This is a genomic window from Polynucleobacter sp. Tro8-14-1, assembly GCF_018881655.1.
Classification (GTDB): domain Bacteria; phylum Pseudomonadota; class Gammaproteobacteria; order Burkholderiales; family Burkholderiaceae; genus Polynucleobacter.
In genome coordinates this window covers 115,344-170,784 of record NZ_JACVPX010000003.1, presented here as the reverse complement: position 1 = coordinate 170,784, position 55,441 = coordinate 115,344, and the positions used below count along the sequence as shown (strand labels likewise).

The 55,441-nt window shown below is 44.2% G+C and carries 65 protein-coding genes and 2 tRNA genes (2 of these 67 only partly in view); 43 read left to right on the top strand and 24 right to left on the bottom strand.

Features of this window, described 5'->3' with window-relative positions; genetic code table 11:
• Positions 1–929, top strand: the 3' portion of a protein-coding gene (gene glmM, locus ICN34_RS04720; RefSeq protein ID WP_216121092.1) for a phosphoglucosamine mutase. It extends 415 nt beyond the left edge of the window; the window shows 929 of its 1,344 coding nt (coding positions 416–1,344); its start codon lies off the left edge, out of view; its stop codon occupies positions 927–929.
• On the opposite strand, the gene ICN34_RS04715 is transcribed toward glmM, so the two are convergent.
• Positions 926–2,953: a TonB-dependent receptor gene (locus ICN34_RS04715; protein WP_216121090.1), complete on the bottom strand. Its 2,028-nt coding sequence runs from the start codon at positions 2,951–2,953 to the stop codon at positions 926–928. The genes glmM and ICN34_RS04715 overlap by 4 nt on opposite strands.
• A gap of 129 nt (positions 2,954–3,082) precedes the next feature.
• The gene (locus ICN34_RS04710) at positions 3,083–3,451 is read right to left on the bottom strand and encodes a hypothetical protein (protein WP_216121088.1); all 369 of its coding nucleotides are present in this window, start codon (positions 3,449–3,451) and stop codon (positions 3,083–3,085) included.
• 60 nt (positions 3,452–3,511) lie between these two features.
• Here ICN34_RS04710 and ICN34_RS04705 point away from each other — a divergent pair.
• Both ICN34_RS04705 and ICN34_RS04700 read left to right on the top strand, forming a co-directional pair.
• Positions 3,512–3,588: transfer RNA gene (locus tag ICN34_RS04705), tRNA-Pro, on the top strand.
• A gap of 36 nt (positions 3,589–3,624) precedes the next feature.
• Positions 3,625–3,701 (top strand) — tRNA-Arg (locus ICN34_RS04700).
• 326 nt (positions 3,702–4,027) lie between these two features.
• Here the strand turns inward: ICN34_RS04700 and cadR are convergent.
• Positions 4,028–4,426: a Cd(II)/Pb(II)-responsive transcriptional regulator gene (gene cadR / locus ICN34_RS04695; protein ID WP_068949421.1), complete on the bottom strand. Its 399-nt coding sequence runs from the start codon at positions 4,424–4,426 to the stop codon at positions 4,028–4,030.
• 98 nt (positions 4,427–4,524) lie between these two features.
• On the opposite strand from cadR, the gene ICN34_RS04690 reads away from it, so the two are divergent.
• From ICN34_RS04690 to ICN34_RS04680, 3 genes are all read left to right on the top strand, one after another.
• Positions 4,525–6,705: a heavy metal translocating P-type ATPase gene (locus ICN34_RS04690; protein ID WP_215311369.1), complete on the top strand. Its 2,181-nt coding sequence runs from the start codon at positions 4,525–4,527 to the stop codon at positions 6,703–6,705.
• A 41-nt stretch (positions 6,706–6,746) separates the two neighbouring features.
• Entirely contained in the window at positions 6,747–7,247 is a 501-nt protein-coding gene (locus tag ICN34_RS04685) for a hypothetical protein (RefSeq protein WP_216121086.1), read from the top strand.
• Positions 7,248–7,470: 223 nt separating this feature from the next.
• Positions 7,471–8,688, top strand: a complete 1,218-nt coding sequence (locus ICN34_RS04680; RefSeq protein WP_216121084.1) for a site-specific integrase — start codon at positions 7,471–7,473, stop codon at positions 8,686–8,688.
• A 29-nt stretch (positions 8,689–8,717) separates the two neighbouring features.
• On the opposite strand, the gene ICN34_RS04675 is transcribed toward ICN34_RS04680, so the two are convergent.
• Both ICN34_RS04675 and ICN34_RS04670 read right to left on the bottom strand, forming a co-directional pair.
• Positions 8,718–9,467 carry an AAA family ATPase gene (locus tag ICN34_RS04675; RefSeq protein WP_216121082.1) on the bottom strand — a complete coding sequence of 250 codons (750 nt, stop codon included), beginning with the start codon at positions 9,465–9,467 and terminating at the stop codon, positions 8,718–8,720.
• Between the two features lie 82 nt (positions 9,468–9,549).
• The gene (locus ICN34_RS04670) at positions 9,550–10,374 is read right to left on the bottom strand and encodes a hypothetical protein (protein WP_216121080.1); all 825 of its coding nucleotides are present in this window, start codon (positions 10,372–10,374) and stop codon (positions 9,550–9,552) included.
• Positions 10,375–10,511: 137 nt separating this feature from the next.
• Here ICN34_RS04670 and ICN34_RS04665 point away from each other — a divergent pair, with 137 nt between their 5' ends.
• Entirely contained in the window at positions 10,512–11,327 is an 816-nt protein-coding gene (locus ICN34_RS04665) for a hypothetical protein (RefSeq protein ID WP_216121078.1), read from the top strand.
• Between the two features lie 23 nt (positions 11,328–11,350).
• Here ICN34_RS04665 and ICN34_RS04660 read toward each other — a convergent pair whose 3' ends face one another.
• Together ICN34_RS04660 and ICN34_RS11505 are read right to left on the bottom strand one after the other, a co-directional pair.
• Positions 11,351–11,917 (bottom strand): site-specific integrase, encoded by a 567-nt coding sequence (locus ICN34_RS04660; protein WP_216121076.1) that lies wholly within the window; start codon positions 11,915–11,917, stop codon positions 11,351–11,353.
• Between the two features lie 364 nt (positions 11,918–12,281).
• On the bottom strand, positions 12,282–12,731 hold the full coding sequence (locus ICN34_RS11505; RefSeq protein ID WP_255538575.1) for a hypothetical protein: 450 nt from the start codon (positions 12,729–12,731) through the stop codon (positions 12,282–12,284).
• Between the two features lie 371 nt (positions 12,732–13,102).
• On the opposite strand from ICN34_RS11505, the gene ICN34_RS04650 reads away from it, so the two are divergent.
• The 8 genes from ICN34_RS04650 (at position 13,103) to ICN34_RS04615 (ending at position 19,255) form a co-directional block, all read left to right on the top strand.
• Positions 13,103–13,549, top strand: a complete 447-nt coding sequence (locus ICN34_RS04650; protein WP_216121074.1) for a DUF6641 family protein — start codon at positions 13,103–13,105, stop codon at positions 13,547–13,549.
• A gap of 117 nt (positions 13,550–13,666) precedes the next feature.
• The gene (locus tag ICN34_RS04645; RefSeq protein ID WP_215317030.1) at positions 13,667–13,891 is read left to right on the top strand and encodes a DUF433 domain-containing protein; all 225 of its coding nucleotides are present in this window, start codon (positions 13,667–13,669) and stop codon (positions 13,889–13,891) included.
• Positions 13,888–14,238 carry a DUF5615 family PIN-like protein gene (locus ICN34_RS04640; RefSeq protein WP_215317028.1) on the top strand — a complete coding sequence of 117 codons (351 nt, stop codon included), beginning with the start codon at positions 13,888–13,890 and terminating at the stop codon, positions 14,236–14,238. The genes ICN34_RS04645 and ICN34_RS04640 overlap by 4 nt, the downstream gene beginning before the upstream one ends.
• An 87-nt stretch (positions 14,239–14,325) precedes the next feature.
• Complete coding sequence (locus tag ICN34_RS11500) at positions 14,326–14,670, top strand: hypothetical protein (RefSeq protein WP_255538574.1); 345 nt, start codon at positions 14,326–14,328, stop codon at positions 14,668–14,670.
• 850 nt (positions 14,671–15,520) lie between these two features.
• Positions 15,521–16,900 carry an autotransporter outer membrane beta-barrel domain-containing protein gene (locus tag ICN34_RS04630; RefSeq protein WP_216121072.1) on the top strand — a complete coding sequence of 460 codons (1,380 nt, stop codon included), beginning with the start codon at positions 15,521–15,523 and terminating at the stop codon, positions 16,898–16,900.
• Between the two features lie 242 nt (positions 16,901–17,142).
• Complete coding sequence (locus ICN34_RS04625; protein WP_216121070.1) at positions 17,143–18,354, top strand: tyrosine-type recombinase/integrase; 1,212 nt, start codon at positions 17,143–17,145, stop codon at positions 18,352–18,354.
• Between the two features lie 141 nt (positions 18,355–18,495).
• On the top strand, positions 18,496–18,687 hold the full coding sequence (locus tag ICN34_RS04620) for an antitoxin VbhA family protein (protein WP_215301999.1): 192 nt from the start codon (positions 18,496–18,498) through the stop codon (positions 18,685–18,687).
• The gene (locus ICN34_RS04615; protein ID WP_215302001.1) at positions 18,665–19,255 is read left to right on the top strand and encodes a Fic family protein; all 591 of its coding nucleotides are present in this window, start codon (positions 18,665–18,667) and stop codon (positions 19,253–19,255) included. The genes ICN34_RS04620 and ICN34_RS04615 overlap by 23 nt, the downstream gene beginning before the upstream one ends.
• Before the next feature lie 117 nt (positions 19,256–19,372).
• Here the strand turns inward: ICN34_RS04615 and ICN34_RS04610 are convergent, their stop codons facing one another.
• Together ICN34_RS04610 and ICN34_RS11495 are read right to left on the bottom strand one after the other, a co-directional pair.
• Positions 19,373–19,939, bottom strand: coding sequence for a site-specific integrase (locus ICN34_RS04610; RefSeq protein ID WP_215302003.1), 567 nt, complete (start codon positions 19,937–19,939; stop codon positions 19,373–19,375).
• 356 nt (positions 19,940–20,295) lie between these two features.
• Positions 20,296–20,745 (bottom strand): hypothetical protein, encoded by a 450-nt coding sequence (locus ICN34_RS11495; protein WP_255538573.1) that lies wholly within the window; start codon positions 20,743–20,745, stop codon positions 20,296–20,298.
• Positions 20,746–20,941: 196 nt separating this feature from the next.
• Between ICN34_RS11495 and urtA the strand changes: the two genes are divergently transcribed.
• The 17 genes from urtA to ICN34_RS04520 all read left to right on the top strand — a co-directional run bounded on the left by urtA (position 20,942) and on the right by ICN34_RS04520 (position 35,267).
• Entirely contained in the window at positions 20,942–22,201 is a 1,260-nt protein-coding gene (gene urtA / locus ICN34_RS04600; protein WP_216121068.1) for an urea ABC transporter substrate-binding protein, read from the top strand.
• A 51-nt stretch (positions 22,202–22,252) separates the two neighbouring features.
• Positions 22,253–23,836 carry an urea ABC transporter permease subunit UrtB gene (urtB, locus tag ICN34_RS04595; RefSeq protein WP_216121066.1) on the top strand — a complete coding sequence of 528 codons (1,584 nt, stop codon included), beginning with the start codon at positions 22,253–22,255 and terminating at the stop codon, positions 23,834–23,836.
• A 1-nt stretch (position 23,837) separates the two neighbouring features.
• Positions 23,838–24,980 carry an urea ABC transporter permease subunit UrtC gene (gene urtC / locus ICN34_RS04590; RefSeq protein WP_216121064.1) on the top strand — a complete coding sequence of 381 codons (1,143 nt, stop codon included), beginning with the start codon at positions 23,838–23,840 and terminating at the stop codon, positions 24,978–24,980.
• Positions 24,977–25,774: an urea ABC transporter ATP-binding protein UrtD gene (gene urtD / locus ICN34_RS04585; protein WP_215361610.1), complete on the top strand. Its 798-nt coding sequence runs from the start codon at positions 24,977–24,979 to the stop codon at positions 25,772–25,774. Before urtC ends, urtD begins: the two co-directional genes overlap by 4 nt.
• 2 nt (positions 25,775–25,776) lie before the next feature.
• Positions 25,777–26,469 (top strand): urea ABC transporter ATP-binding subunit UrtE, encoded by a 693-nt coding sequence (gene urtE, locus ICN34_RS04580; RefSeq protein ID WP_011903038.1) that lies wholly within the window; start codon positions 25,777–25,779, stop codon positions 26,467–26,469.
• A gap of 35 nt (positions 26,470–26,504) precedes the next feature.
• On the top strand, positions 26,505–27,380 hold the full coding sequence (locus tag ICN34_RS04575) for an urease accessory protein UreD (RefSeq protein WP_076024351.1): 876 nt from the start codon (positions 26,505–26,507) through the stop codon (positions 27,378–27,380).
• An 18-nt stretch (positions 27,381–27,398) separates the two neighbouring features.
• Positions 27,399–27,701, top strand: a complete 303-nt coding sequence (locus tag ICN34_RS04570; RefSeq protein ID WP_076024343.1) for an urease subunit gamma — start codon at positions 27,399–27,401, stop codon at positions 27,699–27,701.
• A gap of 11 nt (positions 27,702–27,712) precedes the next feature.
• Positions 27,713–28,345 (top strand): HupE/UreJ family protein, encoded by a 633-nt coding sequence (locus tag ICN34_RS04565; RefSeq protein WP_216121062.1) that lies wholly within the window; start codon positions 27,713–27,715, stop codon positions 28,343–28,345.
• Complete coding sequence (locus ICN34_RS04560; RefSeq protein ID WP_216121060.1) at positions 28,342–28,680, top strand: urease subunit beta; 339 nt, start codon at positions 28,342–28,344, stop codon at positions 28,678–28,680. Before ICN34_RS04565 ends, ICN34_RS04560 begins: the two co-directional genes overlap by 4 nt.
• Positions 28,680–30,383, top strand: coding sequence for an urease subunit alpha (ureC, locus tag ICN34_RS04555; RefSeq protein WP_216121058.1), 1,704 nt, complete (start codon positions 28,680–28,682; stop codon positions 30,381–30,383). The genes ICN34_RS04560 and ureC overlap by 1 nt, the downstream gene beginning before the upstream one ends.
• 8 nt (positions 30,384–30,391) lie before the next feature.
• Positions 30,392–30,988 (top strand): urease accessory protein UreE, encoded by a 597-nt coding sequence (gene ureE, locus ICN34_RS04550; protein ID WP_076024339.1) that lies wholly within the window; start codon positions 30,392–30,394, stop codon positions 30,986–30,988.
• Positions 30,978–31,670 (top strand): urease accessory protein UreF, encoded by a 693-nt coding sequence (locus tag ICN34_RS04545; protein ID WP_216121217.1) that lies wholly within the window; start codon positions 30,978–30,980, stop codon positions 31,668–31,670. Before ureE ends, ICN34_RS04545 begins: the two co-directional genes overlap by 11 nt.
• Positions 31,671–31,682: 12 nt before the next feature.
• Complete coding sequence (gene ureG, locus ICN34_RS04540; RefSeq protein ID WP_216121056.1) at positions 31,683–32,303, top strand: urease accessory protein UreG; 621 nt, start codon at positions 31,683–31,685, stop codon at positions 32,301–32,303.
• A 589-nt stretch (positions 32,304–32,892) separates the two neighbouring features.
• The gene (locus ICN34_RS04535) at positions 32,893–33,294 is read left to right on the top strand and encodes a hypothetical protein (RefSeq protein WP_216121054.1); all 402 of its coding nucleotides are present in this window, start codon (positions 32,893–32,895) and stop codon (positions 33,292–33,294) included.
• Positions 33,295–33,366: 72 nt separating this feature from the next.
• Positions 33,367–34,050: a DUF3313 domain-containing protein gene (locus ICN34_RS04530; protein ID WP_216121052.1), complete on the top strand. Its 684-nt coding sequence runs from the start codon at positions 33,367–33,369 to the stop codon at positions 34,048–34,050.
• A 9-nt stretch (positions 34,051–34,059) separates the two neighbouring features.
• Positions 34,060–34,323: an EF-hand domain-containing protein gene (locus ICN34_RS04525; protein WP_072582449.1), complete on the top strand. Its 264-nt coding sequence runs from the start codon at positions 34,060–34,062 to the stop codon at positions 34,321–34,323.
• 50 nt (positions 34,324–34,373) lie between these two features.
• Positions 34,374–35,267: an alpha/beta fold hydrolase gene (locus ICN34_RS04520; protein ID WP_216121216.1), complete on the top strand. Its 894-nt coding sequence runs from the start codon at positions 34,374–34,376 to the stop codon at positions 35,265–35,267.
• A gap of 67 nt (positions 35,268–35,334) precedes the next feature.
• Here ICN34_RS04520 and ICN34_RS04515 read toward each other — a convergent pair whose 3' ends face one another.
• From ICN34_RS04515 to wrbA, 4 genes are all read right to left on the bottom strand, one after another.
• Positions 35,335–35,520, bottom strand: a complete 186-nt coding sequence (locus ICN34_RS04515) for a hypothetical protein (protein ID WP_072582447.1) — start codon at positions 35,518–35,520, stop codon at positions 35,335–35,337.
• Between the two features lie 90 nt (positions 35,521–35,610).
• A complete protein-coding gene (locus tag ICN34_RS04510; RefSeq protein WP_216121049.1) occupies positions 35,611–37,026 on the bottom strand; it encodes an FAD-binding oxidoreductase in 1,416 nt (471 codons plus the stop codon).
• Between the two features lie 2 nt (positions 37,027–37,028).
• On the bottom strand, positions 37,029–37,412 hold the full coding sequence (locus ICN34_RS04505) for a DUF2069 domain-containing protein (RefSeq protein ID WP_216121214.1): 384 nt from the start codon (positions 37,410–37,412) through the stop codon (positions 37,029–37,031).
• A 17-nt stretch (positions 37,413–37,429) separates the two neighbouring features.
• Complete coding sequence (gene wrbA, locus ICN34_RS04500) at positions 37,430–38,038, bottom strand: NAD(P)H:quinone oxidoreductase (RefSeq protein ID WP_216121047.1); 609 nt, start codon at positions 38,036–38,038, stop codon at positions 37,430–37,432.
• A gap of 22 nt (positions 38,039–38,060) precedes the next feature.
• On the opposite strand from wrbA, the gene ICN34_RS04495 reads away from it, so the two are divergent.
• From ICN34_RS04495 to ICN34_RS04480, 4 genes are all read left to right on the top strand, one after another.
• A complete protein-coding gene (locus tag ICN34_RS04495) occupies positions 38,061–38,909 on the top strand; it encodes a YhjD/YihY/BrkB family envelope integrity protein (RefSeq protein WP_216121045.1) in 849 nt (282 codons plus the stop codon).
• Between the two features lie 78 nt (positions 38,910–38,987).
• On the top strand, positions 38,988–39,443 hold the full coding sequence (locus tag ICN34_RS04490) for a CBS domain-containing protein (protein ID WP_072582442.1): 456 nt from the start codon (positions 38,988–38,990) through the stop codon (positions 39,441–39,443).
• 43 nt (positions 39,444–39,486) lie between these two features.
• A complete protein-coding gene (aroC, locus tag ICN34_RS04485) occupies positions 39,487–40,599 on the top strand; it encodes a chorismate synthase (RefSeq protein ID WP_072582441.1) in 1,113 nt (370 codons plus the stop codon).
• A gap of 11 nt (positions 40,600–40,610) precedes the next feature.
• Positions 40,611–41,768, top strand: coding sequence for an MFS transporter (locus ICN34_RS04480; RefSeq protein WP_216121043.1), 1,158 nt, complete (start codon positions 40,611–40,613; stop codon positions 41,766–41,768).
• A gap of 14 nt (positions 41,769–41,782) precedes the next feature.
• Here the strand turns inward: ICN34_RS04480 and ICN34_RS04475 are convergent, their stop codons facing one another.
• The 5 genes from ICN34_RS04475 to ICN34_RS04455 are packed head-to-tail and all read right to left on the bottom strand — an operon-like array spanning position 41,783 to position 45,394.
• Entirely contained in the window at positions 41,783–42,577 is a 795-nt protein-coding gene (locus ICN34_RS04475; protein WP_072582439.1) for a peptidylprolyl isomerase, read from the bottom strand.
• A gap of 47 nt (positions 42,578–42,624) precedes the next feature.
• Positions 42,625–42,909, bottom strand: a complete 285-nt coding sequence (locus ICN34_RS04470) for a BolA family transcriptional regulator (RefSeq protein WP_215356804.1) — start codon at positions 42,907–42,909, stop codon at positions 42,625–42,627.
• Positions 42,906–43,454 carry a septation protein A gene (locus tag ICN34_RS04465; RefSeq protein WP_072582437.1) on the bottom strand — a complete coding sequence of 183 codons (549 nt, stop codon included), beginning with the start codon at positions 43,452–43,454 and terminating at the stop codon, positions 42,906–42,908. The genes ICN34_RS04470 and ICN34_RS04465 overlap by 4 nt, the downstream gene beginning before the upstream one ends.
• A 24-nt stretch (positions 43,455–43,478) precedes the next feature.
• Positions 43,479–43,892: a peptide-methionine (R)-S-oxide reductase MsrB gene (gene msrB, locus ICN34_RS04460; protein ID WP_216121041.1), complete on the bottom strand. Its 414-nt coding sequence runs from the start codon at positions 43,890–43,892 to the stop codon at positions 43,479–43,481.
• A gap of 35 nt (positions 43,893–43,927) precedes the next feature.
• On the bottom strand, positions 43,928–45,394 hold the full coding sequence (locus ICN34_RS04455) for a YdiU family protein (RefSeq protein WP_072582435.1): 1,467 nt from the start codon (positions 45,392–45,394) through the stop codon (positions 43,928–43,930).
• A 54-nt stretch (positions 45,395–45,448) separates the two neighbouring features.
• Here ICN34_RS04455 and ICN34_RS04450 point away from each other — a divergent pair, with 54 nt between their 5' ends.
• Positions 45,449–45,931 (top strand): PaaI family thioesterase, encoded by a 483-nt coding sequence (locus tag ICN34_RS04450; protein WP_216121039.1) that lies wholly within the window; start codon positions 45,449–45,451, stop codon positions 45,929–45,931.
• A gap of 2 nt (positions 45,932–45,933) precedes the next feature.
• Here ICN34_RS04450 and ICN34_RS04445 read toward each other — a convergent pair whose 3' ends face one another.
• Positions 45,934–46,791, bottom strand: a complete 858-nt coding sequence (locus tag ICN34_RS04445; RefSeq protein WP_072582433.1) for an NRDE family protein — start codon at positions 46,789–46,791, stop codon at positions 45,934–45,936.
• 8 nt (positions 46,792–46,799) lie between these two features.
• Positions 46,800–47,807 (bottom strand): folate-binding protein YgfZ, encoded by a 1,008-nt coding sequence (locus tag ICN34_RS04440; protein ID WP_216121037.1) that lies wholly within the window; start codon positions 47,805–47,807, stop codon positions 46,800–46,802.
• A gap of 20 nt (positions 47,808–47,827) precedes the next feature.
• Here ICN34_RS04440 and mltG point away from each other — a divergent pair, with 20 nt between their 5' ends.
• From mltG to ICN34_RS04410, 6 genes are all read left to right on the top strand, one after another.
• The gene (mltG, locus tag ICN34_RS04435; protein WP_216121035.1) at positions 47,828–48,901 is read left to right on the top strand and encodes an endolytic transglycosylase MltG; all 1,074 of its coding nucleotides are present in this window, start codon (positions 47,828–47,830) and stop codon (positions 48,899–48,901) included.
• Between the two features lie 12 nt (positions 48,902–48,913).
• Positions 48,914–49,552: a dTMP kinase gene (gene tmk / locus ICN34_RS04430; RefSeq protein ID WP_072582432.1), complete on the top strand. Its 639-nt coding sequence runs from the start codon at positions 48,914–48,916 to the stop codon at positions 49,550–49,552.
• Positions 49,553–50,674: a DNA polymerase III subunit delta' gene (locus ICN34_RS04425; protein ID WP_216121033.1), complete on the top strand. Its 1,122-nt coding sequence runs from the start codon at positions 49,553–49,555 to the stop codon at positions 50,672–50,674.
• Between the two features lie 31 nt (positions 50,675–50,705).
• On the top strand, positions 50,706–51,497 hold the full coding sequence (locus ICN34_RS04420; RefSeq protein WP_216121031.1) for a TatD family hydrolase: 792 nt from the start codon (positions 50,706–50,708) through the stop codon (positions 51,495–51,497).
• Positions 51,494–52,201 (top strand): ankyrin repeat domain-containing protein, encoded by a 708-nt coding sequence (locus ICN34_RS04415; RefSeq protein WP_216121029.1) that lies wholly within the window; start codon positions 51,494–51,496, stop codon positions 52,199–52,201. The genes ICN34_RS04420 and ICN34_RS04415 overlap by 4 nt, the downstream gene beginning before the upstream one ends.
• A gap of 73 nt (positions 52,202–52,274) precedes the next feature.
• Positions 52,275–52,802 carry an ion channel gene (locus ICN34_RS04410; protein WP_216121027.1) on the top strand — a complete coding sequence of 176 codons (528 nt, stop codon included), beginning with the start codon at positions 52,275–52,277 and terminating at the stop codon, positions 52,800–52,802.
• Positions 52,803–52,804: 2 nt separating this feature from the next.
• Here ICN34_RS04410 and ICN34_RS04405 read toward each other — a convergent pair whose 3' ends face one another.
• The 4 genes from ICN34_RS04405 to glxR form a co-directional block, all read right to left on the bottom strand.
• Positions 52,805–53,734: a DUF3108 domain-containing protein gene (locus ICN34_RS04405; protein ID WP_255538572.1), complete on the bottom strand. Its 930-nt coding sequence runs from the start codon at positions 53,732–53,734 to the stop codon at positions 52,805–52,807.
• Positions 53,735–53,805: 71 nt separating this feature from the next.
• Positions 53,806–54,375: an HNH endonuclease gene (locus ICN34_RS04400; RefSeq protein ID WP_370623966.1), complete on the bottom strand. Its 570-nt coding sequence runs from the start codon at positions 54,373–54,375 to the stop codon at positions 53,806–53,808.
• Between the two features lie 83 nt (positions 54,376–54,458).
• Positions 54,459–55,043, bottom strand: a complete 585-nt coding sequence (locus ICN34_RS04395; protein WP_216121025.1) for a YqiA/YcfP family alpha/beta fold hydrolase — start codon at positions 55,041–55,043, stop codon at positions 54,459–54,461.
• A 9-nt stretch (positions 55,044–55,052) separates the two neighbouring features.
• A protein-coding gene (glxR, locus tag ICN34_RS04390; protein ID WP_216862531.1) for a 2-hydroxy-3-oxopropionate reductase crosses the window boundary here: on the bottom strand, positions 55,053–55,441 show its 3' end. Its footprint extends 511 nt past the window's final position; 389 of the gene's 900 nt are visible here — the last part of the coding sequence; its start codon lies beyond the right edge, outside the window; it ends in the stop codon at positions 55,053–55,055.

Genomic DNA, 55,441 nt, shown 5'->3' with positions numbered 1-55,441 from the left:
CTATGGGTTGTGTAAATTCAAAAGAGCTTGGTAAAGCCTTTCGCCTAGATGATGCTGCAGGACGCTATATTGAGTTTTGTAAATCAACATTTCCAGGCGAGCTAAATCTGAAGGGGTTAAAGCTTGTGGTAGATTGCGCCAATGGAGCTGCCTATCACACAGCTCCACATGTTTTTCATGAGCTAGGTGCTGAAGTCATTTCCATCGGCGTGAGCCCGGATGGTCGCAATATCAATGATGGTTGCGGAGCAACGGCACCAGCAGCCTTAATTGCTAAAGTTAAAGAAGTAAAAGCGGATCTAGGTATTGCTCTAGATGGAGATGCTGATCGCCTGCAAATGGTTGATGCTTCTGGTCGTTTATTTAATGGCGATGAGCTTTTGTATGTGCTGGCAAAAGATCGTTTGGATCGTGGCCAGCAGATTGGTGGTGCTGTGGGCACATTAATGACTAATCTTGCAGTTGAAAACGCTATTAAAGACCTGGGCATCGGTTTTGAGCGCGCCAATGTGGGCGATCGCTATGTTTTGGAATTACTCAAACAAAATGGTTGGATTATTGGTGGCGAAGGTTCGGGTCACTTGCTTTGCTTGGACCAGCACTCTACAGGTGACGGCACAATTGCGGCACTTCAAGTGTTAGCGGCAATGAGTCAAAATAAAAAAAATCTTGCGCAACTATTGGATTCCGTCAAAGTATTTCCACAGGTACTATTGAATATTAAATTTAAACCCGGTTACGACTGGAAGAGTGACGAGAAGCTCATAAATCAAATTACGAAGGTTGAGGCTGAACTTCAAAATATTGGTAGGGTTCTGATACGCGCCTCAGGTACAGAGCCATTATTGCGAGTAATGGTGGAAACTCAGAATGGCGACACCGCCTTGAGCGCTGCCAAGAGTATTGCTGACCTTGTTCCAACTTCCTAAAAAGCAGCCCTAACGCCAACCATCAAACTTCTTCCTGGTTGTGGCGCATATAGTCTTACTGCCATGGGTGATGTAGCGTAGCGAATCTCTTCATTCAGTAGGTTCTTTAGAATCAGATAACCCGTCCAATTGACCTTTCCAATTCGTTCTGTATAGGAAAGATTGGCATTCACTAGGTTGTAACTCGGTGCAGGACCAATTTCCCAGCTGGCTAATTTATTTTGTTGATAGCTGTAAATATAGGTGGCGCTTGTTAACCAGCCGTTACGTTGATATGCCAATTCACTGCCTAGACGTGGTGCCGGTTGTAGCGGAAGATTTCCTCCCGCGGTAAATGTTCCTTGTGATACATCACCAAACAATCTGCCCCCCACGCCGGTTTCATTCCAGTTATAACTAAGCTCTGCTTCTGCACCTTGAATAGAGGCATTTGCTTGAGAGGCTTGAACTACTGAAAAGTTTTCATTGGCTTGGCTATAGGCGCCAGTGTAGTAGCCATAGATGTAGTTACTAAATTGGTTCCTGTAAATACTAGCTTTGCTACGGATTACTCCCAAGCTTTTCTGAAAACTCAGTTCTAAATTATGTGATGTTTCTGTGCTTAGGTTTGCATTGCCGATATCGAATGTTGCGGTTGAATCATGCGGCCCATAGGAGTAAAGCTCTTGTGCAGAAGGCGCTCTTTGGGAAATTGTGTAGGCAAGACCTAGGCCGTAACCTTTGACAATATCGAACATTCCACCGGCTGAATAGGACATTAAATTAAATTGTCTACTCTGTAGTGATGGAGGACCATAAGATGTCGGGACAAATTCCTGACTGCTTGCGCTTGGAAACTGAGTCCCGGAATTGGGGTTTTGGGTGGTGTAGCTATAGCGAGCCCCAAGACTTGTTTTTAAAGGGCCGTATCGGCCTTCTTCTACCAAGAATAGGGCACTTGCATTTGATTTTGTCTGCGGAACAATGGCGTAATTATTCGTAGATAAATCCGTGGCATTCAGAGTTGACCCGGCAATTTGTGCGCCTAATATGCCCTTAGACCCCAGCAATTCTTTGTGTGCCAACTCTAGCCTAGCTTCAGTGGCAGTGTTGTTCCATTGTGTGGAGGCAACCCCATTGTTAGTAAATTCGGTGTGTTGGTAATTGGTATTGGCGGCACTAATTTTGACCGAGCTAAAGCCATCAAACGGATCATTGGTTTGGTGAGCAAAATCGTAACGATTCTGCGACTGCTGAATAAAGCCACCTTCTGCAGTAGGAATTCCGTAGTTATGATTCAAACGCTCTAAAGAGATGCCAGTGTATCCATCCGAGCGAACGTAACTCCCGCCTAGGCCCATGCTATTTTCATTGCTGAAAGAAAAGGGTAACTTGCCGCTATAAGGAATATTCACTGGCTGACCGGGGTTGATAGACCAATTGGCATTTGGCCCGCCTTGTTCTGCAAATCCTGGGATGCGATAGTTATTAGAATTACTAATCGACGAATCGAAATGGAGTGCTAAAGGTCCGGCAGGCGCATCTAATTCAATATTGGCAGTCTTGCCTTGATTCACTGTTTCGTAGCTAGTATTGAGTGCGCCAGATACTGCATCGGGCATTGAGGTGACAATGCGATCATTCACAACGTTTACCAGTCCACCACTAGAACCTGAGCCATACTGCAGTGCTGCTGCACCCCGTAATATCTCAATTTGATGGGTATTTTGCATGGGACTAGCAACCGCATGATCTGCAGAGATACTGGAGACATCCCCAGCAGCCAAACCATTTTGCAGAATCTGTACTCGTGCACCGTCTAATCCTCGTATGACGGGTCTAGAGGCGCCCGCACCATAACCAGTTGCAGATATTCCCAACTCATTGGCAAGTGTTGCTCCTAGCGTTCCGGAAAGTTTATTTTGAAGCTCATCTCCAGCCAATACTTTATTGGGCGAGAGGAATCCTTGGCCACCTTCTCGCGCTCCTGTGACATCTAGTTGAGGCAAAGCCTCTGCTTGGTTTTGAGACCAAGCAGGATTCATTAGCAAAATACAGGCCAGCGCTATTAGGTGGGTACAAGAAAATTGTTTAAAACGATAATTCATATTCATCCAGATTCACCAATACATGGTGAGGAATTAAAACGGAGGTGCGCAATAGAGCGCCTTGTTTTAAAGAATGAAAGTGGGTGGAGCGCGTGAGTGGTAAGAGTTACCAGCCAAACTTCGTAACGAAGGATTGCTTGAATTCTGTAGATTTGAAGCGCTGATCAAAATAACTGCAGCTTCAATGTGATTGCTTGGTACAAATCCTGCAAGTGAAAGTGCGTCAAATAAATGACAGGTATCAGAGCTGTGCTTGAAACTCTTATCAATATTGTTAGAGGTATTAGCTTCAAAGACTTGATTTTGGAAGCCGGCATGAGAAATGCTATGTGAGAGGCCTATCCAGTGGGTGCCAAGCAAGCAAAATACTAGCAATGCCGCTGTAAGCGCGGCATGAATTTGCTTTGTAAATTTGCTTGAAAAATAGGCAATCATGGGACGAATCTTACAGGATTTGCCTCGAATGGCTCTCTCGGTGTAGAATATCGGTTCCGTCGGAGTGTAGCGCAGCCTGGTAGCGCACCTGCTTTGGGAGCAGGGGGTCCAAGGTTCGAATCCTTGTACTCCGACCACTTTCCCTTATTGTTCTAAATATACCCAGCATATAACTGCCCATAGCTCAGCTGGATAGAGCAACGCCCTTCTAAGGCGTAGGTCGCACGTTCGAATCGTGCTGGGCAGGCCACTTATCTACCATTTATTGTCATTCTAGGCTTGTTTCAGGCTGGTTAATTGTGCTCAATTGGCTCAATCATGGCCAGAGCTTGGCCGGTGTTAGAGAGTGACCTTAGGTCTAGCGTGGCGGATCCTGTGTGACTATTAGCGACTCTGCGACTTTAATGAAATTTAGGGGCTGAGCCTGTGGCGTCAGTTAGACAGGACACAGAGGTGTCTTGTTGCGTGACGGTCAGGTGGCTTTTATCAGGGGTTATGCGGACATTGAAAAATCGGAAATAGGGCAGATTGGGTGGCAGAGAACGGCCAATAAGAGGCGGTAGTGTCACCTCTTTTTTACTTCACGGGTAGCGATAATTTATTTAAGATCCCGCAGTGTGCTGAGTCCTGATTCGCATGACATTGTTTTCTGAGCAGCTTTAATTGTCGCTCAAGTTGGCGTAGCTCATTAATTCGATTGCTTACACCTTCAATATGGGCATCAAGCAATTCATTTACTGCATCACAGTTTTCATCGGGCAAATCTTTTAAGCGAAGTAATTGACGAATTTCACTTAAGGTCATGTCCAGCGAGCGGCAGTGGCGAATAAATGTAAGGCGTTGCAGGTGCTGATCCCCGTAGATTCGGAAGTTACCCTCAGATCGAGCCGGTTTTGCTAACAAACCCTCTTGCTCATAAAACCGAATAGTTTCCACTTGAGTGCCTGTGGCTGTTGCTAGTTCACCAATTCTCATTTGACCTCCAAGTTTTTACATTTTTATTCTAATCCCTTGACTCTATAGTTACTATAGGGTGTTAAATGTTCTATGTCTTCATCATTTAGGTTTCCGCTATGAGCGAATGCAATACCTCCTGTAGTTGTTCTACATCAACCCCTGTGACAAAGGCTTCTGAGATACGGAGCAAGAATAAGGCCATCTATCGCATTGAAAATATGGACTGCCCAACTGAAGAGGCGCTTATTCGCAAAAAGCTAGTTAGTGTAAGCGGCATTGAGTCGCTGGACTTTAACTTAATGCAAAGGATACTCACGGTTGGTCACAATCTCAACTCACTTGACGCTATCGAGTCCGCTTTGGGTTCAATTGGAATGCAGGCGGTGCTACAAAGTGGTCAGACTTCTACAAAGGACAGCTCGATTGAGCCTATACCTAAAAAAAATTGGTGGCCATTGGCTGTTGCAGGTATCACTGCAACCTTGGCTGAAATCATGGAATTGCTGCAACTTGGTAATCAGTGGATTGTCATTGCTCTAGTAATCGCCTCAATTGCTTCAGGTGGCCTGACCACCTATAAAAAGGGCTGGATTGCATTAAAGAATGGCAATCTCAATATCAATGCCTTAATGTCAATTGCAGTCACAGGCGCGATGGCGATTGGAAGTTGGCCAGAAGCCGCCATGGTGATGTTCTTATTTACTCTAGCTGAAGTAATTGAAGCCAAGTCATTAGATCGTGCTCGTAATGCGATTCGTGGCTTATTAGACCTCACCCCTGAAACCGCAACCGTTCAGCAAGCCGATGGCTCTTGGGTGCTAACGGATGTAAAGGCTATCGCTTTAGGTGCTTTAGTTCGAGTGCGTCCTGGAGAGCGAATAGCTTTAGACGGCATATTAATAAGTGGTAACTCGGCAGTAAATCAAGCGCCAATCACGGGTGAGAGCCTACCCGTCGATAAGATAGTTGGCGATGAGGTATTTGCAGGAACGATCAATCAGACAGGATCGTTCGAATACAAAGTTACTGCAGAAGCGACTCATTCAACGCTAGCTCGAATTATTCATGCAGTTGAAGCAGCGCAAGGAAGTCGTGCGCCCACCCAGCGTTTTGTTGATCAATTCGCCAAGATCTATACGCCAGCTGTTTTTTTGCTTGCGGTGTTAGTCGCTGTTTTGCCTCCATTGTTAATAGCGCAGTCATGGCAAGAGTGGATCTATAAAGCATTAGTCATGTTAGTGATTGCCTGCCCTTGTGCTTTGGTGATCTCAACACCAGTAACGATTGTGAGTGGCTTAGCAGCCGCTGCAAGAAAAGGCATCTTAATTAAAGGAGGCGCTTTTTTAGAAGCAGGACGGAGCATGAAGGTCTTAGCAGTAGATAAGACAGGGACACTAACCTACGGGAAGCCTGCACAAACGGACTTTTTTGCATTAAGTAGCAATGACAAGCATATTCACGAAATTGCCATTAGTCTTGCAGCGCGATCTGATCATCCCGTATCTCTAGCAATTGCCCATGCTAATCAAGAGCAAAAGAATGATTTAAAGACTGTAGATAGCTTTGAGGCGATTCTGGGTCGCGGTGTCAAAGGCGTTATTGAGGGTAATTTGTATTACCTTGGCAATCATCGACTGATTGAAGAATTGGGTTTGTGCTCTGATGATATTGAGAATCGTTTATTACCACTAGAGCAGCAAGGCAAAACGGCCGTATTGCTTACCAACCAAACAGAGGTTTTAGCCATTATTGCGGTGGCCGATACTGTTAGAGAAACAAGCAAGCAGGCTATTGATGAGCTTCACCAATTAGGCGTGACTACCATCATGCTCACTGGTGACAATCAGCACACCGCTAAGGCAATAGGTAAACAGGTGGGTGTCGATGAGATTATGGGTAATTTATTGCCTGAAGATAAGCTCAAAATAATTGACAGTCGCCTAAAAAAGGATCCCAATGTAAAGGTAGGCATGGTTGGAGATGGCATTAATGATGCCCCCGCTTTAGCAAGAGCAAGTATTGGATTTGCGATGGGTGCGGCTGGAACCGATACTGCGATAGAGACTGCTGATGTTGCGCTAATGGATGATGATTTACGCAAGATTGCTACCTTTATTCGGCTATCCAAATCAACCGCTCTAATTCTGACTCAAAACATTGTTCTTGCTCTTGGCATTAAAGCTATTTTCCTTGTGCTTACCTTTACAGGGCAAGCCACGATGTGGATGGCGGTATTTGCGGATATGGGTGCGAGCTTGCTAGTAGTGGCAAATGGATTGCGGTTATTAAGAAGCTAGGTGTTAGTTCATATCAAGCAGTTAACTCAAGGAGTACTAAAATGAAAAAGCTAGGATGGGTTGCGATTTTAAGTTTAGGTGTTTTACTAAGTGCGCCCGTTTTGGCGCAAACAGCAGGGGCGGGCACTAAAGCCTCACAGACACAACAAAAAAATGTTGATGTAGCGGAGTTTGATAAGCAAGCCGCTCAAATTCAAGAGAACTTTAAAAAGATGCAACAGCAGATGGATCAGATCCGTGCAACTCAAGATCCGCAAGAAAGGCAAAAGCTGATGCAGGCTCACTGGAGCACAATGCAGGGCAACATGAATATGATGCAAGGCATGTGGGGTTCGGGAATGATGGGTTGTTGTGGTGGTAACGGCGGCATGATGGGTGGACACATGATGGGTTGGAATGGTGTGGGCCCCTATTACTCTAAATTAACACCTGAGCAGTTAAAGCAACGCCAATACATGATGGATCAATACATGGGTATGCAGCAGAACATGATGAACCAAATGATGCAGCAGAACTATATGTGGATGGATCGGTCAAGGTAGTAACACACTAGGGGGATGAGTTACTGGACTTGTCCTCCAAGGTCTCCCTTGGGTCAAACTCTGACTGCCATGCTCAATTTAGGCTAAGGTCTGCTTTGTGATTAACAACAGTCCATCGCGGCCCTGTCGCTGTAGTGTCGGTTTAACCGACAGTAAATAATTCAGGTCGCCCAAACGTAAATCTGAAATTAAGCTACAAGTGTCATGTAACGAGACGCTTGTAATGAATAATATATCCCTGTTGTTTGCTTCTACTATCGCTGAAGAGCCAATCAAACTCCTTGATGGTGCCATCACCCTCTATAAAAGACCCACGAGTCACCAATGGCAATGCCGTTTTAAGTTATCTACTGGTGCTTGGCATTCCGCAAGTACTGGCTTAGATCAGGTGGCCGAAGCCACAACCCAAGCCATTGCTATCTATGAAACAGTCAAGGTCAAGCTAGCCAGTGATCTAGCCATTAAGACCAAGACTTTTCGGCAATTAGCCACGCAAGAACTAGCTGCAGCTGCCCGAGTAGTCCAGGCCAATCCCAATAAACGCACCCATGCGGACTACATTCACATCTACACCAAGTACTTGATCCCATTCTTTGGTGGCTACCAGGTCAATGACATTACCCAAGAGCTAGTGGATGACTATGTAGCGTGGCGCATATCTCGGATGGGCAAGAATCCCAAGACCTATACCCAAAGGCGTCATGCTGGTCTTTATAAGCGAGTGATTGAACGAGCTAGATCACAAGGGCTTATTACACAACACCGCAATATCCCCTTATTAGAAATAACCGGTGGTGCTGCGCAGGTTAGGCCAGCCTTTAGCCACCAAGAGATCGAATACTTATTGGAATACATGCGGGACTGGGAGCGTTTTGGCCGCAATCAACGCAGTAATCATATGCGCAGACTTTGCCGGGTCTATGTAGAGTTTTTGCTAGGAACGGGAATACGGCAGGGAACAGAGAGCATGCCAATTCGCTGGCGTAGCCTACAGTGGCATTGGATAGGTGAAAAGCGGTACTTAAGAGTCTGGGTATCGGGCAAGACGGGGCCGAGATATTTGATTGCCCGTCACTTTGTTATTGATAGTTTAGAGCGACTAATCAAGTGGCAAGCTTTGCCTTATGCCAATCTCGATGCTGTCATTGAAGCCAAGTTGGATCGTAAGGTATTCGTATTTCCTGCGGGTGATGCACCCCATAGTCTAGATAGCGTGTTTGAGCGACTCATGGTTGAATCAGGCTTGTTTAAGTATGCTGCTGGTAAAAACAGGACCTTGTATAGCCTTCGCCATACCTATGCCACATTTAGATTAGAAGAAGGAGTTGATATTCATACGCTAGCAAAGCAAATGGGAACCAGCGTAGGGATGATTGAGCGTCATTATTCAAAATTAACACCAATGATGAGTGCGGAAAGATTGGCAGGGGCAATCATGTAGTGTCGGTTTTACCCGACGCTACATATCACTTAACTGCATGCTTTAAGGGTAATTAAGTGAGTCTCATGCTTTTCTCTCACCTCTTGGTTAACGCTCATCACGATATCTGAAAAAATGCTTCGAGCTGATCCTCTACCAGCCTGAACCACTTGATCTAATACATCATCAGGCGGTGCTGGTAGACCTGCATTTTCATAAACACGACGCAAAATTGGTCGCCAATCATTAATTGGTGGAACATTCATATCAATCAAAATTGATCGATTCTGAAGGCCTTTATCAATTTGATCTAAGTTATTGCTAGTCATGATGAATATGACGTCTTTACGATTCATGATTGATTTGAAGCCTGCTTGCGCTGCTGGGGTTAAGACATCAACCTCATCCATGATGATGTAATGTAGACCACTACTATTAAATGACATATAAGTGGTTCTATTTTGAATCGATTGAGTTAATTGAGCGCCGTTCTGACCTTGTGCGCAGGCAAAATAATCTGAATTAGGATCTTCTGTATCAATGATAGATCCAGCATTCAATGCTGCACAAGCAGGATTGACTTTGGCCGTTTCAATTAAGCCTGGCAATAAGTTGGCCAGAGTAGTTTTACCAGTTCCGTATAAACCATATAGAACAATCCCACAAATACCGTTAGCTGGAATATGCAGACTTAAATCAAGTATGGACTCAAGCTTAAATCGACTATTAGGTTGTAAAGCAAAATCATCTAAACATCCGGGTGCTTGTATGACAATAGAGGGTGGTCTAGGGTTATGCATCGCAATCTCCTTAAAATAATGAAATGATTGCTGGATTTATCTTGGAAGGTAAATGCCAGCAATCATATGTAGAACAACAAGCTCAAGCAGCTTTTAATTTAGATTGGGCGGCTAAACGCTCATCTTCAATTGCTTTAGCCTCATCAGCTAGTTTCTGTGCTTTTTCTTTTTCAGCGCCGACACTGGAGCAAGCTGCTAACGCTGATTTAACTGCTGTTCCACTTTGGATGACTCTGCGGATTGCAAAACTGCCATCATCTTCTCGTGTTGCCAGCAACACAACACCTTCCTCTAGCTGCTCATTTGAGAATGAGGCATTAAGAGAATCACTTTGTACCTTCGCTAGTATTTCGCCATTGAGTACAGTACGTCCTAATTCCACCTTCTGAGCAATCGATTTGCCTTTGCTAGTAGTAGAGCGTCTAACTTCCTCAACGCCACCTTTTTCACGGAAATATTTTGGTAGATCAAGTACGCTCACTCTCTCAGCCATTGCTGCCTTCATAGCTGTGCTATAGGCATTAACCCTACGACGATCAACACCAAATACACATTTCACGATCTTAGTGATTAGTGGCGAGCTGTCGCTGAACTTGTATTCATGGGTCTTGATGTAGTTCGCTAGACCTTTTTTAAGGCTTTTGGCAATACTGTCTGAGCCTTGCATTGTGTTGTTTAAGGCGTAACAATGCCGCAAGATTCCATACAAGACATCATTTGCACTAGAAAGCTCATTACTTTCCCAGTTTTTGCGATATTCAACTAGGCGATCAATAGAGTCGCCGATGGCTTTTTCTGGATTGCTGCCTGTTAATAAATTGCCAATTCCCACTGCAAAAGGGTTGGCATTCGTTTTTTCAGCGTTAGGGGCGCTAACGCCTGATTCGACTACAGTAGTTTCACTCATGGATTTTCTCCTGAAATTGTTAAAAATGTGATGGTGAATTCCATTCACAATCTGATTTCACTTCACCATCCCTGTAGTGAATACATACAAAATTTAGAATTAAAAAAAGTAGGTAAATTTAGGCTGGAGATATCCGCATGGGCGGAAAACTTTGTGCGGAGCAGCAAGACTGTCATCAGGAGATGGCGAGGCTTTTCTTTAACTTTTTACGTATAAGTCCTAGCTATACCGCCGCTAGCAAGTATGTGAGACCAAAACGATTAACTAAGAAAATGAGTCTTGATAATCGTAAGATCTTAGATTGTTACTCCAAGTACGGTTGTGTCTTAGATTGTCCATTTACGACTTGGTTTGAAGGTCATAAGAAGCAGCTGATGGATTCGTCTCCTCCAGTAATTGAAATTATTAAAGGCAAAGACAGGTTTTTTGTTTGTGATGACGACGTATTGCTAAAGCTTTGTAGCGATCAAGACCCCCCATCAATATCCCAACTGGTTAATGCTTTATCGCAAATTTGGCCAAATACTCAAATCAAGCAAATTCATAGTCAAGTACTTAAAGGCGCTAAATTAAAGAATATGTGGAAAGATTTGCTCCTAATCTACACCATGGCTTTAAATCCCGATACTGAGCTCTGGAGGGCTGGGGCAATGGCAATGCTAGTAGATCGCTTTATCGGGAGGTTAGACCCATTGGCAGCAAGGCACAAAAGTGGGGATGATCACATGCGGCGCCATATGACCTTAATGGTCATGAGGCACAAGGAAAGCGCTTTAAATATCTCAGAGCAGGCTGCACTTGGTATATTCCCACAACAAGAATTAGGTAAAAGCTTTCAAACCCGCTTTAATTTTGAAGATGAAAATTTTGCTAGCCGATTATTTTCATTAGGTAATCACGAGTTTGACTGCGCAAAAGATCGAGTATCGCAATTGACTAGGCATGCCTGTTAGAGTCGGTTTTACCCGACTGCCATTTAAATTAGCTCGACAGCATTCCTCTTTTGCTCATCATTGACATCGATATATCTCTGAGTCACTGCAATTGATCTGTGACCAGCTAGACTGGCTAAGATTCGAACACCAATCCCTTTATTAGCGAGGGTAGTAATAAAGAATTTTCTTCCTGAATGGCTGCTGCCACCGCTAATACCCACATTCTTATAGAGCTGATAGAACCACACACATAAGCCATTAGCACTAAATCTCAAACGATGATCTGTATGAAAGAGGGGAATATCAGCTTCTTTTATGTATCTTGTTGTTAAGTAGTTGGCCAATTCCGCCTGTAAACGCTGTGAGACGAATACAGTCCTAGGGTGCTTACCCTTGGTTTGTGAGGCCGATAGGCGGATTTCATTTTTAATAGTGCCATCGAGATTTAATACATCGCCCATTTTCAAGCTGGCAATTTCGGCAACGCGAAGGCCACCAAGAAAGCTTGTAAGTATTAACGCTCTATCGCGCAAGGCATATTTTTTGGTGCTGACGTAATTAAGAACTAGATCTAGTTCTGTTTGAGATAGTGTTTTTGCTTGTGCCATTTAATTCTCCTTAGATAAATAAAAAGTGTGTATTTAGTATGTTTTCTAAGTCTTAAAAGGTCGACCGAAATTTGTTTATTTGGCCATCAAAAAATATCTTCCAAGAATCAATGACTTACAAGGCAGGTTAAGAAAAGTACAATTTTCTTAACCTGTTCTTTATGTAGTATTTATAAAAAATCGCTTCTTTTCGTGGAATTTAGACAACAGCTAAACGGACTTAAACCAGCGATCCTCGAGTAACACCTCAAATTCGCGCTATACGCTGTTTTTAGTAATTCCAGCTACTCATTATTGCGAAGCTAATAGATCTTTGCGTATAGGGCTTTTTTGAGGCGAATTTTGTACAAATTCAAAGCGTCAATTAGTTCAAATCCACATTGGTTGCTATAAACACTGGCTTATTAACGCCAGTACTTTTACAAAGATGTACATCTAGCGTCCAGGAATCCTTGGTGTTGTTTGCTTGATCTTCAATCTCTACATGCAGCTCCTTGGTTTCTGGGGAGTAGATGCTAAATCCGCCAACACCTTGCTTTGTCTTAGTGAGTGGATCGTAATGTTGGATCCAAGACATTAAAACACCAGCTTGTTCTGCAATGCCAGCCTCGCTGAGTTTTCGAACAGTTGCCATCTGCTCATCTGTTTTGGCAGTATTTTCCCAATTGCTATATTCAAAGTAATCCACTAGGTATTTTTGATTTGGGCTACCTAGCTCTACTGAGCCATTAAACATCGCTCTTCTAAATAAGCCTTTACCGAAGGTGGTATTAAATTTCTCGTTTATAAATCCTCTAACTGCAATTTCTCTCATATCGTTCTCCTTTTTTAAAATTGATTGAGTTCTCGTTGCGAGCTGTTGCTTTCGTAGCTTGGTTGCTAGAGGAGTAGATCCAAAAAGATGTTGCTTTAAGTTCAGTTGCAGATCTCAAAGAGATAGTCACTAAGTCGTGTTGCTAGTCAGAGCTACTCATTTGCCACTCGAGTAACTAGTAACTCACTACCAGTAACTTCTTTATCTATTTGCGACCGTACTTTGAAACACAGCAACTCGCAAAAGTATTTAGCTTTTGTTAAGAAAACCCATTAATTTCTGGCTCAAAATTAGCCAAAATAAAAAAGAGGTTGTCCAATCCAATATTTCGAAAATAAATTGAAATGACTCTTTCATTTATAGGAGGGAATATGAGCGCATTGACCGCATTAAAACTAGTGGCTCTCAAGAAGCCGGTTCATCAACCAGCGATTGTGATTCGAAGGAATAAACTTTCAAGTCGATTATGGGAGCAGATCCAGTTGGCTAAAGGGCAGATGTCGGGAACCCCTTTTGTACTAATGAAGTTTCGCAGCATTAAAGATAAGGAGACAGGGATTCGTAAGCAAGTAGAAGTTCCAAAACGTATTAAGCCGTGGTGGTTTCAGACTGAAGAAGGGAAGGTCTGTGTTTCCATTAGATATGGAGCTTGCACAATTGAATTGGCCAAAGGCAAGCCCAGTATTCAAGTTGATAGTGCCGAGGACTTAATTAAGGCGCTAGAAACAGTTAAGGTTGCTGTGGAAGCAGGGGATTTAGATCCCCAGATTGAGTTAGCGAGCTCTAGTCTTGGCAGTGGCTTTAAGAGGCAGCTATAAGGGGTCTTTAGAGCAATAGCAGTATTGCTCTAAAGAAAAGATGCTAATTTTTGGTCTAGCAGTATAAAATCTACCCATGCTTTAACAAGCCAAATTATGATGCGAAAGGAGATTCAAATGGCTAATTTAATCACTGTTGATCCGGTTATTTGCCATGGCAAGCCCTGTATTCGCGGCTTGCGTTACCCCGTAGAAAATGTTTTAGAGTGGCTGGCTAGCGGCATGAGTACCGAAGAGATTTTGGCTGACTATCCAGACCTTAACAAAGAAGATATTTTGGCGTCTCTTGCCTATGCTGCAAGATTAAGTCATGTTAAACGATTTGAGCGTTTGGTGGCATGAAGTTTTTAGTAGACGCCCAACTGCCAAAGCGATTTGTTGGTTGGTTGGAGGCTCAAGGACATGATGCTATTCATACCTCTGATCTACCTCTCAAAAATGCAACTCCAGATAAAGATGTCATTGCTTGCGCTATTAAAGAAGCTCGAGTTGTAGTCACCAAAGACGATGACTTTGTACAGGCTTTTTTGTTAAACGGCGAACCTGCTTTACTGTTAATTTCTACTGGCAATATATCCAATCGCAATTTAGAGAATCTGTTGCAAGCGAACTTATCTGCTGTTGCGAAAGCATTTGAGGACCATCGTTTTATAGAGATTACTAGTGATGGTTTGATTACGCATGAGTAGCTCAATTACTGATACCCATTTCACTCTAAAGGCGCATTAGGCGCCTTTAGTTTTAGTCAGTCAAAATAAGACTGGCTAAATACTTGCATGAATAAATATCAAGCCTATGTAAGGATCAAGGGTCAGTTAGTAAATACGGCTGTTTTTGCCACAAATCCAATTCACGCTAGATTAATTTTGCAATATCAATTTGGGATGGATAGCCTAGCTAGTCAACCATCACTCGTCACCCATGAAAGCAGGGGGCATCAAATGATTGATGAGGTTATTTCTTCAATTAAAGCTAAGCCGCCGCAAACACCCGAGCAGGCTAGGGTGGCTAGCTTACAAAATCAGAAAGACACTGCTAGTAAGGCATTAAAGGCAGAGCGTAATCGACAAAAGATTAAACGAGCCCAACAGCAGATTTCAGCTGCTCGTGCAAATATCTAGCCGCGTAGTTTTTTGCGCCGCTCGAGATTGCATCCCCCACCTGATTTACGCTAAGCCCCATCAAAATAGCTAATGTGCAAAATCACGCCAAAATGCAGTGGTTTTGCCGATCTTTGTGCTTTATAAATTTCCCTGTTCGTGGGGACGAGAGGCATAGTAAAAATGGTTTGCCAAGGCTTGCTGTGGGTTCGCCTGATTTAGTGTCGGTTAAACCGACCCCCAGCCTGCGGATGCCACACACCACATAGTCAGTTCCACACGATTCCACAGATCTCGGTGTGTATGCCACACCTGATCTATTAAGGCTTAAGTCATTGTTTCTGCTATTGTTTTAGCTCATTTTTAAAGCTTCTAAGGCGTAGGTCGCACGTTCGAATCGTGCTGGGCAGGCCACTTATCTACCATTTATTGTCATTCTAGGCTTGTTTCAGGCTGGTTAATTGGCTTGATTGTGGGGTGGATAATGCCTCGGGCTTTTGGACGTTAGAGAGGCCTTGAGTCTAGCGTAGGCGATCCTTAGGGCTATGTGCGACCCTACGACTGGGTAATTTTGATGAAATTTAGGGGCTGAGCTTGTGGTGTCGGTTTAACCCGACGGTGCGGTGTCCTGTTAAGTGACGGTCAGGTGGCTCTTATACGGTGGCTTGTGGATGCTAAAAACAGGGTAATTGGCGGTGCCTGGGTGGCAGAGAACGGCCAAAAGCCGACTTTACTCATTTAACTCCATGAAAGCGTTGTATTCGAGGTAATTGCTTATGAAACCTTATGCACCTACTTGGTGAGCAGGTAAAATACGGGTTGCTAAAAATTAGCTCTAGAGCTGATTTACATAACCCACCTGTAAAGAATTATGAAATTACTTAATATTAAAAATATCGCCATCACTTCAGCATTAGTTGTTGGAAGTGTATTTGCAGTAAATATTCAAGCGCAAACGGTTGACGTCACTGTTGGTGGTATTAACTATACGGTTGGTAAGACGGCTCTACAGCCCCTCTCCACCAGCCTTGCAAACCCCGCCTACACATTAACGACCCAACCTTGGTACGGCCAGCCATCGCTTGCAACCCAATTTGCGCAACAAGTTCAATATAGACTGGGAACTTGGAATGGCACAGCAAGCACCACCCTCCCAAGCGTTTTATTTCTGACCTCCTCAACAGGCAACGGCACCGTTACTTTTTGGGTGAACGGAAGTACTAACGCGATACCTGGGCCGGGCAGTTCTCAGAACGCCTATTATGCTTACATTTCTAGCTATGTACCTCTTCCAGTTGGGCCATCTGTAGCCAATACCCAAGTCTCCGTACAAAACACCGTCCAAGCATTGCAAGGCACTTACACATTACAAAACTCAGTCTTAGCCAATAGCTTCTCTTATGACTGTAATGTTTTTGGTGAGAATGATATTTGCGTATCAGCGGGTGGTCGCAATACTGCCGTGTCTGCCGCTAATGGCTTGAACAACACCAGTGCATTACTGATTGCCGCTTATCGTGCAATGGCAAATGTTCGTGTTGGTGCTTATGCTGACCAGAACTTATCGGTTAACAATGCTGGCTCTACTGTGAACTTGGGCAACAACACACCATTACTTGGTTTATTTGCTGCTTGGAATGAAAATTTAGATGGCACAGGTACCGAAGTTAAAGCAACTATTGCTTATGGTCAAAAGAACACTACGATGAATCGTTCAGTAGTTGGCACTGGTGCTACCGCATCCGAAGCAGGTTCTGGTGGCTCCACATTGAACAGTCAAGGCGCACAAGTGACTGCTAAGTATGGTTTTGGTGTTGCTGACCAAGTTATTGTTTCACCATATGTTGGTATTCGTTATACACAGAACAATATGGGCGGTTACACAGAAGCAACTTCTACTTCTGTAACAACGCCATTAACCTACTCAGCACTCAACACCAATGCCACAACAGCATTAGCTGGCGTAGGCGCAAGCTACAAAGGCATTCCACAAACCACGTTGTTTGCTAGTGCTGGTGTAGAAACTGACACTAACACTGCTAATGGTTCATACAATGCAACTGGCTTAACTGGTTTAACTCCAGTGAACTTCAACCCTAATCCTGTAAAAACCCGTCCAACAGCAATGCTTGGCGCATCTTACGATGTTGAGAAGAATCAGCGTTTAGGTGTAACTGGTATTTACAGACAAGAAGCGTATCAAGCTACAGCAAGTACTACTGTAATGGCAACATATACAGTTGGTTTCTAATACAAACCACCTGCTGTTAAACAATCAACCCGCTTAGGCGGGTTTTTTGTTGTCTCGATAGTCTGCTATGGGTCGACTTGAGCTAGCCATTAGCAAGTAGGGTGATAGCTGCTTTGTGATTAACAACAGTCCATCGCGGCCCTGACGCTGTAGTGTCGGTTTAACCGACTCTAAATAATTCAGGTCGCCCAAACCCTAATCTGAAATTAAGCTAGCAAGTGTCGCGTAACAAGACGCTTGTAATGAATAATTTATCGCTCTTATTTTCTACCGTTATCACTGATGATGAGCCCATCAAACTCCTTGATGGTGCCATCACCCTCTATAAGAGGCCTACGAGTCACCAGTGGCAATGCCGCTTTAAGTTATCAACTGGCGCCTGGCATTCCGCTAGTACAGGATTAGATCAGGTGGCCGAAGCCACAACCCAAGCCATTGCTATCTATGAAACAGTCAAGGTCAAGCTAGCAAGCGATCTAGCCATTAAGACCCGTACCTTTCGTCAACTAGCCACGCAAGAGTTGGCTATGGCTGCCCGAGTAGTCCAAGCCAATCCCAATAAGCGCACTCATGTTGATTACATACACATCTACACCAAGTACTTGATCCCATTCTTTGGTAACTACCAGATCAATGACATTACTCAAGAGCTAGTGGATGACTATGTAGCGTGGCGCATATCTAAGATGGGCAAGAATCCCAAGACCTATACTCAAAGGCGTCATGCTGGTCTTTATAAGCGGGTGCTTGAGCGGGCTAGAGCACAAGGGCTTATTTCACAACACCGCAATATCCCCTTATTAGAAATAACCGGTGGTGCTGCGCAGGTTAGGCCAGCCTTTAGCCACCAAGAGATCGAATACTTATTGGAATACATGCGGGACTGGGAGCGTTTTGGCCGCAATCAACGCAGTAATCATATGCGTAGACTTTGCCGAGTCTATGTAGAGTTCTTGCTAGGTACAGGGATACGGCAGGGAACCGAAAGCATGCCAATCCGCTGGAAATCATTGCAGTGGCACTGGATTGGTGAAAAACGCTATTTACGGATCTGGGTGTCAGGTAAGACTGGGCCTAGGTATCTGATTGCAAGACATTTTGTGATTGAGGCCTTAGAGCGACTAATTACTTGGCAGGCTTTGCCTTATAAGAACCTCGATGCTGTGATTGAAGCTAAGTTGGATCGTAAGGTATTCGTATTTCCTGCGGGTGATGCACCCCATAGTCTAGATAGCGTGTTTGAGCGACTCATGGTTGAATCAGGCTTGTTTAAGTATGCTGCTGGTAAAAACAGGACCTTGTATAGCCTTCGCCATACCTATGCCACATTTAGATTAGAAGAAGGAGTTGATATTCATACGCTAGCAAAGCAAATGGGAGCCAGCGTAGGGATGATTGAGCGTCATTACAGCAAACTAACCCCAATGCTCAGTGCGGAGAGATTGGCGGGGTAGAGATGGGTGAGGGGATGACCATTTGGTGTCGGTTTTACCCGACGCTACAACCTACGCCCTATTTGCTGGCAGGTCTTAATGAAGGGTTTAATTTTCTGGAAGCACCCCTTAAAATACCGTAATATAGATAAAACAGCCCTTATGAAAAATAATCAAACTACCTTAAACCGAAAAGACATTGTTGACAATGCCTTGGGTTCTTTGCGGGTAGAGGGTATGAAGCCTAGCAATGAGTTGATGAAAGATTTTGATGCCTTTATTGGTGGATCAAAAACAATCGATCAAATCATTGCAGAGACTAAAGAACGCTATGTCGCGCTACGACGCGGATAGTGTCTATTGCTATCCGGGTTCTCCGGTATTGCAAAACAAATTGGGCTTTAGGGATCAAAATGAGCTTGAGGCGTTTGAGTCTGATATGACTGCTTCGCGTTTAGTGGCTTTAGATTTAGAGCCAATTCAAGGTAATTTTGATTTAGCGCATTTACAAGCAATTCACTATGCTCTTTTTCAAGATGTCTATGATTGGGCTGGAAAGATTCGGACTGTAGATATAAGCCGTGAAAATAGCCGTTTTGCAAATATCCGCATGATTGATTCAGCCGCTAAAACTTTATTCAGTAATTTAGCTAAAGAGCATTTATTCCAAAATCAAGATATCAAGCAAGTTGCACAGAAGTTAGCCCACTATCTTTCTGAGATTAATGTCTTGCATCCATTTCGGGATGGCAATGGACGGGTGCAGCGAGTGTTTATTGCTCAGTTAGCTAGCGAGGCTGGGTTTAGGCTCAATTATTCCGATCTAAACCAGTCCCAAATGTATCAAGCAATGGAGTTAGCCTTTTTTGGTGACGAGAAGGCGCTAGCGCAACTCATTCTAGATAAGCTCAGCAGCCAATAAGCAGTTTCACACCGTTACTTAAAGTAACGCTTGGGCTGAAAAGTGCTTGATTTGTGGTGATTTGACATTACCAGCGTCACTTAAAGAGACACTAGTTTGTCGGTTAAACCGACAAACTTAAATGAGCTCTACTGCATTGCGTTTCATATCGTCATTTACGTCAATGTATTTTTGGGTAACGGCAATGGATTTATGGCCTGCCAAACTAGCCAAAACTCTTACTGAAATACCTTTATTGGCTAAATTCGTAATAAAGGTTCTTCTGCCTGAATGGCTCGTTGCCCCAGAAATGCCAGAGTGTTTGTAGTTCCAATAAAACCATACGCATAAGCCGTTGGCAGAAAATCCCAGTCTGTTTGCTGTATGGAAAAAAGGGATCTCTGGCATCTTGGCATGTCTAGTGCCGACATAGGCCAATAATTCGTCTTGTAGTTTCTTAGGAAGAAATACGGTTCTCGGTTGACCGCCTTTCGTTTGAGCTGCAGACAAACGGATTTCATTTTTGATACTGCCATCAATATTGAGAACATCGCCCATCTTAAGCGATGCAATTTCTGCAACGCGAAGTCCCGACCAAAAACTGGTGAGAATGATAGCTCTGTCACGCTGCGGATATTTCTTAGTGGAGACATAACGCAGTATTTGATCGAGCTCTGCTTGGGTAAGGGTTTTTGCTTGTGCCATTTATGGGTTTTCCTTTGATAAATAAAATTACATATAGAGTGTGTTTTCTTATTTCCAAAAGGACAACCGAGGCTCAAGTTCGGGTTGCAGTCAAAAGATCTTCCAAGAATCAATGACTTAGTAAAACAAAAATAATTCGATTAAGAAAATGTATATTTTCTTAATCGTTTTTATTGACGAATCAATGCTTGTATTTAGTGCGGATCGTGGCGAAAATCCCACGAATTACTGCTAGTAGCTCAAATTCGCGCTATACGCTGTTTTTAGTAATTCCAGCTACTCATTATTGCGAAGCTAATAGATCTTTGCGTATAGGGCTTTTTTGAGGCGAATTTTGTACAAATTCAAAGCGTCAATTAGTTCAAATCCACATTGGTTGCTATAAACACTGGCTTATTAACGCCAGTACTTTTACAAAGATGTACATCTAGCGTCCAGGAATCCTTGGTGTTGTTTGCTTGATCTTCAATCTCTACATGCAGCTCCTTGGTTTCTGGGGAGTAGATGCTAAATCCGCCAACACCTTGCTTTGTCTTAGTGAGTGGATCGTAATGTTGGATCCAAGACATTAAAACTCCAGCTTGACCTGCAATACCAGCCTCGCTGAGTTTTCGAACAGTTGCCATCTGCTCATCTGTTTTGGCAGTATTTTCCCAATTGCTATATTCAAAGTAATCCACTAGGTATTTTTGATTTGGGCTACCTAGCTCTACTGAGCCATTAAACATCGCTCTTCTAAATAAGCCTTTACCGAAGGTGGTATTAAATTTCTCGTTTATAAATCCTCTAACTGCAATTTCTCTCATATCGTTCTGTAGTATCCCCTTTGTAATGGCATAAATTCCTATTCTTAGTGCAATTCTTAATTTGATGACGCTTTATTTTGGTGCAGGCGCTCTGTTTTGGTGATTATTTGAATTTGCACCAACATGAAACATCCTCTAATCAATGCAGGCAGTGGTTATATGTGCCCAACTGATTAATTTACTCAAGAGGTGAGACATGAAGCGTAGATCAATTTTGAAGTTGTCAGCTTTGGCTGCGGCTTTGAGTTTTACAGGTTTAAGTCATTTGGCGATGGCTCAAAGCAAGGAGCCAATTAAGGTTGGTATTTTGCATTCACTATCCGGAACAATGGCAATCTCTGAAACATCACTTAAAGATATGGATTTGATGGTGATTGACCAGATTAATAAAAGCGGCGGCGTATTGGGTCGTAAATTAGAGCCAGTAGTAGTTGATCCAGCTTCCAATTGGCCATTATTTGCTGAAAAGGCTCGACAGCTTTTAACTAAAGATAAGGTTTCGGTTGTTTTTGGCTGCTGGACTTCCGTATCACGTAAATCTGTACTGCCAGTTTTTGAAGAGCTCAATGGCTTACTCTTTTACCCCGTGCAGTACGAAGGCGAAGAAATGTCTCGTAACGTTTTCTACACTGGCGCAGCGCCAAATCAACAGGCTATTCCAGCGGTTGAGTACTTGATGAGTAAAGAAGGTGGCGGGGCTAAGCGTTGGGTGCTTTTGGGTACTGACTATGTATATCCACGCACAACCAATAAGATCTTGCGTGCATTCTTGAAATCTAAAGGCGTTAAAGATGATGATATTCAAGAAACATATACACCATTTGGCCACTCAGACTATCAAACTATTGTTGCCAATATCAAGAAGTTCTCTCAAGGCGGCAAGACAGCAGTTGTTTCTACTATTAACGGCGACTCAAACGTTCCTTTCTATAAAGAATTGGGTAATGCAGGCTTGAAAGCGAAAGATGTTCCAGTAGTGGCATTCTCTGTTGGTGAAGAGGAATTGCGTGGCGTTGATACCAAGCCGTTGGTAGGTCAATTGGCTGCATGGAATTACTTCATGTCAGTTAAGAACCCAGTTAATGACGAGTGGAAAAAACAGTGGGCTGCTTACTCTGTAGAGAGAAAGTTGCCAGGGGCTAGCAAGCCTTTGACAGATGACCCAATGGAGGCTAGTCGTACCGGTATCTTGATGTGGAAAGCGGCTGTTGAGAAAGCGGGCACAACCGATGTTGATGCTGTTCGTAAGGCAATGATTGGTCAAAAACTTAACACTCCAAGTGGTTATCTTGAGGTGATGGGTGCTAATCACCATTTATCTAAGCCGGTCATGATTGGTGAAATCAAGGCAGACGGACAATTCAACGTAATCTACAAAACTCCAACAGCTATTCCAGCCAAACCATGGAGTCAGTATATCGACGGTAATGCAGGCAAGCCTGATTCAGTACAGTAATTTTCAATAGAAATACCCTCCCTCAATTGGGGGAGGGTTTTCACAATCACCATGAAATTTCTAATCTTTTCAAAACTAATCCTTTCTGCTGCTTGTGTATTGGCATGTGGGATTACTTTTGCAAAAATTAATGTTGCAGATTTAAAGCCCCTGTTTAGTGATAACTTTGATGCCAAAGTTAAAGTGGTCCAAAATTTACCTAAAGAAGGTAGTCCCGAAGCCTTAGAAATTCTTCAGGCTCTCAGTGCAGAAAGCCTTTTCTTGTCGCCCCAAGGTGTTGTAGTTCAAAAGGGCGATCAATATTTAGATCCCTTAACCGGACTAAGTGTTTCAGTCAAGCCGGATGAACTGCAAGACGTTATTCTGAATAATCAACTGCGCGGTAAAGTTGATAATGCCTTGCTAGGTTTACAGCTAGCTTCTGCAGATCCACAGATTCGCGCTAAGGCAGTCGACTCTTTAATCAAGGATCCCGAGCCAGACACCTTCCCATTGGTTGAAAACTTACTGGCTACCGAAAAGGATCCTGCGCTCAAGCCAAAAGTACAGAAGCTCTGGGCGCTCCTTGCTTTGCAATATGACAATCAAGAATCAAAACTAAAGGCAATTGAACTCTTAGGCGATAGTGGTGATCCACAAGTTGCTGCATTGCTGGCGCCTTTGGCAAAAGAGGGTGGCCCAGTGCAAGAGGCGGCTGAAAAGGCTTTAGCCAAAATTAAGAAGTCTGAGTTTAGCGGCGAAATCCTGGGTAATGTGATCGCTGGGTTTAGTTATGGAAGTATTTTGTTACTTTGCGCTTTGGGCTTGGCGATTACTTATGGCTTGATTGGCGTCATCAATATGGCGCATGGCGAGTTCCTGATGGTTGGTGCTTATGCAACTTATGTTGTGCAGGGATTTTTCAGGCAATATGCTCCTGGCTATTTAGATTGGTATTTGTTATTCGCTTTGCCGGTTGCTTTTATTGCCGCCGCCTTAGTGGGTATTTTGATCGAAAGAACGGTCATTAAATTTTTATATGGTCGTCCGCTAGAAACCTTATTAGCCACCTTTGGCGTCAGTTTGCTGATGATTCAGATGACCAGAACTATTTTTGGCGCTCAAAATGTCGAGGTGGCTAATCCAACGTGGATGTCTGGTGCCATGCAGGTACTACCTAACTTGGTTGTGCCCTATAACCGGATCATTATTTTTGCTTTTGCGATTGCGGTAGTAATCGTGACTTGGCTAGTATTAAACAAAACTCGTCTAGGGCTTTTCGTCAGGGCGGTTACTCAAAACCGGAATATGGCTGCATGCGTGGGTGTCAAAACAGTGCGCGTGGATATGTATGCCTTTGCATTTGGCGCAGGCATTGCCGGTCTTGGTGGTGTAGCCCTCTCACAGATTGGTAACGTAGGTCCCGATCTTGGTCAAAGCTATATTGTTGATTCCTTCATGGTGGTGGTACTCGGTGGAGTAGGTCAGCTTGCAGGCACTATTTATGGTGCATTTGGACTTGGTATCACCAGCAAATTATTAGAGCCATTTATTGGTGCCGTATTGGCCAAGATTGCTATCTTAGTATTCATTATTATTTTTATCCAAAGACGTCCTCAAGGCCTCTTCGCACTGAAAGGCAGGAGCGTTGATTAATATGGATATTAGAAAGCTTGCTCCTTCATCTAGCTTTAGTTTGGCAATTCCTGAGCGTGAATCCATACTCAGCAAGCGTGCCTATATTGCCTTAGCAGCATTGACACTGTGCGTATTAATTGGTGTGCCAATATTTTCTTTGCTGGTTCCCGAGACTAGTATGTTCTACATGTCTGCTTATGCGCTTAGTTTAATTGGCAAGATTATGTGCTTTGCAATTGCGGCCTTAGCGCTTGATTTGGTTTGGGGTTATTGCGGAATATTGAGTTTGGGGCATGGATTGTTCTTTGCTATTGGCGGTTACATCATGGGCATGTATCTCATGCGCCAGATAGGAACTGAAGGTGTATACAAAAGCGAATTACCTGACTTCATGGTTTTCTTAGACTGGAAAGAGTTACCTTGGTTTTGGAAAGGGAGCGATCATTTCTGGTGGATGCTTTTGATGTTGATTCTGGTTCCTGGAGCGATTTCTTGGGTGTTTGGATACTTTGCTTTTCGCTCCAGAATTAAAGGGGTTTACTTCTCCATCATTACCCAAGCCTTAACATATGCCGCTATGCTTCTTTTCTTTAGGAATGAAACGGGCTTTGGTGGCAACAATGGTTTCACGGACTTTAAGCGGATATTGGGTTACTCCATCAGCGCGCCAAGTACTCGCGTCACACTTTTCATTGTTACCTTCTTAGTCCTGTTGGGCAGTTTTATTCTTTGCCGAGCCCTGGTGACCTCAAAAATGGGAAGGGTGATTACAGCGGTACGGGATGCAGAATCTCGTTTGATGTTTTGTGGGTACAACCCCTTAGGTTACAAACTCTTTATTTGGGTTCTATCTGCCATCCTATGCGCCATTGCTGGAGCTTTATTCGTTCCGCAGGTGGGCATCATTAATCCTGGAGAGATGTCTCCAACAAACTCGATTGAGATGGCGATCTGGGTAGCAGTAGGTGGCCGCGGCACCTTGCTAGGTCCAATTATTGGCGCATTTGCGGTGAGCGGGGCTAAGAGTTTTTTTACCACTAACTTTGCAGAATATTGGCTGTTTTTCTTAGGAATGATGTTTGTATTGGTGACCTTGTTTCTACCGAATGGATTGCTGGGTATCTATCACAAATTGGTTGTTAAGAAGGGTGGGTCAAAATGAGCGCTCACTTTCTTGAGAAGGGAATCGATACTTCTCATACTGGAATCCTCTATGTGGATGATCTATCGGTCAATTTTGACGGTTTTCAGGCCATTAATAAATTGTCATTGACGATTGATGTCGGCGAACTGCGCTGTGTGATTGGGCCCAATGGCGCCGGTAAGACTACCTTAATGGATGTCATTACCGGTAAAACTCGCTCTAACATTGCCGATATTGATGGCTCCGTTTATTTAGGTTCGACCATTGATCTTATGACCATGAACGAGCCACAAATTGCCCAAATTGGCGTTGGCCGTAAATTTCAAAAGCCCACGGTATTTGAGCATCACCCTGTTTGGGAAAATCTTGAATTGGCAATGGCTGGAGATAAATCATGGCATCACTCCTTGATTGCTAAAGTAGATCTAGAGGGCCGTCGTTTGATGGAATCAGTGCTTGCCCTTACACAGTTAGAGTCAGAAGCTTATCGTGAAGCTGGCCTTCTTTCTCACGGTCAAAAGCAACGCTTAGAGATTGGTATGCTTCTAATGCAGCAGCCCAAGCTGTTATTGCTTGATGAGCCCGTTGCAGGGATGACGGACGAAGAAACAATGCGCTTAGCTGAGCTTCTAAATTCATTACGTGGTCAATGCTCGATGATGGTAGTTGAGCATGATATGGAATTTGTTGCTGCTTTAGCGGGCCCAAAAGGTAAGGTGACTGTATTGGCTGAAGGTTCAGTTCTAGCCGAGGGCACTTTGGATGAAGTAAAGCGTGATGAACGCGTAATCGAATCGTATTTAGGGCGTTAATCATGCTTATCGTCAAAGATCTCAATCAATATTATGGCGGAAGCCATATTTTGCGTAATGTGAATTTTGAAGTCCCCAAAGGTCAATTAACCAGTTTGCTTGGGCGAAATGGCGTTGGCAAAACCACTTTGCTCAAATCGCTCATGGGTGTGGTGAAAGTAAAGACTGGCTCGATTGCTTGGGATGGAAAAGAATTGGCCAATCTACCCCCGTGGTCTCGGGTGGACGGTGGATTTGCCTATGTTCCTCAGGGTCGAGAAATTTTCCCAAGACTCACAGTCGAAGAAAACTTGCTCATTGGAGCGGCAAAATTCTCAAGCCCAAAAAATATCCCTGGATATATTTACGAGCTATTTCCAATTCTGTCGGATATGAAGGCGCGTCGGGGCGGTGATTTGTCAGGTGGCCAACAACAGCAGTTAGCAATTGGGCGTGCATTGATGTCTCAGCCAGAGTTGATCATTTTGGATGAGCCTACCGAGGGTATCCAGCCATCTATCATTCAGGACATTGGGCGCTGTCTTCGTAAATTAGTCGATGAGATGGGCATCACTGTTTTATTAGTAGAGCAGTATTACGACTTTGCAAAAGAGCTCTCAGATAACTATATCGTGATGCGCCGCGGTGAAGTCGTCGCGCAAGGCAAAGGTGCTGATATGGATCTCAATGGTGTTCAGGAGATGATTTCGGTTTAAAGTGGATGCTGAATTCACTAAAATAGTTTACCCATATGTTTTTGGCTCCAGATAACGCAGTAAAACAGCTATTTAGGTCTCTAAGTCCTAGTTGGCTAGCCAAACTGAGCCTATCTTATGAGCGCACTGTAATTGGCACTGTACTAAAGAAAAGTTTGCATGAGGGGCCACTGCGAGTTCAAAAAGCTTTATATCCCGAAGGTGATGATATTTGCCACACTGTCATTATTCACCCGCCAGCAGGTATCGCAGGCGGAGATACCTTAGATATCCAGGTTGCTGTTGGCAAGGGTAGTCATGTGGTTCTATCTACTCCAAGTGCCACTAAATGGTACAAATCATTTAAAAATCCTGCTACTCAAAATATTCAATTTGAGCTGGGTGAGAATGCAAAATTAGATTGGCTACCTCAAGAGAATCTTTTTTTTAAAGGCGCAAACTCTAACGTTATTACCAGGATGAGCCTTTCATCGAATGCTTCATTTATTGGTTGGGACGCCCTGATGTTAGGACGCCATGCCTCTGGCGAGGAATGGTCTAGTGGCCACATTCATATGCTCAATGAAATAAGGCGTGATGGAAAGTTAATTTGGATCGAGAACGGGCATATAGATGCCGAAGATCAATACTCCAGATCTTTACCTCAACTAGGGTCTTGGCCTGTTTGTGCAACTCTATGGGCCGTAGGACCAAGGTGCTCAGCTAATTTAGTTGAAACCTTTGCTGAGATGATGCCTTGGACTGATTCATTACGGGCTGGGGTGACGTTGATGCCACAAGGCGTCTTTTTGGTGAGGGCAGTCTCTAGTGATATGGAGATAGCTAGAAATTTTATGATTGATGTATGGTCTAAATTAAGACCGATAGTTCATGGTGTGCCAGCTCAGCCATTACGGCTTTGGGCTTCTTAGGATTGTTATAGGTGAGATATGGAATTAACTCCACGCGAAAAAGATAAATTACTAATATTCACAGCGGCACTCTTAGCGGAGCGCAGAAAGGCTCGAGGCCTCAAGTTGAACTATCCGGAATCAGTCGCTTTAATTAGCGCTGCGATTATGGAGGGTGCGCGTGATGGCAAAACGGTCGCACAACTGATGCACGAAGGGCAAGCGATACTAGGTCGCGAAGATGTCATGGAAGGGGTTCCAGAAATGATTCCAGATATTCAGATTGAGGCAACATTCCCTGATGGAACAAAATTAGTCACAGTTCATAACCCGATTGTTTAGGAGCAATACAAATGAGTCTTCATATAAAAAGAATATTTTTAGCTTTTGTTGGATTGATCGGGGTTCTATCTTCAAATTTGGTTTATGCCCACCCAGGACATGAAACTTCGGTTAGTTTTCTATCGGGTCTGATGCATCCATTTAGTGGCTTTGATCATTTTTTAGTCATTGTGCTCGTAGGATTTTGGAGTGCTTTCATGCTGAAAAAAATCTGGCTTGGGCCTTGTGTTTTTATATTAGGCATGTGTCTTGGGGTATTTGCTGGCCTAAGTAATTTACCTCTTCATATCTTTGAATTTGGAATCGCTGCTTCTGTAATTGCAATGGGATTATTGTTGCTTGTACAGCGCCAGTACTCCAATAATCCAATCCTTGCCTTAATTGGTTGTTTTGGAATATTTCATGGGTTTGCCCACGCTGCATTATTTTCAAATGGATCCCTTGGAGCCTCCTTGGTAGCACAAGATATGGCTGGCTTGATTTTGGCGACAGGGATCTTGCATCTATCAGGCGCTCTATTGGTCAAGCTCCTTAGGGACAAGACAGCGATCTTTGCAAGAGTGACTGGGTTTGCTAGTGTGATATATGGCTGGGTATTAATCAGTCAACTTTCCTTTGCGCTGCTTGGTGGAGCTTCGACATGAGTACACCATCAAGTGCAAATAGCCAACGCTTTATTCCGGGGCAGATGTTTGTGGAGCCTGGGGATATTGAATTGAATGTTGGCCGAAAAACACTTTCAATTGAAGTCTCTAATAGTGGTGATCGTCCTATTCAAATTGGTTCTCATTTTCACTTCTTTGAAGTAAATGATGCCCTGTTATTTGATCGCGATAAAACGAAGGGCATGCGATTAAATATTGTTGCAGGAACTGCTGTGCGTTTTGAGCCAGGCCAAAAGCGCACTATTGAGCTTGTAGAGGTGGCTGGTGAGAAGAAGATTTATGGCTTTGCTGGCCGCGTTATGGGGGGCCTCTAATGGCTAAGATTGGTCGTCAAGCCTATGCTGAAATGTTTGGCCCTACTGTAGGTGATCGTTTAAGACTAGCGGATACCGGCCTCATGATTGAGGTTGAAAAGGACCTCACTATTTATGGCGAAGAAGTCAAATTTGGCGGTGGTAAAGTCATTCGTGATGGTATGGGCCAAAGTCAACGCGAGTCAAAGGACTGTGCCGATACTGTTATTACCAATGCGGTAATCATTGATCACTGGGGCATTATCAAAGCTGATATCTCTATTAAAAATGGCAGAATATCTAATATTGGTAAGGCTGGTAACCCAGATATTCAACCGGGGATTACTTCTGTCATTGGCCCTGGTACCGAAATTATTGCTGGCGAAGGAATGATAGTGACGGCGGGTGGTATTGATACTCATATCCACTTTATTTGTCCGCAGCAAATTGAAGAGGCTTTAATGTCTGGGGTAACCACCATGATTGGTGGCGGTACGGGCCCAGCAACCGGTACTTTTGCAACTACTTGCACGCCTGGTCCTTGGCATATTCAAAGAATGTTGCAATCGATTGATGCATATCCTATGAATATTGGCCTATTGGGTAAAGGCAATGCTAGCTTGCCAGCTGGATTACGAGAGCAAGTTGATGCAGGCGCAATTGGATTGAAGTTGCATGAAGACTGGGGGACTACGCCAGCAGCGATTGATTGTTGTTTGGGTGTTGCTGATGAAACTGATACTCAGGTGGCAATTCATACCGACACTTTAAATGAGTCTGGATTTGTTGAAACTACCTTAGCTGCATTTAAGGGGCGCACTATTCACACTTATCACACCGAGGGCGCTGGCGGCGGTCATGCCCCCGACATTATTCGTGCGTGTGGCGAGTCAAATGTATTGCCATCCTCAACTAACCCCACCAGACCATTTACGGTTAATACATTAGATGAGCATTTGGATATGCTGATGGTGTGCCATCATCTTGATGCATCTATCGCTGAAGATATTGCCTTTGCAGAATCGCGTATTCGTCGTGAAACAATCGCTGCTGAGGATATCTTGCATGACTTAGGCGCATTCTCGATGCTTTCATCAGATTCTCAAGCGATGGGTCGTGTGGGTGAGGTAATTATTCGTACCTGGCAAACTGCTGACAAGATGAAAGTACAGCGTGGTTTGCTTCCGGGTGATGCAAATCGTCACGATAACTTCCGAGTCAAGCGTTACATCTCTAAGTACACCATTAATCCTGCCATTACCCATGGCATTTCTCATGTTGTTGGGTCTATTGAGGTGGGTAAGTATGCGGATTTAGTATTTTGGAAGCCTGCCTTCTTCGGCGTCAAGCCTTCATTAATATTAAAGGGTGGGTCTATTGCGGCAGCGGCTATGGGCGATCCAAACGCATCTATTCCAACGCCGCAGCCCGTTCATTACCGAAATATGTTTGCGGGTATTGGCCAAGGGATACGTCATAGCTCGTTAACTTTCATTTCTCAATCGGCTATGAATGCCAATATTCGCGATGCTTATGGATTAGAGAAGCAAGTTGAGGTGGTAAAGAATTGTCGATCTATCACCAAGGCAGATATGGTCCACAACGATTGGCAGCCAAATATCTCCGTAGATCCAGAAACCTACCAAGTGATAGCAAATGGCGAACTATTAACTTGTGAGCCAGCAAAAGTATTACCAATGGCTCAACGATATTTCTTGTTCTAGGAAAAATTATGTCAGAACCAATTCGCGTTGAGAAAATCATCCCCAAAGGACAGGGCTTAGCCAAAGCAGTTATTGCTAGAGCGCTCGAACTAAAGTTGCCATTTGAGGTACGCAATAAAAGCCGTTTTTCAGAAATACTTTCCGATGGTCGCGAGGCACACTTTTTTCTGCCAAGAGGTAATGTGCTGGCAAGTGATGATATTTTGATTGCAGATGATGGATCCATGATTCGAATCTCCGCGGCGGATCAAGAGGTAATAACAATTGCCTCTACCGACGCACATCAGCTGATGAGGGCTGCTTACCACTTAGGTAATCGACATATTCCTGTTCAGGTGGGCTTGGGATTCTTGAGGATTGAGCCTGACTCAGTGTTAGAGGGCATGATTCATCAATTGGGGTTGGAGTCTAAGCATGAATTTGCCCCGTTTGAGCCTGAAACAGGTGCGTATGGAGGTGGACATCGCCATAGTCATGCTGAGACATTTGATAGTGACTATGCCTTAGCTCAAAAAGTGTATGCCGAACATGAGAAGCCACATGTTCATGGGCCTGGATGCTCTCACCATCATCACGGCGATCATGATCATTCACATGAGCATTGATCTAAACGAAATCACTGCATTGATGCAGTTGGCATCACCAGCATTGCCAATCGGTGGATATAGCTATTCTCAGGGCTTAGAAGCTGCCATTGATTCTGGCTTGGTAAACGATGCTCTTACTGCAGAAGCATGGATAAAAGATGTATTTTTAGGCGTCTTTGTCAGATCTGAAGCCCCACTTTGGCTTCTCAGTTATGAGGCATGGGCAAAAAATGATATTGATTCCGCCCAAAGTCTGAACGACTATTTCTTAGCCAGTCGCGAAACCTCAGAGCTCAGATCAGAAACTGAGCAGATGGGTTGGTCTTTATTGCAAATTGCTCAGTCTTTGGGTTGGGGTAGCGAATACCTTACTAAATTATCCGCAATCAAACCTTTGTCATTATTGACGGCCCATAGCTATGCCTGTTTTCATCTAAATATACAGTCAAAGAATGGGCTTGCAGCTTATGCATTCTCATGGATAGAAAACCAAGTAGCAGCTTCTTTAAAAGCTATACCGCTGGGTCAAGTAGCAGGGCAGCATGCCTTAACAAAGCTTCGCTTGCTTGTTCCTGAAATGGTTAAGCAGGCTGAACAAAGAGCTAAATCTGGTTTATCGATGGTTGACAATTTTTCACCAATGTTGGCTATCCTTTCTTCCAGGCACGAGACTCAGTATTCCCGATTATTCCGTTCATAGACAAAAGAAATAATGAAAACTAAAAAAAATCCCCCTTTAAGAGTTGGTATTGGTGGCCCTGTAGGTTCAGGCAAGACAACTTTGCTCGAGATGCTTTGTAAAGCAATGCGTGATCAGTATGACTTGGTAGTGATTACCAACGATATATACACTAAAGAAGATCAGCGTTTACTTACTGTTGCAGGCGCTTTAGATCCAGAGCGAATCATGGGGGTTGAGACAGGTGGTTGCCCTCATACCGCCATTAGAGAGGATGCCTCTATCAATTTAGAAGCCGTTGACCGTATGCAGAATCAGTATCCAGATGTAGATATTATTTTTATTGAGTCTGGTGGTGATAATTTAGCGGCAACTTTCAGCCCAGAGCTTTCTGACTTGACGATTTATGTGATTGATGTAGCTGGAGGGGAAAAGATTCCTCGTAAAGGCGGGCCTGGAATTACACGCTCTGATTTATTGGTAATCAATAAGACCGATCTTGCACCTTATGTTGGAGCCTCCTTACCCATAATGGAGTCAGACGCCAAAAAGATGCGTGGTGATCGACCATTTATCATGGGTAGCATAAAGTCAGGCGATGGGCTTAAAGGAATTATTGAGTTTATTGAGAAAAAAGGTTTGTTAGCAAGTTAAGTCTTTCCAGAACCTCATCACTCTTGAATATCTGCTTAAGATAGATTGATGTTGCTTTGAGTGACTCGAAATGGGGGCGTTGCCCAGTTTGTCGGGTAAACCGAAAAACTGTCGCCAATCAAGACTCTCAGTCTCAAGCCAGCGACTCCCATCCCAGCCTACAACGGTCCAGTAGATTGCCTATTGCCACCATAAGTTACCGACACATTCCAAGCAACCAAAGGAAAAGGGACCGCATTTCTGTGATCCCTTTGTATAGCTTGTGGGTCGGGCGATGCAGAGTAACTGACTGTCACGTAACACGACACCATCCAGCGTCGGTTTAACTGACTTCACTTCTGTAGATGCCATATCAAAACTATTGAATTCCACATGATTCCAATGATCTCGGTGCGTATGCCACGCCTGATCTAGTAAGGCTTAAGTCATTGTTTCTGCTATTGATTTAGCTCATTTTTAAAGCTTCTAAGGCGTAGGTCGCACGTTCGAATCGTGCTGGGCAGGCCAAATATCCTCCGTTCGCACTATATCTTCCAGAGCTGTAATCTTTTATGGTTATCTTTTTATTTGGTTGTCTTAGAATGCTTTGATGAAAATCCATTTAATCAAGATTAGTACATGCCTAATTGGCTCGGCCTTAATTCTTTGCTCTTGCTCTACTGCGAAGTTAGAGGTACGTCTTGAGGCCAATCCGCAATGCAAAGATGTTGTAAACCCCAAAACAGGTGCTTTAATGCCTTGCCCTGGTTCAGATAAGGCGTTTTATGGAGAGGTCGGTTTAGCTCCAGCAAAGCCGGCTCCGACAGTGAGCAATCCAATCGCTTCGTCGCCAACGGCAGCAACTACAGCAACTTCAGTGCAAGCACCATTAAATAATGTTCAAACGTCTGCACCGACGGTACTACCTCAGTCGACTCCAGCTCAAGTTGCATGTAAACCCCAGATACATAAAAAGACAGGTGGCACCTTGCCATGTCCAGCCTCGGACTAAATTGATATAGGTATGATCATCTTTATTAATAACGGTCTTACAAATTAACTTAACCCATCACTCGGAATCGCCATGAATAAAATGAAAGTACTGTTAGCATCCTTTGCTACAGCAATTACTTTGGCTGCATGTAGCAATGCACCTAAATTGGCTACGCAGCCAATGCCTAGATCTGGATTCTTGCCTGATTACAATATTTTGGTTCCAATGGCTAGCAGCGATAAAGATACTCGTATTTGGAGATATCGTATTTCAGGCGTGAACCCTGGTTCATATACTGCGGTTATCTTGGACCCGATTTACCTGAATCAAAATGCCACTAAGTCAGTCAGCATCGATGACATTAATAAGGCAAAAGCTGCACTCCAAGCATCTATGGTTGAGGCTGTTAATTCTCGCGGCACTATCAAGATAGCGAATAAACCAGGGCCTGGTGTTGCACGCATCTCTGTTGGCATCACTGGTGCCGAAAGTTCAGCAGATAGCTTGCAGCCATGGAATTTCACTCCAATTGGTTTGGCAATGAATGCAGCTGCTTATGCTGGCGGTGTAAATTCCAAAACCCCAGCGTTGTTAGTCGAGAGCAAAATTACGGATAGTCAATCAAAACAATTATTAGGAGAAGGTTTGATCACTATACAAGGTGAATCCTTTAGAACTAACGCTGGATCTGCAGATTCATTTGTCGCAATGGCAAAGAAAGTGGTCCGCTCTGCATTAGAAACATCCGCCAACCCAGTGCCAACTGGTCAATAAGTCTCCATTATGAAAGCACTCATTAAAAAAATAATCGTCATTACCTTGTCATCTTTGGTAGCAATCCCATTATTAGCCTTGGCTGATGATGCATCTCGCGATAAAGAAATTGCTCAGCGATTTGCTAAATGCGATGTCAATCATGATGGCAAGTTAACTCGAGAAGAGGCTAATGGTTGCATGCCTCGTATTTATGAACACTTTAGTTACATCGACTCTACTAATAAGGGCTATGTGACCGTCGCTGAAATTCAGGCGATGGCTAATCGTTAATTTTTAAAATGCAAGGGCCTCTTAGGAGGCTCTTTTTTATTGGGTGAATGATGTCCGTATCTTTTCCTGGTTTTGAAGCTAAAACATTTCACGCTGACTCTGAAGATGGCTCTATTGAGATCTCATATCTCATCGGTGGCAGCGGTCCTCCATTGTTGTTGCTTCATGGCTTCCCACAAACAAAGGCAATCTGGAGTCAAGTGGCGCCGGAATTAGCCAAAAGCTTTACGGTAGTTGCTGCAGATTTAAGGGGTTACGGTGCGTCATCAAAGCCTCATGGCAAAAGTGATCACTCAACGTATTCAAAAAGATCTATGGCCGCAGATCAACATGCATTGATGAAAAGTTTAGGTTTTAATCAATTTTTCTTGCTTGGACATGACAGAGGTGGAAGGGTTTCTCATCGCCTGGCAATGGACTTTCCTGAGAGTGTTTTGCGTTTAATGGTTCTGGACATCTCTCCAACATTAACCATGTATGAGAAGACCACTATGGAATTTGCTAAGGGATATTGGCATTGGTTCTTCCTGATACAGCCGGAGCCAGTTCCAGAAACCTTAATTGGCGCTAATCCTGAGTTTTGGTTAAAAAACCATATGGGTCGCCATGCGGGAACAGGGATATTTTCCCCAGATCGATGGGCGGAATATTTGGCTGGGGCTAGTCATCCAGAAAGCATGCACGCGATGTGTGAAGATTACCGCGCTGCTGCTTCGATTGACCTCATCCACGATCGCTCGGATCGTGCTGCAGACAACATGCTGAAGATGCCACTGAGGGTGTTGTGGGGTGAACATGGTTTAGTAAACCAGTGCTTTAAACCCATAGAGGACTGGAGGGTTGTGGCCAAGGATGTTGCTGGAAAGGCTGTTCCCAGTGGTCACTACATACCAGAAGAGATTCCTGACATTTTGCTGGCAGAGGCCAGGGAATTCTTTGGCTAAAAGCTCAATAAGTAAGCTTCAAAACAAAAAACCCTAAATAAATCATATATTTAGGGTTTTTTAACAATCACTCAGGGTGAAAGTTATTGCTTGCCATGAAGCTAATAGTGCGTTCGAAGCCAAGAATACGGATATAACGCCAAGCAATATCGCGGTATTTACTGTCCAGGTAGCCTATAGCTACTTCAGGCGTTCTTGTGGACAAGTCGATCTCTTGAATTGCACGGGCCCAACGTTTGAGTCTTGTTGACATATTTGTCACCTCCATGGCTATACAACGCATAGAAAAGCGGTCGAGATGACACGAATTACAAAATATTTATCAAAAAAACAGCTGTTTTTCTTAAATGGAGACAACTTTATGGGGATTAAGAATATTTTGGGGGTCTAAAGCTCTTTTGAGGGTCTTCATGAGCTCGTGGGCCACTTCACCCTTATGAGCCCTTAAGCCATCCAATTTAAGCTGTCCTACACCGTGTTCTGCAGAAATGGAGCCATTACAGCGCTCGACCTGGGCATATACGAGCTCATGAATGGGTTTTTCATTGATTTCGTTGAAAGTCTTGGGGTCTGTGCCCAAGGGTGGGGCAATGTTGTAGTGCAAGTTTCCATCCCCTAAATGGCCAAAATTGATGATTCTGACACCCGGAAACTTTGTCCTCATCAAGGCATCGGTTTCTTTGATAAAGCAATCAAGTGATGAAAGGGGGATGGTGATGTCATGTTTGAGGTTTGCGCCTTCTTCGGCTTGCGCTAGCGTAATGTGTTCCCGCATATGCCAAAAAGCATTGGCTTGACTTAAGTTGCTAGCAATAACGGCGTCGCTGATAAGGCCAGATTCGAAGGCTTCCTCCAAAATGGTTTCAAGAAGTTGTCTGACATGGTCCTCGCTCTCATGATCTGATAATTCAATCAGCACGGTAAATGGTGGCTTACCTTGCAGTGGATTTGCCATTTGAGGAAAGTGCTTCTCATTTAACTCCAAAGACTCCTGCGTCATCATTTCAAAACCGGTGAGCAATGAGGTTGCCCGTTTCTGAAAAAGATTTAAAAGTGCAATTGAAGAGGCGATGGTTTCACATGCGACAAGGGTGGTCCATTGAGAGATCGGTAGCGGGTATAACTTCATGACTGCAGCAGTAATGATTCCCAAGGTACCTTCAGATCCAACAAACAAGTCACGCAAATCGTAACCCGTATTGTCCTTGCGCAAACCTTTAACGCCATTCCAAATCTCACCTTTAGCAGTAACAACTTCAAGGCCTAGACATAGATCACGTGCATTTCCGTAGCGAAGCACATTGGTTCCACCGGCATTGGTTGCTAAGTTGCCGCCGATCATGCAACTACCTTCAGCACCCAGACTTAAGGGGAATAAAAATCCCTGTACAGCAGCTTTTTCTTGCACGGCTTGCAAAATGCATCCCGCCTCAAGTGTGATAGTTTGATTGGCACTATCGATCTCACGAATCTGATTCATGCGCTTGAGATTGAGGATGACTTGCTTACCGCTGTTATCGGGCGTAGCGCCGCCACAAAAGCCGGTATGACCACCCTGGGGAACAATAGAAACCTGACTTGCGGCGCAGAGCTTGACGATATTTGCTACATCAGCAGTATTACCAGGTAAAAGAACTGCAAGCGCTTTTCCTGTAAAGCGTTTACGCCAATCTGTTAAGTAGGGTGCTTTATCCTCATCTTGAGTCAGAATATATTTTTGCTCAAGTGCGGTAGATAGTTTATTGATAAAGTTTTGCATCTTTACTCTGCCGCAGCTTTCTTCAAAGCCTTGGCTTCTTTTTTGATGGGCTTTAGATACATAAGTAAACAAACAAAGCCAATAGTCGAGAGAATGGTTTCTAGAAGCGCAAGCCAAAAGTTGGCTCCTGTCTCAAGAATTCGAACTAAACCTTCGGTTATGTAAATCAATATCAGCATTGAGGCCCACTGCATTGTGTAAACCTTACCTTTCCAAATTCCAGGAATGGCAAATAGCAAAGGTATACCCTTCAGAATTAACCATGATCCACCGGGCCTTAGGGGGGATGCGAACCACTCCCAACAGACACACAAAATAAATAAATCAATAAAAGCAGCTGCTGCTATTAATTGGTACGGGTTTTTGGCGAGAATCTTTTTAATCATGATGAATGCTAAATGCATTACCTTTTATTTTGATAAAGCATTAATGCGGTCTCGGCTAGACGTTTGCCTTGCGCCTTTGCTAAGCGCTGTTCTTCAGCACTGATAGGCGCACGTGCATCAGCGTGAGCAAGATGGGTAACTCCATAAGGACTGCCACCTGTATTTGAAGACATGAGGTCGGGTTCGCTATAAGGAATGCCCATCAGCATCATGCCGTGATGCAACAGTGGAATCATCATGGTTAGCAGGGTGCTTTCTTGACCGCCATGCATGCTACCGGTACTCGTAAAGACGCAGGCGGGCTTACCAATTAAAGCGCCATTCAACCACTCGGAAGAACTACCGTCCCAAAAGTATTTCATCGGCGCTGCCATATTGCCAAAACGAGTAGGAGACCCCAAAGCTAGACCAATGCAATCCTTTAGGTCTGAATATTCAACGTAAGGCGCTCCATCCTGGGGTATAGCTGCCTCAGTAGCTTCACAAACCGCAGATATGGGGGGCACGGTTCTCAAGCGGGCATTTGCCCCTGATACGCTCTCAATACCCTCAGCAATCAGGCGCGCCAGATCCTTGGTTGCACCATAACGGGAGTAGTACAAAACTAAAATATCGTGTTGGCTCATATTGATCTCTTATGATACGGCGATGCGCCTTGTTCGTAACCCCCAATTATGGCTCTCTCTGGCCAAAGAGATCTGGGAGCGTAATCGCGGTCAAAATTTGAAGCAAATTGCAGCTAGCCTGGCATTTACAACGACCCTGTCGATGGTGCCGATGGTGACAATCGCCACCATGTTGATTGGTCACCTCCCAAGCGTCATCCAAGTTAAGAATACCTTTAGATCCTGGCTTTTGGATACTTATATGCCGGGCGGTATTAATCAACAGGTATTCATTTATCTAGAGCAATTCTCATCCCAAGCAAAAGGCTTAACCTATGCGGGCTTGGCCGGACTGATCATCACGACAATCATGACTTTAGCGGTGATTGAGGGCGCCTTTAACCAAATATTCAAGGTCACTGCAAGACGCCCTTTGTATAAAAAAATTGTGATCTATAGTGCAGCTACTATCCTGGGTCCAATCCTGCTTGGCGTTGGAATTTACTTGAGTGGCGTTTTATTTAGTGCTTCAGAGGGCTGGATCGGCTCGGTATCATTTGGCTTTCAATTGGTGGCTGCGATTGCCCCAATCTTTTTGGCGATTCTGGTCTATGCAGTGGTCTACAAAATTCTTCCTTACGCCAAGATTTTGTGGCGAGACGCCTTTGCAGGAGCTTTTGTAGCAGCACTTGCCTTTGAGCTAATGAAGTTTGGTTTTGCAATTTTCTTGGGAAATACAGCCTTTTATAAGACCGTATATGGCGCTTTTGCGATCTTGCCCCTGGGTTTAACGTGGATCTATATGACCTGGTGGATTACCTTAACTGGCGCTGTACTGGTGGCCAATTTGCCGGATATACGAAGCGGTGTCATTAGGGTTATTCGTTACTAAAAGTATCGCCTAAGCTCTTGATTCGCAGAGGTCTTGAGTCTATATTGGATCTATAAATACATTGTTTTCGGAGACCAAATGAAAGTTCGTGACATATTACGCGTCAAGGGAAGCACCCTTTTTACAGTAGCCCCCGATACAGCGCTGCAAACTGCAGTGCTAGTAATGAGTGAGCACGACATTGGTTCATTAGTGGTGATGGAGTATGACAAACTGGTTGGTATTCTGACCTTCCGTGAAGTCATTGCCGCTTTAGCTAAGCATCACGGCAAGCTTGAAGGTCTTCAAGTGAATACTGTGATGAATCAAACACCTTTGACCTGCAATATGGAAACCGAGATTGATGAGGTTCGGCGCATGATGCTGGTGGACCATGCGCGCTATTTGCCAGTAGTCGATCAAAAGATGTTGATGGGCGTTATCTCTTTCTACGACGTAGCAAAATCGGTAGTGGAAGCCCAGGACTTCGAAAATACGATGCTTAAGGCCTATATTCGCGATTGGCCAGAAGATACTGAAAAAGCAGCTTCCTAAGTCGTTCTAGCCATCATTTTCCGACAAATGACATAATGTCGATATGTCAGGAAATACTTTAGGCCTCCTTTTTACTGTTACCACTTTTGGTGAATCCCACGGTCCCGCAATCGGGGCGGTGGTTGATGGTTGCCCACCAGGCATGAATCTTTCCGAAGCTGATATTCAGCTAGATTTAGATCGTCGCAAACCAGGCACATCCCGTCACGTGACGCAGCGCAAAGAAGAGGACAAAGTTGAGATCCTTTCTGGCGTTTTTGAAGGCAAGACAACAGGTACGCCTATTGCGCTATTAATCCGCAATACAGATCAACGCAGCCAGGATTATGGTGACATCTTGCAGACCTTTAGACCTGGTCACGCAGATTATGCGTATCAAAATAAATATGGTATTCGTGACCCACGTGGTGGCGGTCGCTCATCGGCTCGCTTAACAGCGCCGGTTGTTGCTGCAGCTGCGATTGCCAAAAAATGGTTGCATGAGAAATATGGTACTGAGTTTTATGGCTATATGAGTCAATTAGGTGAACTTGAAATTCCATTTAAAGATATCACTCAGATTGATCGGAATCCATTTTTTGCCGCAAATGCAGAAATCATCCCTCAGCTTGAAGGCTATATGGATGACTTGCGTAAAGTAGGGGACTCTTGTGGCGCACGTATCGAGGTACGAGCTCGTAATGTTCCTGCGGGTCTGGGTGAGCCTTTGTTCGATAAATTGGATGCCGATATTGCGCATGCCATGATGGGTATCAATGCAGTGAAAGGTGTTGAGATTGGTGCCGGTTTCAAGTCAGTGTCTCAACGTGGCAGCGAGCATGGAGATGAGCTTCATCCCGATGGCTTTGCAACGAATAATTCTGGCGGTACCCTGGGCGGCATTAGTAGCGGACAAGATCTCCGTGTTTCTATAGCAATCAAACCAACTTCTAGCATCATGAGCCCAAAGCAATCCATTGATTTAGATGGAAAGCCCATAACAGTCCAAACCAAAGGTAGACATGATCCTTGCGTTGGCATTCGTGCAACACCAATTGCTGAAGCAATGTTGGCGCTTGTTTTAATGGATCACGCTCTACGTCATCGCGCCCAATGCGCTGATGTTCCGGATGCCGCGTCTATTCCAGCCTCTCAACCAGGCGCATTCCGCGATTAATGGGCTCATAGATGACGCCTTCGCTACGCTGGGCCTTCGGGTCCTTTTTCTTTTTATATTTTGCATATGTTGGACTGGTCTCTCCATATGCCAGCCTGTTCTTTTTAGATCGGGGCTTTAGCGTGATAGAAATTGCAGCATTGATGTCTATGTTGCAGATCACCCGCATTGTTGGCCCATTCTCTTGGGGTTGGTTATCAGACTACCTTTCTAATAGGATTAGCATTATTCGATTCTGCGCATGTCTTGCGGCGGTTGTTTTCTTATGCATTTATTTCTTGCATAGCTACATCGGGTTTTTTATTTGGATGTTTGTGTTGCACACCATTTTGAGTAGTTTGATGCCACTTGGTGAGTCAGCCACTATTCATGCTCTATATAAAGATAATTCCTTCGATAAGCGTTACGGACGCTTGCGTCTGTGGGGATCTATCGGCTTTATTGCCATGGTTCTTGCCGCAGGAGAGCTATTCCAGCGCAAGAGCATTGGGCTTTATCCCATTGTGGGCACCGTTGTTTTACTAGCCTTAGCTCTTATTACCTTTTGTTTGCACGAGCCCAAGATGGAGCGTCGCAAAATGGTTAAAGGGGAGTTATTGGTTGTGCTTTTTAATCCAGATGTTCGGTGGTTTTTAGTATCTGGATTTTTTATGATCTTTGCCCACGCTGCTTTATATGTTTTTTACTCTCTTTATCTCTCTAACCTTGGCTACAACAAATTTCAGATTGGTCTGTTTTGGGCTCTAGGTGTTTTTGCCGAAGTCATTTTCTTTTACTTTCAAAGTAAGGTATTGAGCAGGTTAGATGCCGAGGTGATATTGCAGGCTGCCTTTGGAATTGGGGTTGTCAGATTTGCCTTAATAGCTTTCCTGCCAATCACTTCCGTTTTGATAGTGGCGCAATTAATGCATGCTGGCACTTTTGCCGCTCACCATAGTGCCGCTACAAAACTTTTGCAACGTTGGTTCACAGGCCCGGTACAGGCTAGAGGTCAAGCTTTGATGGCCACCATCTCATACGGCCTTGGTGGAACGCTTGGAGGCTTATGTGCTGGCTGGATATGGGAAGCATCTCAACCAAGAGATGTATTCGTAATGTCCGCATTTGCTTGCGGACTGGCGGGTATGGCGATCCAAAAACTCAGACCGCGACGTTACTCCGCCAGATAGAGCTACTTAGCTTTTTATTGAATTTTTGCTTTAGCGCGTAGTTTTTGCATCATTTCTGAGAACTTCGCCTTTTGCCAATTCTTATCAGACATGATCATCTGCTTCAACTGAGCCTTCATTTCTTCAAAGCTTGGGGCTTGAATATCACGAGAGTCAATTACCTTAATGACGTGCCAACCAAACTGTGATTTCACAGGCTTGTCAGTAATTTGCCCATTTTTGAGTTGAACCATTGCTTTAGAAAACTCTGGCACTAATGCTTTATCGCTAACCCAGCCTAGATCGCCGCCATTTTTAGCGGAGCCAGTGTCGAGCGACTTTGCCTTAGCGATTTCTTCGAAATTAGCGCCTCCCTTAAGCTGCGCAGTAATTGCCTTGGCATCCGCTTCTTTTTCTACCAAGATATGTTCTACGTGATATTCCTTGCCACTGTATTGAGCCTTTGCAGAGTCATAAGCAGCTTTCAGATCAGCTTCTGCAACACCTTCTTTTTCAACATAATCCTCAAATACGGCACCCACCAAAACTCCCATACGCGCTTGTTCTAATTGCTCGCGTACCATTTCATTCTGAATGACGCCGCGCTTGTCAGCTTCCTGCAATACCAATTCACGGGTTACCAACATCTCACGAGCTTGATCGCGTACCTGCGGGTTATCGGGCTGTCCTGAACGTTGAACTAGCTTATCTAATTGCGCTTTAGGAATCGCTTTGCCGTTCACGATGACGGCATTTTGTGCGATTGCATTTGCAGATAAAAGAGCGGCTCCAAGAAGGCTGATTGAGAGTATTTGACGTTTATTGATCATGTTTTTGATAATTAAATTAAAGGAAATAGAGCCATTCTAAAGTAGCCCTAGACAGCAACTTCGTCTGGAGCTAGGGCGGCAATGGTTAGAGCATGAATTTCCTTGGGAATATGGCGATTCAAGGCAGCATAAACAGCCCTATGACGAGCCACTAGGTTCAAACCCTTAAACTCTGGGGCGATGATCTCAAGTCGAAAGTGGCCGCCGCCACTAGCCGCGCCTGCATGACCAGCATGAAGATGACTTTCATCTTCAATCTTTAAGGCTTGCACCTGAAAAGCTTTGCGTAGATCCTCATCGAAAGCGGCAATCCGTTGTTGATTGATGCTCATTCGCTTGGATGCTCCATATGCTTAGAGAGCCAAACTCCTTGAAGAATCACAAAAAACAATAGGAGACCAGTACTTCCAAACAACTTAAAGTTAACCCATGTTTCTTCTGAATAATCAAAAGCAACATACAGATTAAGTGCGCCCATGAAGAAAAAGAAAAGGGCCCAGGCAATATTCAGACTATGCCAAACCGAATGAGCGGATTCAGCTTTGAGCGTGACCTGTTTTCCCATTAACACCTGTATCCAGTTCTTTTGAAAAAACTGAGCGCTGATAAATAGAGCGCCTGAGAAGAGCCAGTAAAGAGCTGTCGGCTTTAATTGAATAAATGTTTTGTCATGCAAGAAGATTGTTAGGCTCCCAAACACAACAATCATGACAAGACTTATCCATTGCATGGCATCAATCTTGCGATGGCGGTAATAGACCCAAAGAATCTGTCCGATAGTGGCCACCATGGCTACGATGGTTGCTGTGTATATATCGCCCAGCTTAAACGCGACAAAGAAGAGAATAATGGGGAATAGGTCGAATAAAAATTTCATAAAGTGATTATCCAGCTATTTAATTTATTCATCTGTTTTTGTAGGTATAGCGTTAGTGCCTGGCTCAAAACTCAAGGATGCAGAGTTGATGCAGTATCGTAAACCGGTTGGCATGGGGCCATCCTCAAATACATGACCTAAATGGGCATCGCAATTTGCGCAACGGACTTCGGTGCGAATCATGCCATGAGTAGTATCTCGAATTTCCTTAATAGAGGATGCAACTTCTGGCGCGTTGTAGCTTGGCCACCCGCAACCAGCATCGAACTTGGTCTCCGATAAAAAGAGTGGTGTACCACAGCAAACACACTGATAGCGTCCCTTGTCCCAATGATCCCAGTATTTGCCGGTAAAAGGCCGCTCGGTTGCTGCTTCTCGAGTGACTCGGTACTCTATATCACTTAATGATTGCTTATATTCTTGATCAGTTTTTTTCATGTTGACTCCAATAATATGATTTTCTTATAGAGCGTCTATGATGAGCAGCTTACTTCGACCATATCCATATCTGGTGGTGGGGCTAGCGAGTAAGAGGTAAATTCTGGCTGGTCATCAAAGGGGCTACTTAAAACCTTAAGAAGCTTTGATACCTCAGAAAAGTCTTTTTTTTGCGCCTGCTCAATGGCAAACTGGGCTAGATGATTTCGTAGGATGTATTTTGGGTTTACTCGATTCATTACTAGGTGTCGCTCTGAATCATTGCTAGATTCACTCTGTAAGCGAGCTAAATAATCAACGAACCAAAGATCAATTGCATCACGGTCAATAAAATCATCTCTTAAGGAAATCTGCGAAATAGAAAGGTTTGAGCTAACCTTTCCAAGGTTGCGAAAGAAGTTCGTGAAATCCACCTTCGAATCATGCATTGCCTGCAATAACCGTTCAATCAGGGCAACGTCCCCATCTTGCTCCGTACTAAATCCTAATTTATTACGAAACAATGCTTGCCAATTTTTCGCATAAATAACCGGAAACCCTTCAAGGGCAGCACGTAATTGCTCTTGCGCTTCTTTTTCGCTATGGCGGAGCTCGAGCAGTGGAATCATAGAGCTAGCCAAGCACGCCATATTCCAATGCATGATTTGTGGTTGACGATGGTAGGCATAACGACCACCTTGATCGCTATGGTTGCAAATATGATCGATCTGAAACTGGTCTAAAAATCCAAAAGGGCCATAGTCAATAGTCAATCCAAGTACGCTGATATTGTCGCTATTGAGAACCCCATGACAAAAGCCCACAGCCTGCCATTGAGCGACTAATTTGGCATTGCGCGCACTAATTCTTTTGAATAGATCTAAATAGGGCTCGTTAGCCTGTAGGGATTCTGGGTAATGTATTTCTATGAGGTAATCTGCGAGCTCTTTTAACCTTGCATGGTTTTGTAGTGAAGCGTAATGCTCAAAGTGACCAACTCGAATAAAGCTTGGTGCTAAGCGAGCACAAACGGCTGCAGTCTCTAAAGTTTCCCTTCTGACAGGCATGTCTGAGCCAACAATTGATAGCGCCCTTGTAGTTGGAATTCCCAAAGCATGCATTGACTCGCTGCATAAGAATTCCCTAATAGATGAACGCAATACAGCACGACCATCACCCATGCGGGAGAATCGCGTCATCCCAGCCCCTTTGAGCTGTAATTCTTGTCCAGCAATATCACCTAACAATATTGCCCGTCCATCACCTAGTTGACCAGCCCATACCCCAAATTGATGTCCGCTATAGGCTGTTGCTATAGGATTTGGAAATTGATGGTTGGTTGTGTTTAAACCGTTCCCAGACAATACCTCTAGCCATGTTTTATCTACGGGCAGATTATTTTCGCCCAGGTCGATACCCACCAAATTGGCGGATGAGGGTGAAAATGCGACCCAGTAGGGATTGGGTATCGGGGTGGGGAGGGTTGCTTGGCAGGCATCATCGCCGCCTAAAGTAAAGGCCATAGAGGTATTCTAGGTGGAATTACTAAATCACGTGCATGGCTCTAAAATTAATCTATGAATAAACAAGTCCAAATGAATCCACAAGCACAATTAGCTAATTTAGGCGAAGAGTTGAATGTGCCCTTTTTAAAGCTTTTGGGTGTTCGTTGCTTAAGCGCTGAAATGGGCAAAGGGGAGATTTTGCTAGCCCTCAAACCCGAGCACAACAACACCTGGGAAGTAGCACATGGAGGCGTTTTGTTAACGCTAATGGATGTAGCTATGGCTGTTGCTGCACGTTCTGGAGATCCTGGTGATCGTAGTGTGGTAACCATTGAGATGAAGAATAATTTCATGCAAGCCGCTACTGGTGTATTAAGAGTTAAGGCTGATACCGTTCGCAGAACTGCAACGATGGCTTTTTGCGAAGCCAAGCTTTATAACGATCAAGGTGAAATTTGCTGCATGTCTACCGGCACCTTCAAGTACCTGAAGCGCTTAGCAACTCGCAATGCGGATGGTGACCGAGTTATAAACGATGATGGTCGCTCTGAATAATGCTACACGGATAAATTTGAATCTGATGCAGAGCTAAGGACACCTGTAACAACGTCATGGCCTACAGTTCCTGAAGCATCAAAGCGACGCTCCACCATCTCAAACTGGCCGTCTTTCCTCACCCTTAAAACTGTACTTGAACGCGTTCCATAAGCAGGAGTTTTAATAAACGCGGGGGATAGTGCCTTCTCCCATTCACGACTAACTCCCGTGTTAGGAAGTTCGTTATCACTGGCGTGATGGGTGTCCGCTAATAACTTTAAATATGGATCTGCATTTTTAAGTTGTCCTTGATCCATAGCCAAAGCCTGAGCAAATGCGGCTACACGATGATTTACTTTGGGCCACGGGGTATCAAGCATGGCATTGGACAAACCATAAACTCCTGGCTCTAACGTCTGTTGTGGAAAAACTTTGCGTGGGCGAATACTTTGCCCCATCATCATGCGGTTGCTTACCCAATGCATTTCGGCATTGGCTGGATCACTTAAATCCGCCATCAAAAGATTAAAACCGTTGTATTGCTGAAAACGTTTTGCATTGCCTTGGATAAATTCAGAGGGGCGTTCATTGCCGGTGAGATACATCAAAGACAGTTCACCACGCGTTCTAGAATCGGGATTTTTTTCGCTAGGCGCCCGAACATTCGTTAAGGCTGCAAATTTTCCGGTCTTGGTAAACCCAAGCCAGGTGCCAGGACTACCCAATACATCAGCGCGATCTCTACCTGCTAAAACATGGGGATGTTCAGACCACCATGAAACGCCATCGGTATTGCGCTCATAAAACTCATCACGGTTCGCTGCTACCACCAGTGAATATTCTGGGTGAGAATTCCAAGCGAAGAGAATAAGGCACATAAGGGTTATTAAATTTCGAGCAAAGGGTAGGGCAATAAATCTATTTTTAACACAGGTCCTTCAGCGCTACCAAGATGAATTTCCCCATTTTCAAGCGCCTCTAACTTGCACTCGATCTGAAGGTCAATGCGCTCCCTATCCTCTGGAGAGTGTGCAGATAAAACCACCATTCCTGCTGGCTGGGAAGGATCATTGGAGTGGAAAAGTTCAACGCCCGGCATAGCCAAGTTGTCATCTGAACTTCTTCTATCTATATGGGCAATTTGCAGTCGACGCTTGATGGCGCCGCGATATTGGCTACGAGCAACGATTTCTTGGCCTGGATAACACCCTTTTTTAAAATCAACTCCGGCCACAGATTCAAAATTAATCATTTGGGGCACAAATTGCTCCTGTGTTGCTTGAACAATTCTAGGGATGGCACTTAAGACCTCAAGCTCATTCCATGCTTGAAGCATTTCATTGGAGTCGCGTGCAATTGATTGCTTATCAACGGGCATTGCAAACAAAAGACGTGCAACAGATTGATTGTTTGCCAAAACATTGGGCATACGTAAAGCTATAGCGCTAGGATCAAGCTTAAATTCGACAATCTGCACCTCAGAACCATGCAGTCCAGAAATAAGCCAATCCTCGGATACATCGGTAACTTTGACCTTTGAGCGCAGTACAAACATGGATAAACGTTTTGCTGTACTTGCGGCAATATCTTTTGAAATAAATAAAGCAAACCGATCTTCGGCATTCTCGCCAGATGGAAATAATCCAAGCCATGCACTTGCAAGCAACCTTCCTTTAGGACTGCAATAGCCTACTAGGCGGACACCCGAAAAATTTTGGGCCATTTGACCGGGAAGGGTGCGGCTAAGCCCCAACACTGAATTTGTTAATTGATTTTGTAAAAAACTTGCAGCATCTGAGCCCTCAACCAGGATTAATCCCCACTGCTGCAAATTGCAGGGCAGGGAAGTGGGGTTATTTAGCCAGTTTTGCTCAATTTTGGGGGTATTTATCATGACCCTTTTATCATAGCCTGATGAGCAGAAAAATTCAGAGCAGATCTCTATTTATTAAGAAAAAGTCAAAAGATCGAGGTCTCAAGTATTGGTTTGCCCTTCTGTCAATCTTCCTAGGTCTCATTTATGGCGGTATTTTTTTACTGCCAGTGGTGCCCAACACCCCCAATGTCGATAGCGCACCTGTTTATAAAGTGAAGATTAATCCGAATTCCAGCCTTTCTAGCATTGCCGATCAGTTGGGTGAACAAGGCTTATCGATCAATAAATTCACTATCCAGGTAGGAGCTAGAAGTCTTTTCGTAGGATCAAAACTAAAGCCAGGCACTTATATGCTCCCAGTGGGAGGAAGTCTCGGTAAAGTGTTGCTGCAAATTGCACGCGGCGATCGAGTGAGGGAAAGTATTGCGATTATTCCGGGTATGACTATTTGGCAACTGCGGAGCATCATCGATATGCACGCAGCTCTAATTCACCAAACTAAGGGAATGAGCAATAAGGACTTGTTGCAATCCCTCAATCTTAGCTATCCCAGCGACGAAGGACTTTTTCTTCCTGATACCTATATATTTGACCCAGATGAACCGGCTTTAAATATTTATCGCAGAGCCGCGCAAGCCATGCAAAAGCAGCTAAACCAGGCTTGGGAGCAAAAGGAGCCTGGGCTTCCCTTAAAAACACCCTATGAACTCTTAATTCTGTCTTCTATCATCGAAAAAGAAACTGGCCGCTCCAGCGATCGGGATAAGATTTCGGCTGTATTTATAAATCGTCTCAATAAAGGAATGCCTCTCCAAACGGATCCCGCGGTTATCTACGGAATAGGCCCTAAATTTGATGGAAATTTGCGGAAAGCGGATTTACGCAAAGACACTGCCTACAATACCTATATGCATAAAGGTTTACCTCCTAGCCCCATCGCAATGCCTAGTAAAGAGTCTATTTTGGCAGCTGCGCATCCTGCTAAAAGTGAGGCCTTATTTTTCGTGGCAAAGGGCGATGGCAGTAGTCACTTTTCTCAAAGCTTAAAAGAGCATGAGTCAGCAGTAGACCGGTATCAACGCAAAATTGCGCCTGGGAAGGGCGCCAACTAAATTCATTTAACTATGACATCAGCACAAAACGGATATTTCATTAGTTTCGAAGGTATTGACGGCGCAGGAAAGAGTACGCACGTTGACGCCTTTAGAAGTTTGATGCAAGAGCGCTACCCAAATAAAGAGGTGGTGATGACACGTGAACCTGGTGGAACTAGTTTGGGTGAGCAATTGCGCAATCTACTTTTAGATGCTCCCATGAATTTGGAGACTGAGGCCTTATTAATGTTTGCTGCACGTCGCGAACATATTGCACAGCTCATTGAACCAGCGCTGTCGGCAGGAAAGATTGTTATTTCAGATCGCTTTACAGATGCTAGCTTCGCCTACCAAGGTGGTGGTCGCGGCTTGAGCTTGTCAAAGTTAAATGAATTAGAGCGTTGGGTTCAGGGTCGCCCCGATGGTTCACTTTTGCAACCCAACCTAACAATCCTTTTTGACTTACCTGGAGAGGTTGCAGAGGCCCGTCGCTCCAAGGTTCGTGCCCCAGATAAATTTGAAAAGATGGATCTAGATTTTTTTGAAAGAGTTCGTCAGGAATACTTGAGAAGAGCCAAGGATGATTTATCACGCTTTCATATAGTTGATGCTACGAAAACCCCTGAAGCTATTTGGGATGGTCTGAAGCTTATTCAGATTGCGATTTAAGTGAAGCAAGATAATCTGATGGCGCCTTGGCTTAAGCCTTTATGGGAAAGTTTGGATTTTGCCAACTTCCCCAATGCGATTTTGTTGCACGGCCAGTCAGGCATCGGTAAGTTTTCGTTTTCTGTTGAACTTGCTAAGGCACTTCTTTGCGAGAATTCAAATGCAGCAATAAAACCCTGCAATCAATGCGAAGCCTGCCACTGGTTTGATACGGGCAACCATCCGGACTTTATTGCTTTAGTTCCTGAAACGCATCGAAAGCTCCTACCTCACGCTGATTATGAAGGTGACGACGCACCTAAAAGAGGTAAAGCGGCACGTGATGATGACAGTGATTCAAGCGAAAAAAAGGAGAAGAAAAATATCTCCATTGAAGAAACCCGTCATGCCATAGAAAATCTTTCCATTGGCTCACATCGCGGTGGCAATCGTGTGATATTGATTTATCCCTTAGAAATGTTGCGCACGGACTCCGCTAACACTTTATTAAAATCTCTAGAAGAACCTCCAGCCAACACCATCTTTATATTGTTAGCCGATCGTGTTGATCGCGTCTTACCTACAATTAGATCTCGCTGCCGACATCTGACTGCACCACGCCCTGATCGTGAGCAAGGATTGGCTTGGCTAAAAACACAACTGAATACTATTGACGGCCTAAAAGTAAATGATGGGGATGTCGAAACCATTTACGATGAGCAGGGCGGGGCGCCATTCTCAGTGTTGAGCTCTTTGATCGCAAGGCACAATAAAGATGAGAAGGATGAGCTTACGATATCAATTCAGGCATCACGCTACTTATTGCAATCGATGGCTCAGGGTGCGGGAATGAATTGGCTAGATGCGGCTGAGAAGACATACAAGGCTCAATATGGCTTTCTTTTGGCAAGCATGCAACGCTGGGTTTCAGATTTGCAGTCAGTTGCCCAAGGTGGTGCACCACGGTATTACCCAAAGCACATATCAACGCTTCGGGGTCTTTCAAAAGCAGCGAACGTTCAAAGAATGCTGCATCTATGGAAGTCTCTGGTACAGGCTCGTCGCCATGAAAATCATCCTCTAGCCAACCGCATCCAGTTAGAGGCATTACTTTCCCAGTACCAACAGATTTTTGGCTCATAGAATCAACCCAGGCAGTCTAAAATAACGAGTCATGTTCATAGACTCCCATTGCCACCTCGATTTCCCGGAATTTCAATCCCGTTTGCCGGAAGTATTGGGCAATATGCAGTCGGCCAAAGTAAGTCACGCTTTGTGTGTATCGGTTGATTTGCCGGACTTTCCTAACGTACTCAAATTGGCGCAAGATCATTACAACCTCTTTGCGTCTGTTGGCGTTCACCCTGATTACGAAGACACCCCTGAACCTACCTTTGATTTTCTGGTTGAGACGGCTTTAAAGCATCCTAAAATCGTTGCAATTGGCGAAACAGGACTTGATTACTACCGTATGGGAGATCGTAGTTATGAGTCCATGGAGTGGCAACGAGCGCGGTTTAGAACCCACATCAGAGCCTCCATCGCATCTAAGAAGCCTCTCATCATCCACACAAGGGCCGCCTCTGAGGACACTATCAAAATCCTCAAAGAGGAGGGTGCCCAACAAATTGGCGGGGTGATGCATTGCTTTACTGAATCCTACGAGGTTGCAAAAGCAGCCATGGAAATGGGATTTTTCATCTCTTTTTCGGGTATTGTGACCTTCAAAAGCGCTAAAGAACTCCAAGAAACCTGTAAACAGGTTCCCTTGGATAGAATGCTCATTGAGACAGATTCACCTTATTTAGCACCCATCCCATATCGAGGTAAGACAAATGAGCCTGCATGGGTATCTAAGGTCGGTGAATATATTGCCGATCTTAAAGGTGTACCTATTGAAGATCTAGCCAAGCAAACCTCAAGTAATTTTTATGAATGTTTTCAAATAGATAGGAAATTTTCATGAGAATTAAATTTAAGATAGTTGTCTGTATTTTTAGTTTCTCCTTAAACTTAAATAACTTCGCGTTAGCCCAATCCGACGCTGATATTGCTGATTTTGCTAAGGCAGCCAAATTCAACGATGTTTCTACCGTTAGATCTCTGGTTTCTAAAGGTGTTAGCCCGAATTCAATCGATGCCAAGGGCGAATTAATGCTGAATCTAGCAATTAAGGATAAGTCTGAGGATGTCATTACGTTTCTAGTGGCCGATAAGGCTACTGATGTGGATATTTCCAATAAATTCGGTGAAACGCCACTCATGATTGCATCAATTGAAGGCAATTTACCCCTTGTAAAGAGCCTCATACAGGTACAAAAGGCTCAAATTAATCACATAGGCTGGACTCCTTTACATTACGCCTGTTCAAGGGGTCATCTAGAGATTGCCCAGTATTTGCTCGCAAACGGAGCATTTGTTGATGCTCCTAGCCCTGGCAATACTACGCCGCTAATGATGGCTGTTCAGTCTGGCAACGAATCATTGGTTAAGTTATTGCTAGATAAAGGGGCCGATCTGCAGGCGCGTAACTCGCAAGGATTTACGGCTATTGATATCGCACTGATTTATGAAAAACCATGGATTGCTGAGGGTCTGAGTTCACGCTGGCAGAAGCTTTATAAGCAGCCTTATGTAGTTCCAAAGGTCCTTGCTCAACCCAAATCCTGATATACGTATTTGCGTATAATCATTATTATGTCAAATAAGATATCTTTGTAATCTAACCCATAAACAACTGAGCATGTTTAGCTTATTTAAGAATACTGACCTTCCAAGCTTTGCAACGCTATTTAATGAAATAAATGCGGATATGGGAAATGGTCAGATATGGGTCATCGTTGTCTTTGCCTGCCTGATGCTTGCAGTTCATGCGGTAGCCGTTTTGGGTATCGCGGGCACCTTCCACGCAATAGACCAAGTGATGACCAGGCGACGAATTCTAGGCGCCAGCTTCCTGTCGTACTTCATTGCCATCCTTTTGGTCATCGCTATCCACTTATCAGAAATTGTGATCTGGACATATATCTGCGTTGCGTTAAAAGTCTTTCCAACCAATCCTCAGACCTTCTACTTTGCCGGTGAAATGTATACAACTGTTGGATATGGCGATTACAAGCTATCGGAGCAGTGGCGCATTCTGCCTATCATCATCTCGTTTTCAGGTATTTTTGCTGTATCAATGTCAGGCGCCGCCTTGTACACAATGATGGGTGCTCTACTGGGTCACAACAATCAAAATCAAAACCCAAGATCTGGATCTGGTTTTTAGGATTAAGGTTTAACTACAGTTGCAATAGGGTTCTTTTGCTTGAAAATAAGCTCAACCACCCTGCCACTCGATTCTTGAGAGCGAATGCGCCCTGGTAGCCACTCAAGGTCTTTTGCAAGCCAGATGTCTACCTGGCGCTTGTAAGGGTCATTTTCTCGTTGCATTAAGGCGTAATGACGATTTACTGCCTTGCCTAGACTGGGAATATCCTCTGAAGTCACCTCACCATAGCTCTTAAAGCTCCACATCTCTAGTGTGTTGTAGTCGACAACCGGTATTTGTCGAATAGACCCTGCCTCATCCAATTTGCTATCCCCATTTAATAATGAGGCTAGCTGGAACATTAAGCTGAAACGATCTTGGGTTCCAGGCAATATTTCCGGAGTGAACTCAGGTTTCTCGGAGAAGAACATCTGCCCTCGCCCACTTTCATTTCGATCGAAGCGTGAATAACGAGGGGGTTTTGTGCCCCGTTGTGACCAATAGAGAATTGGAGCGATTCCATAAGAATCAACCGAGCCACGAGATTCAAAAACAAATGGGCCAACAAATGCATACGGGATGTTGATATAGAGGCGATAGTTATTGCCATCAACCCACCAATCGATCTCACCGGTTTGATACTTTTGACCATCCACGTAAGAGTCGTAATAAATGATGCCTGACTCGGGTAATTTAAAAGCTACACCCGCTTGATTGGAATCGCCACCCTGCTGACCGTTTGCGGTTGAATTCAAGTCTTCAACCACGTTGGTAGAGTCCGTTTTCTTTGGAATCTTCTTGGAGGCTTTTGAAATTTGAATCTTCTTTGGGGGATCTAGTTTTAGTTCGGCCCTAATAATTAAGTCATCTGCGATTGGCGCAGGTTCAGAAAAAGAGATGAAGGGGAGCCCAAAAAAAAGAATGAGATGTCCTAATACCGATAGCAGCAAAGCTGCAAGAATAATTCTGAAGGAATATATCTTGGGAAGATGAAAAAAATTACACCGCCCTATTCTCAAGCTCAGATCAGACCTTCTAGAAGGCGACTATTCTTAGGCAAATTAGCTGCGAGGAAGTCCATTTGGTCCGCCAAAATGTTGCGCCCTTTTAGAATCATGTCTTCATAGAGACTGGGTAAATATGGCGTATACAACAGGGACATGCCGGCCTGCTCTGGAGTGCGATTGCCTTTGCGTTGATTGCAAGGCCTGCAGGAGATTACCAAGTTCATCCAACTGTATTTACCGCCGCGACTATTGGGAATGATGTGCTCAGCTTCTGCTTGGTTTTCGTGTATGGGGTCACCGCAATAAGCGCATAGTCCACGATCACGCTTAAACAGTTTGTGTTTTGTAATTACGGGAACCACATCAAAGAGATTGATCTTGGCACTTCCCTTTACGGCAATGATGGAGTGCAACTCGATGATGGATTGTTTACCAGTGGATCTTGAAATGCCACCGCGCATTTGAAAAATGGGGTCACCTAAAGTCCACAAAACGCTACTATCAGCATATTGTTTGGTGGCTTCTTCTGCATTAACCCAGCCCTGGGGAATTCCACCTGCGTCTAATTTCAAGATGCTCAGCACAAACTCTCCTTTCTAGACAGCGCAAATAATCGGCAGTCGTTTAGATCATCTTACAGAAGAAGCAAGTAGCAATCAATCCACCATCAAGAGATGAAATTTATGACTTTAGGCAAGTGGTTGGGGTAATCTGAAATTCCATGATCACCCCCCTCAAGCACCAACTGCTCTGCACCCTTATAAAAATCAACCATTTCTTGCCAATCTAAGAGCTCATCGCCTTTTGCGGCGATTAGAAAGTAGCGTCCCGGATTGCTAATGACTTCGACCTGAAGTGACTTTAGTTCATCAATATATTCTGGACGGAAATCGTAGGGCTCGTTGGTATCATATGAGGTCAGCATTCCAACATGCGGCGCCAACTCTTTTGGCGCTCTGACTGCCGGGTTGAGAATGACGGCTTTACAGCCAAATTTTTCGGCCAAGTAGTTAGTGTAGTAGCCACCCAAAGAAGAGCCGATAACCACTAGGTGATCATGTGTTGATGCTTCGATATGCTGTATCACCATATCCATGCTTGCCTTTGGTGAAGCTAACAACTGGGGGCAATACCACTCAATTTGATTCTCTAATGTGGATAAGGCCTTTATTGCATCCCCCGTCAAGACCGCCTTACTCGACCTTGGGGAGGAGCGAAAACCATGCAAATAAACTACTAAAGTTGAAGACATAGGATTGGCTTATGCCTTTTGCCCAATTTCAAAGTTTGCAAGCTTCTCTAGAGCGCGAACCATTGCCGAATGATCCCAGGCTTTACCACCATGAGCTGCGCATGAATTAAATAATTCCTGTGCAGTTGCCGTATTTGGCAATGAGACACCCAAAGCTCTGGCGCTATTGAGAGCGAGGTTCAAATCTTTTTGATGCAATTCAATTCTGAAACCGGGATCAAAAGTGCGCTTAACCATTCTTTCGCCATGCACCTCTAGTATCTTGGAGCTAGCAAAACCACCCATTAAAGCCTGACGTACCTTTGCAGGATCTGCACCAGCTTTAGAAGCAAACAAGAGCGCTTCTGCTACAGCCTCAATATTCAGGGCAACAATGATTTGGTTGGCCACCTTAGCGG

Bases quoted from the DNA above. Each gene is read 5' to 3' on its own strand.
- ICN34_RS04715 (WP_216121090.1), bottom strand. From the start codon at position 2,953: ATGAATCCTGCTTGGTCTCAAAACCAAGCAGAGGCTTTGCCTCAACTA.
- ICN34_RS04710 (WP_216121088.1), bottom strand. From the start codon at position 3,451: ATGATTGCCTATTTTTCAAGCAAATTTACAAAGCAAATTCATGCCGCG.
- cadR (WP_068949421.1), bottom strand. From the start codon at position 4,426: ATGAGAATTGGTGAACTAGCAACAGCCACAGGCACTCAAGTGGAAACT.
- ICN34_RS04690 (WP_215311369.1), top strand. From the start codon at position 4,525: ATGAGCGAATGCAATACCTCCTGTAGTTGTTCTACATCAACCCCTGTG.
- ICN34_RS04685 (WP_216121086.1), top strand. From the start codon at position 6,747: ATGAAAAAGCTAGGATGGGTTGCGATTTTAAGTTTAGGTGTTTTACTA.
- ICN34_RS04680 (WP_216121084.1), top strand. From the start codon at position 7,471: ATGAATAATATATCCCTGTTGTTTGCTTCTACTATCGCTGAAGAGCCA.
- ICN34_RS04675 (WP_216121082.1), bottom strand. From the start codon at position 9,467: ATGCATAACCCTAGACCACCCTCTATTGTCATACAAGCACCCGGATGT.
- ICN34_RS04670 (WP_216121080.1), bottom strand. From the start codon at position 10,374: ATGAGTGAAACTACTGTAGTCGAATCAGGCGTTAGCGCCCCTAACGCT.
- ICN34_RS04665 (WP_216121078.1), top strand. From the start codon at position 10,512: ATGGGCGGAAAACTTTGTGCGGAGCAGCAAGACTGTCATCAGGAGATG.
- ICN34_RS04660 (WP_216121076.1), bottom strand. From the start codon at position 11,917: ATGGCACAAGCAAAAACACTATCTCAAACAGAACTAGATCTAGTTCTT.
- ICN34_RS11505 (WP_255538575.1), bottom strand. From the start codon at position 12,731: ATGAGAGAAATTGCAGTTAGAGGATTTATAAACGAGAAATTTAATACC.
- ICN34_RS04650 (WP_216121074.1), top strand. From the start codon at position 13,103: ATGAGCGCATTGACCGCATTAAAACTAGTGGCTCTCAAGAAGCCGGTT.
- ICN34_RS04645 (WP_215317030.1), top strand. From the start codon at position 13,667: ATGGCTAATTTAATCACTGTTGATCCGGTTATTTGCCATGGCAAGCCC.
- ICN34_RS04640 (WP_215317028.1), top strand. From the start codon at position 13,888: ATGAAGTTTTTAGTAGACGCCCAACTGCCAAAGCGATTTGTTGGTTGG.
- ICN34_RS11500 (WP_255538574.1), top strand. From the start codon at position 14,326: ATGAATAAATATCAAGCCTATGTAAGGATCAAGGGTCAGTTAGTAAAT.
- ICN34_RS04630 (WP_216121072.1), top strand. From the start codon at position 15,521: ATGAAATTACTTAATATTAAAAATATCGCCATCACTTCAGCATTAGTT.
- ICN34_RS04625 (WP_216121070.1), top strand. From the start codon at position 17,143: ATGAATAATTTATCGCTCTTATTTTCTACCGTTATCACTGATGATGAG.
- ICN34_RS04620 (WP_215301999.1), top strand. From the start codon at position 18,496: ATGAAAAATAATCAAACTACCTTAAACCGAAAAGACATTGTTGACAAT.
- ICN34_RS04615 (WP_215302001.1), top strand. From the start codon at position 18,665: ATGTCGCGCTACGACGCGGATAGTGTCTATTGCTATCCGGGTTCTCCG.
- ICN34_RS04610 (WP_215302003.1), bottom strand. From the start codon at position 19,939: ATGGCACAAGCAAAAACCCTTACCCAAGCAGAGCTCGATCAAATACTG.
- ICN34_RS11495 (WP_255538573.1), bottom strand. From the start codon at position 20,745: ATGAGAGAAATTGCAGTTAGAGGATTTATAAACGAGAAATTTAATACC.
- urtA (WP_216121068.1), top strand. From the start codon at position 20,942: ATGAAGCGTAGATCAATTTTGAAGTTGTCAGCTTTGGCTGCGGCTTTG.
- urtB (WP_216121066.1), top strand. From the start codon at position 22,253: ATGAAATTTCTAATCTTTTCAAAACTAATCCTTTCTGCTGCTTGTGTA.
- urtC (WP_216121064.1), top strand. From the start codon at position 23,838: ATGGATATTAGAAAGCTTGCTCCTTCATCTAGCTTTAGTTTGGCAATT.
- urtD (WP_215361610.1), top strand. From the start codon at position 24,977: ATGAGCGCTCACTTTCTTGAGAAGGGAATCGATACTTCTCATACTGGA.
- urtE (WP_011903038.1), top strand. From the start codon at position 25,777: ATGCTTATCGTCAAAGATCTCAATCAATATTATGGCGGAAGCCATATT.
- ICN34_RS04575 (WP_076024351.1), top strand. From the start codon at position 26,505: ATGTTTTTGGCTCCAGATAACGCAGTAAAACAGCTATTTAGGTCTCTA.
- ICN34_RS04570 (WP_076024343.1), top strand. From the start codon at position 27,399: ATGGAATTAACTCCACGCGAAAAAGATAAATTACTAATATTCACAGCG.
- ICN34_RS04565 (WP_216121062.1), top strand. From the start codon at position 27,713: ATGAGTCTTCATATAAAAAGAATATTTTTAGCTTTTGTTGGATTGATC.
- ICN34_RS04560 (WP_216121060.1), top strand. From the start codon at position 28,342: ATGAGTACACCATCAAGTGCAAATAGCCAACGCTTTATTCCGGGGCAG.
- ureC (WP_216121058.1), top strand. From the start codon at position 28,680: ATGGCTAAGATTGGTCGTCAAGCCTATGCTGAAATGTTTGGCCCTACT.
- ureE (WP_076024339.1), top strand. From the start codon at position 30,392: ATGTCAGAACCAATTCGCGTTGAGAAAATCATCCCCAAAGGACAGGGC.
- ICN34_RS04545 (WP_216121217.1), top strand. From the start codon at position 30,978: ATGAGCATTGATCTAAACGAAATCACTGCATTGATGCAGTTGGCATCA.
- ureG (WP_216121056.1), top strand. From the start codon at position 31,683: ATGAAAACTAAAAAAAATCCCCCTTTAAGAGTTGGTATTGGTGGCCCT.
- ICN34_RS04535 (WP_216121054.1), top strand. From the start codon at position 32,893: ATGAAAATCCATTTAATCAAGATTAGTACATGCCTAATTGGCTCGGCC.
- ICN34_RS04530 (WP_216121052.1), top strand. From the start codon at position 33,367: ATGAATAAAATGAAAGTACTGTTAGCATCCTTTGCTACAGCAATTACT.
- ICN34_RS04525 (WP_072582449.1), top strand. From the start codon at position 34,060: ATGAAAGCACTCATTAAAAAAATAATCGTCATTACCTTGTCATCTTTG.
- ICN34_RS04520 (WP_216121216.1), top strand. From the start codon at position 34,374: ATGTCCGTATCTTTTCCTGGTTTTGAAGCTAAAACATTTCACGCTGAC.
- ICN34_RS04515 (WP_072582447.1), bottom strand. From the start codon at position 35,520: ATGTCAACAAGACTCAAACGTTGGGCCCGTGCAATTCAAGAGATCGAC.
- ICN34_RS04510 (WP_216121049.1), bottom strand. From the start codon at position 37,026: ATGCAAAACTTTATCAATAAACTATCTACCGCACTTGAGCAAAAATAT.
- ICN34_RS04505 (WP_216121214.1), bottom strand. From the start codon at position 37,412: ATGATTAAAAAGATTCTCGCCAAAAACCCGTACCAATTAATAGCAGCA.
- wrbA (WP_216121047.1), bottom strand. From the start codon at position 38,038: ATGAGCCAACACGATATTTTAGTTTTGTACTACTCCCGTTATGGTGCA.
- ICN34_RS04495 (WP_216121045.1), top strand. From the start codon at position 38,061: ATGCGCCTTGTTCGTAACCCCCAATTATGGCTCTCTCTGGCCAAAGAG.
- ICN34_RS04490 (WP_072582442.1), top strand. From the start codon at position 38,988: ATGAAAGTTCGTGACATATTACGCGTCAAGGGAAGCACCCTTTTTACA.
- aroC (WP_072582441.1), top strand. From the start codon at position 39,487: ATGTCAGGAAATACTTTAGGCCTCCTTTTTACTGTTACCACTTTTGGT.
- ICN34_RS04480 (WP_216121043.1), top strand. From the start codon at position 40,611: ATGACGCCTTCGCTACGCTGGGCCTTCGGGTCCTTTTTCTTTTTATAT.
- ICN34_RS04475 (WP_072582439.1), bottom strand. From the start codon at position 42,577: ATGATCAATAAACGTCAAATACTCTCAATCAGCCTTCTTGGAGCCGCT.
- ICN34_RS04470 (WP_215356804.1), bottom strand. From the start codon at position 42,909: ATGAGCATCAATCAACAACGGATTGCCGCTTTCGATGAGGATCTACGC.
- ICN34_RS04465 (WP_072582437.1), bottom strand. From the start codon at position 43,454: ATGAAATTTTTATTCGACCTATTCCCCATTATTCTCTTCTTTGTCGCG.
- msrB (WP_216121041.1), bottom strand. From the start codon at position 43,892: ATGAAAAAAACTGATCAAGAATATAAGCAATCATTAAGTGATATAGAG.
- ICN34_RS04455 (WP_072582435.1), bottom strand. From the start codon at position 45,394: ATGGCCTTTACTTTAGGCGGCGATGATGCCTGCCAAGCAACCCTCCCC.
- ICN34_RS04450 (WP_216121039.1), top strand. From the start codon at position 45,449: ATGAATAAACAAGTCCAAATGAATCCACAAGCACAATTAGCTAATTTA.
- ICN34_RS04445 (WP_072582433.1), bottom strand. From the start codon at position 46,791: ATGTGCCTTATTCTCTTCGCTTGGAATTCTCACCCAGAATATTCACTG.
- ICN34_RS04440 (WP_216121037.1), bottom strand. From the start codon at position 47,807: ATGATAAATACCCCCAAAATTGAGCAAAACTGGCTAAATAACCCCACT.
- mltG (WP_216121035.1), top strand. From the start codon at position 47,828: ATGAGCAGAAAAATTCAGAGCAGATCTCTATTTATTAAGAAAAAGTCA.
- tmk (WP_072582432.1), top strand. From the start codon at position 48,914: ATGACATCAGCACAAAACGGATATTTCATTAGTTTCGAAGGTATTGAC.
- ICN34_RS04420 (WP_216121031.1), top strand. From the start codon at position 50,706: ATGTTCATAGACTCCCATTGCCACCTCGATTTCCCGGAATTTCAATCC.
- ICN34_RS04415 (WP_216121029.1), top strand. From the start codon at position 51,494: ATGAGAATTAAATTTAAGATAGTTGTCTGTATTTTTAGTTTCTCCTTA.
- ICN34_RS04410 (WP_216121027.1), top strand. From the start codon at position 52,275: ATGTTTAGCTTATTTAAGAATACTGACCTTCCAAGCTTTGCAACGCTA.
- ICN34_RS04395 (WP_216121025.1), bottom strand. From the start codon at position 55,043: ATGTCTTCAACTTTAGTAGTTTATTTGCATGGTTTTCGCTCCTCCCCA.